General features: G+C 62.5%; 59 protein-coding genes (2 of these 59 running past the window's edge). 25 read left to right on the top strand and 34 right to left on the bottom strand.

The genetic code is table 11. The annotated features are described in order from the left end of the window. Together ACK59L_RS02465 and ACK59L_RS02460 are read left to right on the top strand one after the other, a co-directional pair. On the top strand, positions 1 to 165 hold the 3' portion of the coding sequence (locus ACK59L_RS02465) for a cold-shock protein (RefSeq protein ID WP_023533319.1). 48 nt of this gene lie to the left of the window's left edge; only the last 165 of its 213 coding nucleotides appear in the window; its start codon lies beyond the left edge, outside the window; its stop codon occupies positions 163 to 165. Positions 166 to 254: 89 nt separating this feature from the next. Continuing rightward, complete coding sequence (locus ACK59L_RS02460) at positions 255 to 743, top strand: RDD family protein (protein WP_058637520.1); 489 nt, start codon at positions 255 to 257, stop codon at positions 741 to 743. A 94-nt stretch (positions 744 to 837) separates the two neighbouring features. Here ACK59L_RS02460 and lptG read toward each other — a convergent pair whose 3' ends face one another. Both lptG and lptF read right to left on the bottom strand, forming a co-directional pair. Then, positions 838 to 1,899: an LPS export ABC transporter permease LptG gene (lptG, locus tag ACK59L_RS02455; protein ID WP_409271635.1), complete on the bottom strand. Its 1,062-nt coding sequence runs from the start codon at positions 1,897 to 1,899 to the stop codon at positions 838 to 840. Continuing rightward, positions 1,892 to 3,007, bottom strand: a complete 1,116-nt coding sequence (lptF, locus tag ACK59L_RS02450; protein WP_058604428.1) for an LPS export ABC transporter permease LptF — start codon at positions 3,005 to 3,007, stop codon at positions 1,892 to 1,894. Before lptF ends, lptG begins: the two co-directional genes overlap by 8 nt. A gap of 301 nt (positions 3,008 to 3,308) precedes the next feature. Between lptF and ACK59L_RS02445 the strand changes: the two genes are divergently transcribed. The 5 genes from ACK59L_RS02445 to rlmF all read left to right on the top strand — a co-directional run bounded on the left by ACK59L_RS02445 (position 3,309) and on the right by rlmF (position 9,780). After that, on the top strand, positions 3,309 to 4,802 hold the full coding sequence (locus tag ACK59L_RS02445; RefSeq protein ID WP_078479044.1) for a leucyl aminopeptidase: 1,494 nt from the start codon (positions 3,309 to 3,311) through the stop codon (positions 4,800 to 4,802). A 48-nt stretch (positions 4,803 to 4,850) separates the two neighbouring features. Then, positions 4,851 to 5,279 (top strand): DNA polymerase III subunit chi, encoded by a 429-nt coding sequence (locus ACK59L_RS02440; protein ID WP_058604426.1) that lies wholly within the window; start codon positions 4,851 to 4,853, stop codon positions 5,277 to 5,279. A gap of 5 nt (positions 5,280 to 5,284) precedes the next feature. Further along, positions 5,285 to 5,632, top strand: coding sequence for a DNA polymerase III subunit chi (locus tag ACK59L_RS02435; RefSeq protein WP_196136731.1), 348 nt, complete (start codon positions 5,285 to 5,287; stop codon positions 5,630 to 5,632). 221 nt (positions 5,633 to 5,853) lie between these two features. Then, the gene (locus ACK59L_RS02430) at positions 5,854 to 8,700 is read left to right on the top strand and encodes a valine--tRNA ligase (protein ID WP_409271631.1); all 2,847 of its coding nucleotides are present in this window, start codon (positions 5,854 to 5,856) and stop codon (positions 8,698 to 8,700) included. Between the two features lie 126 nt (positions 8,701 to 8,826). Continuing rightward, positions 8,827 to 9,780, top strand: a complete 954-nt coding sequence (gene rlmF, locus ACK59L_RS02425; RefSeq protein ID WP_409271629.1) for a 23S rRNA (adenine(1618)-N(6))-methyltransferase RlmF — start codon at positions 8,827 to 8,829, stop codon at positions 9,778 to 9,780. Positions 9,781 to 9,830: 50 nt separating this feature from the next. On the opposite strand, the gene ACK59L_RS02420 is transcribed toward rlmF, so the two are convergent. After that, positions 9,831 to 10,112, bottom strand: coding sequence for an HU family DNA-binding protein (locus tag ACK59L_RS02420; RefSeq protein WP_003255106.1), 282 nt, complete (start codon positions 10,110 to 10,112; stop codon positions 9,831 to 9,833). A gap of 371 nt (positions 10,113 to 10,483) precedes the next feature. On the opposite strand from ACK59L_RS02420, the gene yejK reads away from it, so the two are divergent. Next, positions 10,484 to 11,491: a nucleoid-associated protein YejK gene (gene yejK, locus ACK59L_RS02415; RefSeq protein WP_023533422.1), complete on the top strand. Its 1,008-nt coding sequence runs from the start codon at positions 10,484 to 10,486 to the stop codon at positions 11,489 to 11,491. Here yejK and ACK59L_RS02410 read toward each other — a convergent pair. Further along, entirely contained in the window at positions 11,472 to 11,807 is a 336-nt protein-coding gene (locus ACK59L_RS02410) for a GIY-YIG nuclease family protein (RefSeq protein ID WP_230375190.1), read from the bottom strand. The genes yejK and ACK59L_RS02410 overlap by 20 nt on opposite strands. A 36-nt stretch (positions 11,808 to 11,843) precedes the next feature. On the opposite strand from ACK59L_RS02410, the gene ACK59L_RS02405 reads away from it, so the two are divergent. Further along, positions 11,844 to 12,716 carry a hypothetical protein gene (locus ACK59L_RS02405; RefSeq protein ID WP_409271626.1) on the top strand — a complete coding sequence of 291 codons (873 nt, stop codon included), beginning with the start codon at positions 11,844 to 11,846 and terminating at the stop codon, positions 12,714 to 12,716. On the opposite strand, the gene ACK59L_RS02400 is transcribed toward ACK59L_RS02405, so the two are convergent. The 12 genes from ACK59L_RS02400 to ACK59L_RS02345 form a co-directional block, all read right to left on the bottom strand. Next, positions 12,695 to 13,180 carry a nuclear transport factor 2 family protein gene (locus ACK59L_RS02400; RefSeq protein WP_144964393.1) on the bottom strand — a complete coding sequence of 162 codons (486 nt, stop codon included), beginning with the start codon at positions 13,178 to 13,180 and terminating at the stop codon, positions 12,695 to 12,697. The genes ACK59L_RS02405 and ACK59L_RS02400 overlap by 22 nt on opposite strands. A gap of 75 nt (positions 13,181 to 13,255) precedes the next feature. Then, positions 13,256 to 14,536 (bottom strand): CynX/NimT family MFS transporter, encoded by a 1,281-nt coding sequence (locus ACK59L_RS02395; protein WP_409271624.1) that lies wholly within the window; start codon positions 14,534 to 14,536, stop codon positions 13,256 to 13,258. Between the two features lie 121 nt (positions 14,537 to 14,657). After that, positions 14,658 to 15,704: a histidinol-phosphate transaminase gene (gene hisC / locus ACK59L_RS02390; RefSeq protein ID WP_409271622.1), complete on the bottom strand. Its 1,047-nt coding sequence runs from the start codon at positions 15,702 to 15,704 to the stop codon at positions 14,658 to 14,660. 2 nt (positions 15,705 to 15,706) lie between these two features. After that, positions 15,707 to 17,032: a histidinol dehydrogenase gene (hisD, locus tag ACK59L_RS02385; RefSeq protein ID WP_058604419.1), complete on the bottom strand. Its 1,326-nt coding sequence runs from the start codon at positions 17,030 to 17,032 to the stop codon at positions 15,707 to 15,709. A gap of 126 nt (positions 17,033 to 17,158) precedes the next feature. Continuing rightward, positions 17,159 to 17,794 (bottom strand): ATP phosphoribosyltransferase, encoded by a 636-nt coding sequence (gene hisG / locus ACK59L_RS02380; RefSeq protein WP_058604418.1) that lies wholly within the window; start codon positions 17,792 to 17,794, stop codon positions 17,159 to 17,161. 121 nt (positions 17,795 to 17,915) lie between these two features. Next, positions 17,916 to 19,181 carry a UDP-N-acetylglucosamine 1-carboxyvinyltransferase gene (murA, locus tag ACK59L_RS02375; protein WP_196136162.1) on the bottom strand — a complete coding sequence of 422 codons (1,266 nt, stop codon included), beginning with the start codon at positions 19,179 to 19,181 and terminating at the stop codon, positions 17,916 to 17,918. Positions 19,182 to 19,204: 23 nt separating this feature from the next. Then, complete coding sequence (locus ACK59L_RS02370) at positions 19,205 to 19,444, bottom strand: BolA family protein (RefSeq protein ID WP_019471361.1); 240 nt, start codon at positions 19,442 to 19,444, stop codon at positions 19,205 to 19,207. A gap of 117 nt (positions 19,445 to 19,561) precedes the next feature. Continuing rightward, positions 19,562 to 19,867 (bottom strand): lipid asymmetry maintenance protein MlaB, encoded by a 306-nt coding sequence (locus tag ACK59L_RS02365; protein ID WP_058637507.1) that lies wholly within the window; start codon positions 19,865 to 19,867, stop codon positions 19,562 to 19,564. Beyond that, entirely contained in the window at positions 19,864 to 20,511 is a 648-nt protein-coding gene (locus ACK59L_RS02360) for a phospholipid-binding protein MlaC (RefSeq protein ID WP_023533395.1), read from the bottom strand. Before ACK59L_RS02360 ends, ACK59L_RS02365 begins: the two co-directional genes overlap by 4 nt. A 9-nt stretch (positions 20,512 to 20,520) precedes the next feature. Next, complete coding sequence (mlaD, locus tag ACK59L_RS02355; RefSeq protein WP_023533426.1) at positions 20,521 to 21,006, bottom strand: outer membrane lipid asymmetry maintenance protein MlaD; 486 nt, start codon at positions 21,004 to 21,006, stop codon at positions 20,521 to 20,523. After that, positions 21,006 to 21,803 (bottom strand): lipid asymmetry maintenance ABC transporter permease subunit MlaE, encoded by a 798-nt coding sequence (mlaE, locus tag ACK59L_RS02350; protein WP_058604415.1) that lies wholly within the window; start codon positions 21,801 to 21,803, stop codon positions 21,006 to 21,008. The genes mlaD and mlaE overlap by 1 nt, the downstream gene beginning before the upstream one ends. After that, entirely contained in the window at positions 21,803 to 22,612 is an 810-nt protein-coding gene (locus ACK59L_RS02345) for an ATP-binding cassette domain-containing protein (RefSeq protein WP_023533446.1), read from the bottom strand. Before ACK59L_RS02345 ends, mlaE begins: the two co-directional genes overlap by 1 nt. A 247-nt stretch (positions 22,613 to 22,859) precedes the next feature. Between ACK59L_RS02345 and ACK59L_RS02340 the strand changes: the two genes are divergently transcribed. The 10 genes from ACK59L_RS02340 (at position 22,860) to ACK59L_RS02295 (ending at position 29,873) form a co-directional block, all read left to right on the top strand. After that, positions 22,860 to 23,834, top strand: coding sequence for a KpsF/GutQ family sugar-phosphate isomerase (locus ACK59L_RS02340; protein ID WP_058637505.1), 975 nt, complete (start codon positions 22,860 to 22,862; stop codon positions 23,832 to 23,834). An 11-nt stretch (positions 23,835 to 23,845) separates the two neighbouring features. Next, on the top strand, positions 23,846 to 24,370 hold the full coding sequence (locus ACK59L_RS02335) for an HAD family hydrolase (protein WP_027913745.1): 525 nt from the start codon (positions 23,846 to 23,848) through the stop codon (positions 24,368 to 24,370). A gap of 8 nt (positions 24,371 to 24,378) precedes the next feature. Further along, positions 24,379 to 24,951 (top strand): LPS export ABC transporter periplasmic protein LptC, encoded by a 573-nt coding sequence (lptC, locus tag ACK59L_RS02330; protein ID WP_028687057.1) that lies wholly within the window; start codon positions 24,379 to 24,381, stop codon positions 24,949 to 24,951. After that, positions 24,938 to 25,462 (top strand): lipopolysaccharide transport periplasmic protein LptA, encoded by a 525-nt coding sequence (lptA, locus tag ACK59L_RS02325; RefSeq protein WP_023533341.1) that lies wholly within the window; start codon positions 24,938 to 24,940, stop codon positions 25,460 to 25,462. Before lptC ends, lptA begins: the two co-directional genes overlap by 14 nt. Beyond that, positions 25,463 to 26,188 carry an LPS export ABC transporter ATP-binding protein gene (lptB, locus tag ACK59L_RS02320; protein ID WP_058604413.1) on the top strand — a complete coding sequence of 242 codons (726 nt, stop codon included), beginning with the start codon at positions 25,463 to 25,465 and terminating at the stop codon, positions 26,186 to 26,188. It abuts the gene before it with no gap. 175 nt (positions 26,189 to 26,363) lie between these two features. Beyond that, a complete protein-coding gene (locus tag ACK59L_RS02315) occupies positions 26,364 to 27,857 on the top strand; it encodes an RNA polymerase factor sigma-54 (protein WP_409271616.1) in 1,494 nt (497 codons plus the stop codon). 81 nt (positions 27,858 to 27,938) lie between these two features. Beyond that, positions 27,939 to 28,247, top strand: coding sequence for a ribosome hibernation-promoting factor, HPF/YfiA family (gene hpf / locus ACK59L_RS02310; RefSeq protein ID WP_196136160.1), 309 nt, complete (start codon positions 27,939 to 27,941; stop codon positions 28,245 to 28,247). Between the two features lie 12 nt (positions 28,248 to 28,259). Next, entirely contained in the window at positions 28,260 to 28,724 is a 465-nt protein-coding gene (gene ptsN, locus ACK59L_RS02305) for a PTS IIA-like nitrogen regulatory protein PtsN (RefSeq protein WP_027913742.1), read from the top strand. 2 nt (positions 28,725 to 28,726) lie between these two features. Then, positions 28,727 to 29,581 (top strand): RNase adapter RapZ, encoded by an 855-nt coding sequence (gene rapZ, locus ACK59L_RS02300; RefSeq protein WP_023533444.1) that lies wholly within the window; start codon positions 28,727 to 28,729, stop codon positions 29,579 to 29,581. A gap of 19 nt (positions 29,582 to 29,600) precedes the next feature. Next, positions 29,601 to 29,873 carry an HPr family phosphocarrier protein gene (locus ACK59L_RS02295; RefSeq protein WP_145130048.1) on the top strand — a complete coding sequence of 91 codons (273 nt, stop codon included), beginning with the start codon at positions 29,601 to 29,603 and terminating at the stop codon, positions 29,871 to 29,873. Positions 29,874 to 29,958: 85 nt separating this feature from the next. Here ACK59L_RS02295 and ACK59L_RS02290 read toward each other — a convergent pair whose 3' ends face one another. The 6 genes from ACK59L_RS02290 to pmbA form a co-directional block, all read right to left on the bottom strand. Further along, positions 29,959 to 30,846, bottom strand: a complete 888-nt coding sequence (locus ACK59L_RS02290; protein WP_409271716.1) for a ZIP family metal transporter — start codon at positions 30,844 to 30,846, stop codon at positions 29,959 to 29,961. Positions 30,847 to 30,857: 11 nt separating this feature from the next. Next, positions 30,858 to 31,469 carry a superoxide dismutase gene (locus ACK59L_RS02285; protein ID WP_058604408.1) on the bottom strand — a complete coding sequence of 204 codons (612 nt, stop codon included), beginning with the start codon at positions 31,467 to 31,469 and terminating at the stop codon, positions 30,858 to 30,860. 1 nt (position 31,470) lies between these two features. Continuing rightward, complete coding sequence (locus ACK59L_RS02280; RefSeq protein ID WP_100852174.1) at positions 31,471 to 31,899, bottom strand: hypothetical protein; 429 nt, start codon at positions 31,897 to 31,899, stop codon at positions 31,471 to 31,473. 27 nt (positions 31,900 to 31,926) lie between these two features. Next, positions 31,927 to 33,303 (bottom strand): class II fumarate hydratase, encoded by a 1,377-nt coding sequence (locus ACK59L_RS02275; protein WP_409271612.1) that lies wholly within the window; start codon positions 33,301 to 33,303, stop codon positions 31,927 to 31,929. Next, a complete protein-coding gene (locus ACK59L_RS02270; protein WP_058637550.1) occupies positions 33,278 to 33,697 on the bottom strand; it encodes a hypothetical protein in 420 nt (139 codons plus the stop codon). The genes ACK59L_RS02275 and ACK59L_RS02270 overlap by 26 nt, the downstream gene beginning before the upstream one ends. 159 nt (positions 33,698 to 33,856) lie before the next feature. Beyond that, positions 33,857 to 35,203: a metalloprotease PmbA gene (pmbA, locus tag ACK59L_RS02265; protein ID WP_409271610.1), complete on the bottom strand. Its 1,347-nt coding sequence runs from the start codon at positions 35,201 to 35,203 to the stop codon at positions 33,857 to 33,859. Positions 35,204 to 35,312: 109 nt separating this feature from the next. On the opposite strand from pmbA, the gene yjgA reads away from it, so the two are divergent. Next, positions 35,313 to 35,834, top strand: a complete 522-nt coding sequence (gene yjgA / locus ACK59L_RS02260) for a ribosome biogenesis factor YjgA (RefSeq protein WP_023533376.1) — start codon at positions 35,313 to 35,315, stop codon at positions 35,832 to 35,834. A 35-nt stretch (positions 35,835 to 35,869) separates the two neighbouring features. Here yjgA and tldD read toward each other — a convergent pair whose 3' ends face one another. The 8 genes from tldD to mreB form a co-directional block, all read right to left on the bottom strand. Beyond that, positions 35,870 to 37,309 carry a metalloprotease TldD gene (gene tldD, locus ACK59L_RS02255; RefSeq protein ID WP_058604405.1) on the bottom strand — a complete coding sequence of 480 codons (1,440 nt, stop codon included), beginning with the start codon at positions 37,307 to 37,309 and terminating at the stop codon, positions 35,870 to 35,872. A 2-nt stretch (positions 37,310 to 37,311) separates the two neighbouring features. Then, positions 37,312 to 38,163, bottom strand: coding sequence for a carbon-nitrogen hydrolase family protein (locus ACK59L_RS02250; RefSeq protein WP_409271607.1), 852 nt, complete (start codon positions 38,161 to 38,163; stop codon positions 37,312 to 37,314). A gap of 14 nt (positions 38,164 to 38,177) precedes the next feature. Then, positions 38,178 to 41,981 (bottom strand): YhdP family protein, encoded by a 3,804-nt coding sequence (locus ACK59L_RS02245; RefSeq protein ID WP_409271605.1) that lies wholly within the window; start codon positions 41,979 to 41,981, stop codon positions 38,178 to 38,180. Between the two features lie 88 nt (positions 41,982 to 42,069). Then, the gene (gene rng / locus ACK59L_RS02240; RefSeq protein WP_058604402.1) at positions 42,070 to 43,527 is read right to left on the bottom strand and encodes a ribonuclease G; all 1,458 of its coding nucleotides are present in this window, start codon (positions 43,525 to 43,527) and stop codon (positions 42,070 to 42,072) included. Positions 43,528 to 43,582: 55 nt separating this feature from the next. Then, a complete protein-coding gene (locus ACK59L_RS02235) occupies positions 43,583 to 44,212 on the bottom strand; it encodes a Maf family protein (protein ID WP_409271603.1) in 630 nt (209 codons plus the stop codon). A gap of 33 nt (positions 44,213 to 44,245) precedes the next feature. Beyond that, positions 44,246 to 44,734 carry a rod shape-determining protein MreD gene (gene mreD, locus ACK59L_RS02230; RefSeq protein ID WP_027913729.1) on the bottom strand — a complete coding sequence of 163 codons (489 nt, stop codon included), beginning with the start codon at positions 44,732 to 44,734 and terminating at the stop codon, positions 44,246 to 44,248. Continuing rightward, positions 44,734 to 45,762 (bottom strand): rod shape-determining protein MreC, encoded by a 1,029-nt coding sequence (mreC, locus tag ACK59L_RS02225; RefSeq protein ID WP_409271713.1) that lies wholly within the window; start codon positions 45,760 to 45,762, stop codon positions 44,734 to 44,736. The genes mreD and mreC overlap by 1 nt, the downstream gene beginning before the upstream one ends. Before the next feature lie 206 nt (positions 45,763 to 45,968). Next, the gene (gene mreB, locus ACK59L_RS02220) at positions 45,969 to 47,006 is read right to left on the bottom strand and encodes a rod shape-determining protein MreB (protein ID WP_003255163.1); all 1,038 of its coding nucleotides are present in this window, start codon (positions 47,004 to 47,006) and stop codon (positions 45,969 to 45,971) included. 207 nt (positions 47,007 to 47,213) lie between these two features. Between mreB and gatC the strand changes: the two genes are divergently transcribed. The 5 genes from gatC (at position 47,214) to ACK59L_RS02195 (ending at position 52,024) form a co-directional block, all read left to right on the top strand. Next, positions 47,214 to 47,501 (top strand): Asp-tRNA(Asn)/Glu-tRNA(Gln) amidotransferase subunit GatC, encoded by a 288-nt coding sequence (gatC, locus tag ACK59L_RS02215; protein ID WP_409271600.1) that lies wholly within the window; start codon positions 47,214 to 47,216, stop codon positions 47,499 to 47,501. A 15-nt stretch (positions 47,502 to 47,516) separates the two neighbouring features. After that, the gene (gatA, locus tag ACK59L_RS02210) at positions 47,517 to 48,968 is read left to right on the top strand and encodes an Asp-tRNA(Asn)/Glu-tRNA(Gln) amidotransferase subunit GatA (protein WP_409271598.1); all 1,452 of its coding nucleotides are present in this window, start codon (positions 47,517 to 47,519) and stop codon (positions 48,966 to 48,968) included. Between the two features lie 11 nt (positions 48,969 to 48,979). Next, positions 48,980 to 50,425 carry an Asp-tRNA(Asn)/Glu-tRNA(Gln) amidotransferase subunit GatB gene (gene gatB / locus ACK59L_RS02205; RefSeq protein ID WP_058604399.1) on the top strand — a complete coding sequence of 482 codons (1,446 nt, stop codon included), beginning with the start codon at positions 48,980 to 48,982 and terminating at the stop codon, positions 50,423 to 50,425. Between the two features lie 121 nt (positions 50,426 to 50,546). Further along, on the top strand, positions 50,547 to 50,921 hold the full coding sequence (locus tag ACK59L_RS02200; protein WP_078479061.1) for a septal ring lytic transglycosylase RlpA family protein: 375 nt from the start codon (positions 50,547 to 50,549) through the stop codon (positions 50,919 to 50,921). 59 nt (positions 50,922 to 50,980) lie between these two features. Then, positions 50,981 to 52,024 carry a calcium/sodium antiporter gene (locus tag ACK59L_RS02195; RefSeq protein ID WP_058604398.1) on the top strand — a complete coding sequence of 348 codons (1,044 nt, stop codon included), beginning with the start codon at positions 50,981 to 50,983 and terminating at the stop codon, positions 52,022 to 52,024. Positions 52,025 to 52,039: 15 nt separating this feature from the next. Here the strand turns inward: ACK59L_RS02195 and ACK59L_RS02190 are convergent, their stop codons facing one another. The 4 genes from ACK59L_RS02190 to ACK59L_RS02175 form a co-directional block, all read right to left on the bottom strand. Beyond that, entirely contained in the window at positions 52,040 to 53,401 is a 1,362-nt protein-coding gene (locus tag ACK59L_RS02190; RefSeq protein ID WP_058604397.1) for an amino acid permease, read from the bottom strand. Between the two features lie 56 nt (positions 53,402 to 53,457). Further along, the gene (locus tag ACK59L_RS02185) at positions 53,458 to 54,399 is read right to left on the bottom strand and encodes an AEC family transporter (RefSeq protein ID WP_078479064.1); all 942 of its coding nucleotides are present in this window, start codon (positions 54,397 to 54,399) and stop codon (positions 53,458 to 53,460) included. Between the two features lie 228 nt (positions 54,400 to 54,627). Further along, complete coding sequence (locus ACK59L_RS02180) at positions 54,628 to 55,188, bottom strand: response regulator transcription factor (protein ID WP_409271595.1); 561 nt, start codon at positions 55,186 to 55,188, stop codon at positions 54,628 to 54,630. Then, on the bottom strand, positions 55,188 to 55,239 hold the 3' portion of the coding sequence (locus ACK59L_RS02175) for an ATP-binding protein (protein WP_058637485.1). It continues 1,205 nt past the right edge of the window; only the last 52 of its 1,257 coding nucleotides appear in the window; its start codon lies off the right edge, out of view; it ends in the stop codon at positions 55,188 to 55,190. The genes ACK59L_RS02180 and ACK59L_RS02175 overlap by 1 nt, the downstream gene beginning before the upstream one ends.

The raw sequence follows: 55,239 nt of genomic DNA, 5'->3' as shown, positions 1-55,239 counted from the left end.
GGTTACGGCTTCATCACCCCAGAAAGCGGTGCTGATCTGTTCGTGCACTTCCGCGCCATCGAAGGCAACGGCTTCAAGAGCCTGAAAGAAGGCCAAAAAGTCACTTTCGAAGCCGTACAAGGCCAGAAAGGTATGCAGGCTGACAAGGTACAGGTAGCTGAATAAGCCTTGTTACCCCCAAAAAAGCCCCTGCTCAGTGCAGGGGCTTTTTTTTGCCCGTAGAATGGCGGCTTTGCGTGATGGAGCTGTTCTGCATGTCCAAGCCTGTGCTGCATCCCCAAGGTGATTTCCCTCCGGTCGGCCTCGGCAGGCGTCTGGCTGCGGTGTTCTATGATTTTTTGCTGTGCACGGCCCTGCTGATCGTCACCGCAGGCCTCTACAAGATGGTCCAGATGGCGATCATCGGCCAGCAGCGTATGCGCGAACTCACCGAAGCAGGCGCGCTGGACGGCGACCCTTTGCTGTCCACGGTGCTGCTGTTCGTGCTATTCGGTTTCTTCGCCAAGTTCTGGACCCATGGCGGGCAAACACTGGGCATGCAGGTCTGGGGCGTGCGTGTGCAGAACGCCGATGGCTCGCCCATCACGCTCTGGCAGGCGCTGTTGCGGTTTGTCGTTTCCATCGCCTCGTGGCTATGCCTGGGGCTGGGTTTCTTCTGGGCCCTGGTCGACAAGCGCAAACGCAGCTGGCACGACATCTACTCCGAGAGCCAACTGGTTCGAGTCCCCAAGCCGAAGAAATGAGCGCTCTACTCAAGCGGCAGCGGCCCTGAAACACAAGGGGCCGCTATAGCGGCCCCTAGGGTCAAGCACGCAGCCATGCGGCTGCGCAGCAGGTTTATCCAGCGCGGCGCAACAACCACAAGCCTGCCACGGCACAGATGCCGGCTGGCAGCACCACCGCAAGCAACGGCGGGAAGCCGAACACCTGGCTAGATGGGCCCAGCAGGTCCTGGGCAATACGGAACACGAAGCCCACCAGCACGCCTGTGAAGACACGCTGGCCAAGCGTCACCGATCGCAGCGGCCCGAAAATGAACGAAATGGCCATGAGTACCAGGGCTGCCGTAATGGCCGGTTGCAGGACCTTGGTCCAGAAGGCCAGCCAGTAGCGGGCGTTGTTCAGCCCTTGGTCGGACAGGTAGTGGATGTAGTCCCACAGGCCGGTGATCGACAGCGATTCAGGCGCCAGCACCACCGTGTTGAGCAACTGTGGCGTGACCGACACATCCCACTGTTCTTCAGAGTTTTGCACGACTTCGGTACGGTCGCCATGGAACAGTGTGGTGCGCACATCGGTCAGCAGCCAGTGATCGTTTTCGTAACGCGCCCGGCGCGCGAAGCTGGAGCTGATGATCTTGCGCTGGTCGTCGAACCGGTAGCGGGTCACACCCAGCAGAAGGCCGTTGGGCTGCACGGAGTTGATGTGCACGAACTCCTCGCCCTGCCGGTGCCACATGCCACGCTTGGAGCTTTGCGCTTCACCGCCACCCTGGGCCAGGGAGCGATGGGCCTGGGCTTTGTTTTCGGTGACCGGTGCCACGTATTCGCCGATCAGCAGGCCAACCAGCATCAGCACCAGCATCGGTTTCATCACCGCCCAGACGATACGACCGATCGACACCCCAGCGGCGCGCATGATGGTCAGCTCACTGCTGCTGGCCAGCGTACCCAGGCCGATCAGGCAGCCGATCAGCGCCGCCATCGGCAGCATGTCGTACAGCCGCCGCGGTGCGGTAAGCAGCACATACTTGCCTGCTTCGAGCACCGTGTAGGTATCGCTCAGGTCGCCCATTTCGTCGATGAAGGCAAACAGCGACGCCAGCCCCAGGATGATGCCCAGGACAGCCAGGATAGCCACCAGCACGCTCTGGCCGATATAACGATCGAGCTTAGCCACGGGCCACCTCCGCACGACGGGCTGCGCGCTTGAGGCGAAGGGGTTCCCAGTACATCAAACCCAGGCCGATGAGCAGGAACAGCCCATGCACCCACCACATGCCAAGGGCGATGGGCAACTTGCCCTTCTCGAGTGCACCGCGCACGGAAATCAGCATTGTCAGGTACGCCATGTACAGGAGGATGGCTGGCAGCAGCTTGAGGAACCGCCCCTGCCGGGGGTTGGCCCGCGACAGCGGCACGGCAAGCAGGGTCACGATGAACACCAGGATCGGCAGGGACAGGCGCCATTGCAGTTCGGCGCGCTCTCGCAAATCCTGGGCACCGAACAGATCGGTGGTGGGGATCGCCTCGCGCTCGGTGACCTCCTCGCTGACTTCAGGCTTGGGCAACAACACGCCATAGGTGTCGTACTTGATGGCGCGGTAGTCGGCCTGGCCTGGGTTGCCGTCATAGCGGTAGCCGTTTTCGAGCACCAGGTAACGGTTGCCGTCAGCCTGGATTTCCTGGTGCCCGCGCTCGGCCACCAGCACCGACGGGGCGCGGTCCTTGGTCTTGTCCTGGTTGAAGCGTTTTTCCGAGATGAACACGCCGCCCAGGTTTACCCGGTCATCGGAAAGCTGCTCGGTGTAGGTCACCCGCGAACCATCGCGCAGGGTCTGGAAGCGGCCCGGCACCAAAGTGTCGAATTCGGTCAGGGCATCCTGCTGGCTGATGATCTTCTGCACCTGGGCCACGCCCAGGGGTGCCAGGCTCAGGCTTAGCCAAGCCACCAGCAGCGCCACCAGTGCCGCAGGCGCCATGGTCATGGCCAGCAGGCGCTGCTGGCTCATGCCGGTGGCCGACAGCACGGTCATTTCGCTTTCCAGGTACAGCCGGCCATAGGCCAGCAGAATACCCAGGAACAACCCCAGCGGCAGGATCAGTTGCAGGAAGCCCGGCAGGCGGAACCCCATGATCAGGAACAGGACGCCAGGGTCGAGCACCCCCTGTGCAGCCTGGGCCAGGTATTTGATGAAGCGCCCGCTCATGATGATCACCAGCAGCACTGCGCTGACGGCGCTCAAGGTCACCAGGACCTCGCGGGATAGATAACGAAAGACGATCAAACCAGACACTCCTGGGTTGTCAGCACGGACTGCCAATCGATGGCACCAGACGATGACTTAGTACATCCAAGGCCAATGCTGGTTCGCCCAAGGCGAACCTCCATATAAAGTGCGCGCATTATCCTGTGATTGACCGCGCCTGTCACTTGGCCGCGCATCGCACAGCACGCCGGGGTTGTCAGCACGCCGGCCGCAGGCTCAAACTGGCAGCTTTTCCACTGGCCTGCCACCGCGCAGCCAGTCGCGTTCCAAGCGCCGGCCAGCACGGCGCCACACGTATCGATCATTCGGGGACCCTGAGATGGAACTGGTTGTAAAAAGCGTAGCCGCTGCATCGGTCAAGACCGCAACGCTGGTCATCCCAGTCGGTGAAAAACGTGCCTTGGGCACCGTGGCCCAGGCCGTGGACCTGGCAAGCGAGGGCGCCATCAGCGCTGCGCTCAAGCGTGGCGACCTGGTCGGCAAGCCTGGCCAGACGCTGCTGCTGCACGCCGTTGCGGGCCTGAAGGCCGAGCGTGTGCTGCTGGTAGGTAGCGGCAAGGACGAGGCGCTGGGTGATCGCACCTGGCGCAAGCTGGTGGCCAGCGTTGCCGGTGTGCTCAAGGGCCTCAACGGCGCCGACGCCGTTCTGGCACTCGATGACATTGCGCTGAGCAACCGCGATACAGGCTACGGCAAATATCGCCTGCTGGGCGAAACCCTGCTCGATGGCGAGTACGTATTCGATCGTTTCAAAAGCCAGAAGGCCGAGCCTCGGGCGCTGAAGAAAGTCACCCTGCTCACCACCAAACTCAACCAGGCCGACGTGGAGCGCGCCGTGCGCCACGCCAGTGCCATCGCCACCGGCATGGCCTATACCCGTGACCTGGGCAACCTGCCTCCCAACCTGTGCCATCCAAGCTACCTGGCCGAGCAGGCCAAGGAGCTGGGCAAGGCGCACAAGGGCCTGAAAGTCGATGTGCTGGACGAGAAGAAGATCAAGGACCTGGGCATGGGCGCGTTCTACGCCGTCGGCCAGGGCAGCGATCAACCTCCGCGTCTGATCGTGCTCAACTACCAAGGCGGCAAGAAAGGTGACAAGCCCTACGTGCTGGTGGGCAAGGGCATCACCTTCGATACCGGCGGCATCAGCCTCAAGCCCGGTGCCGGCATGGACGAGATGAAATACGACATGTGCGGCGCAGCCAGCGTGTTCGGTACCCTGCGTGCGGTGCTGGAACTGCAACTGCCCATCAACCTGGTGTGCCTGCTCGCCTGTGCCGAGAACATGCCCAGCGGCGGCGCCACTCGCCCTGGTGATATTGTCACCACCATGAGCGGCCAGACCGTGGAGATTCTCAACACCGACGCCGAAGGTCGCCTGGTGCTGTGCGATACCCTCACCTACGCCGAGCGTTTCAAGCCCCAGGCGGTGATCGATATCGCCACGCTCACCGGCGCCTGCATCGTCGCCCTGGGCAGCCACACCAGCGGCCTGATGGGCAACAACGACGAGCTGGTCAGCCAACTGCTCGAGGCGGGCAAGCGCGCCGATGACCGCGCCTGGCAATTGCCGCTGTTCGATGAGTACCAGGAACAACTGGACAGCCCGTTCGCCGACATGGGCAACATTGGCGGGCCGAAAGCCGGTACCATCACCGCCGGTTGCTTCCTGTCGCGGTTCGCCAAGGCCTATGACTGGGCGCACCTGGATATTGCCGGTACCGCCTGGATCAGCGGCGGCAAGGACAAGGGTGCCTCCGGTCGCCCGGTGCCCCTGTTGACCCAGTACCTGCTGGACCGTGCCGGCGCCTGACGGCGAGCGCCGGCAGCGCCTCGGGCATTGCCGGCCAACGGAACCCACATGAGCAAAGTCGACTTCTACATACTGCCCACCGATTCGCTGGAGGCGCGCCTGGATTTCGCCTGCAAGCTGTGCGACAAAGCCTGGCGGCTGGGCCATCGCGTCTACCTGCATTGCCAGGATGACGATCAGCGTGCCGCCTTGGACAAGCGTTTGTGGGCATTCAGGGGCGAAGCCTTCGTGCCCCATGACCTGGCCGAAGACCACGCCGATGCGCGCGTGGCGCTTGGTGTCGGGGATCATGCACAGGGGCACCAGGACTTGTTGATCAACCTGGGCGCCAATGTTCCCGGTTTTGTCAGCCAGTTCGAGCGGGTTGCCGAGATCGTGGTTGAAGAGGCCGCCATCCGCCAATCGGCGCGTGAGCGATTCCGTTTCTACCGTGAACAAGGCTATGCTCTGCAAGACCACCGCTTACAGCGATTTTGATAACGATGGACAAGCACGCTCCCCTGCCCGGCTCCACCCACCTGCTCGACGACCTCGAGTCGATTCGCCAACTGCTTGGCGATGCCGACCTGCAACCGCCTTTGCTCACCGACACGGTGGACCAGGCGCCTTCGCCCGTTGACAGCGCTGCCGACCCGGCTGCCAGCGACAACCCCCTTGATGACCCGCAAGCACGTCGCCAGGACACCCTGCTGCACCTTGAAAGCGAACTGCGCGCTGCAGCGCAGATGATCATGCAGGATGTGATCAACGACTTTACCCCGCACATCGAAAACGAGATCAAGCGTCGCCTCGATGCGCGCATCGAGCGGTTGATCAAGCGTTCGGAGTGAAGGGGCTGCTGAGCACCTGGCCTTTACAACCCCTGCAAGCTACGCCCCTCTGGCAGGATCGGCCGGTCCGGCGCCCCGGCGAGGCCGCTCCTACGCGCCAATCGCTAACGCCAACTGCGATGAAGACCGCTTGCCCACCCAGCAGCCGCTTGTCGCCTGCGCCCTTCGGCTTGGTTATACTTCCCGGCTTTCCCGAATAAATGCACAGGGTCCCGCCGCGCATGGATAAGACCTACCAGCCGCACGCCATCGAAACTTCCTGGTACAACACCTGGGAAGCCGAGAACTATTTCGCCCCACAAGGTGCAGGCGAGTCCTACACCATCATGATCCCGCCGCCGAACGTAACCGGCAGCCTGCACATGGGTCATGGCTTCAACAACGCGATCATGGACGCCCTGATCCGCTTCCGTCGCATGCAGGGTCGCGACACCCTCTGGCAGCCGGGTACCGACCACGCGGGCATCGCCACGCAGATGCTGGTCGAGCGCCAGCTCGAAGCCAAGGGCCTGAACCGTCATGACCTGGGCCGCGAACAGTTCCTGGAAAAAATCTGGGAGTGGAAGGACCAGTCGGGCGGCAACATCAGCCGGCAGATTCGTCGCCTTGGCTCCTCAGTAGACTGGAGCCGCGAGCGCTTCACCATGGACGATGGCCTGTCCGAAGCGGTCAAGGAAGCGTTCGTGCGCCTGCACGAAGACGGCCTGATCTACCGGGGCAAGCGCCTGGTCAACTGGGACACCAAGCTGCACACCGCCATTTCCGACCTGGAAGTGGAAAGCCACGACGAGAAAGGCCACCTGTGGAACCTGCGCTACCCGCTGGCCGACGGTGCCACCACCTCCGAGGGGCTGGATTACCTGGTGGTCGCCACCACGCGTCCGGAAACCCTGCTGGGTGACGCTGCCGTCGCGGTTAACCCCACCGACGAACGCTACCAGGCCCTGATCGGCAAGTTCGTCGAGTTGCCGCTGGTTGGCCGTCGCATCCCCATCGTCGCCGATGACTACTGCGACCCTGAGTTCGGCACCGGTTGCGTCAAGATCACCCCGGCCCACGACTTCAATGACTATGAAGTCGGCAAGCGTCACAACCTGCCGCTGCTGAACATTTTCGACAAGAATGCCGTGGTGCTGCCAGCGGCCCAGGCGTTCAACCTCGATGGTTCGCTTAATGACCAGGTAGACACCGCCCTGCCGTCCCAGTACGCCGGCCTGGATCGCTTCGTTGCACGCAAGCAGATCGTCGCCGACCTGGAAGCCCAGGGCCTGCTGGTCAGCATCGACGACCATGCCTTGAAAGTGCCCAAGGGTGACCGCTCGGGCACCATCATCGAACCGTGGCTGACCGACCAGTGGTACGTTTCCACCAAGCCATTGGCCGAGCCTGCCATTGCTGCGGTCGAAGATGGTCGTATCCAGTTCGTGCCCAAGCAGTACGAGAACATGTACTTCTCCTGGATGCGCGACATCCAGGACTGGTGCATCAGCCGTCAGCTGTGGTGGGGCCATCGCATCCCGGCCTGGTACGACGAGGCGGGCCGGGTCTACGTCGGGCGCAACGAAGAGGAAGTGCGCAGCAAGCACGGCCTCGGCGCGGACGTGAACCTGCGCCAGGATGACGATGTACTCGATACCTGGTTCAGCTCGGGCCTGTGGACCTTCTCGACCCTGGGCTGGCCGGAGCAAACCGAGTTCCTCAAGAAATTCCACTCCACCGATGTACTGGTGACCGGGTTCGACATCATCTTCTTCTGGGTTGCGCGCATGATCATGTTGACCATGCACCTGATCAAGAACGAGGACGGCACGCCCCAGGTTCCGTTCAAGACCGTGTACGTGCACGGCCTGGTGCGTGACGGCCAGGGCCAGAAGATGTCCAAGTCCAAGGGCAACGTGCTGGACCCGCTGGACATCGTCGACGGCATCACCCTCGATGCCCTGCTGGAAAAACGCACCAGCGGCATGATGTTGCCCAAGCTGGCCGAGAAGATCGCCAAGCAGACCAAGGCCGAGTTCCCCGAGGGCATTGCCAGCTACGGCACCGACGCCCTGCGCTTCACGTTCTGCTCCTTGGCCTCGACCGGTCGCGACATCAAGTTCGACATGGGCCGCGTCGAAGGCTACCGCAACTTCTGCAACAAGATCTGGAACGCCGCCCGCTACGTGCTGGACAAGGGTGAGGACTGCGGCCAGAACGGCGAAGCCTACGAGCTGTCGCTGGCCGACCGCTGGATCATCTCGCAGCTGCAGCGCACCGAAGCCGAAGTGACCCGTCAGCTTGAGCAGTTCCGCTTCGACCTGGCCAGCCAGGCGCTGTACGAATTCATCTGGAACCAGTACTGCGACTGGTACCTGGAGCTTTCCAAGCCGGTGTTGTGGGACGAGCAGGCCCCTGTGGAGCGCGCCCGTGGCACGCGCCGTACCTTGGTTCGCGTGCTGGAAGTAGCATTGCGCCTGGCCCACCCGTTCATGCCGTTCATCACCGAAGAGATCTGGCAGCGCATCGCGCCCCTGGCCGGCGTCGAAGGCAAGACCATCATGCTGCAGCCCTGGCCCCAGGCCAATGATGCACGCATCGACGTGGCTGCCGAAGGCGACATCGAGTGGCTCAAGGAGCTGATGGTCGGCTTGCGCAACATTCGCGCCGAAATGAACATAGGCCCCGGCAAGCCCCTGCCGCTGTTCCTGAAGAACGCCAGCGCCGACGACCAGCGTCGCCTGCAGGAAAACGAAGCCTTGCTCAAGAAATTGGCCAAGGTCGAATCGTTCACCGTGCTGGGCGACAACGACGAGGCGCCATTGTCCGCCACGGCGTTGGTGGGCGACCTGCAGGTGCTGGTACCGATGGCCGGGCTGATCGACAAAAATGCCGAACTGGCCCGCTTGAACAAGGAAATCCAGCGCCTGCAAGGCGAAGTGGCGCGCGTGGGCGGCAAGCTGTCCAACGCCGCGTTCGTCGACAAGGCACCGCCTGCCGTCATCGAGAAGGAACGTGCCAAGCTGGCCGAGTCCGAGCAGGCGTTGGCGAACTTCACCGAGCAGCATGCGCGGATTGCAGCGCTGTAACCTGACCGTGCAGCGCTGACCGGCGAGGGCCTAGCCCTCGTTCGCGGCCAGCCCGGGGAACCGGGCCGGCCGCGATCGGGCCGTCCAACGGTCCGGGGGCCAGTACCTGCAACACCGGACCCGAGCATGACCCAGAGCAAACCCACCCTGCATCCGCGTAACCGCCATCAAGGCCGCTACGATTTTCCCAGCCTGATCAAGGCCCACCCTGATCTGGCGCGCTTCACCCTCACCAATCCCCATGGCAAACCCAGCATCGATTTCGCCAACCCCGAAGCCGTGCGAGTGTTCAACCGTGCCCTGCTCAAAGCCCAGTACGGGATACAGCACTGGGACATCCCGGCCAACTACCTGTGCCCGCCGATCCCCGGTCGCGCCGACTACATTCATGTGGCCGCCGACCTGCTGGCTGCCGACAACGCAGGCCAGCCCCCCAAAGGCGCCCAGGTGCGCGTGCTCGACATCGGCGTGGGTGCCAACTGCATCTACCCGCTGCTGGGCCATAGCGATTACCGCTGGCGCTTCCTGGGCTCGGACATCGATCCCATAGCATTGGCGTCGGCCAGGACGATCATTCAGGCCAATGGCCTGGACAAGGTCATCAACCTGCGCCAGCAGAGCAACCCTGCGCATATCCTAAGCGGCCTGCTCAAGGACGATGAGCGCTTCGATCTGACCCTGTGCAATCCGCCCTTCCATGCCTCACGCGAGGAAGCCACCCGTGGCAGCCAGCGCAAATGGAAGAACCTGGGCAAGCAGGACCCCAAGCGCAAGCTGCCCGTGCTGAACTTCGGTGGCCAGAACAACGAACTGTGGTGCGAAGGCGGTGAGATCCGCTTCGTCACCCAACTGATCAACGAGAGCGCGCCCTACGCCAGCCAGACACTGTGGTTCACCAGCCTGGTATCGAAGGCCAGTAACCTGCCGGCGCTGGAGGCCGTTTTGAAAAAGACCGGGGCCGCGGCGGTGCGCGTTGTCGAAATGGGCCAAGGGCAGAAACAAAGCCGCATGCTCGCCTGGAGCTTCTATGACGATGCTGCACGCAAGGCCTGGCGCGCCCAGCCCATTTCACAGGCATGAAAAAACCGCGCTCGGGCAACCCGAGCGCGGTTAGGTCACCGCATCGACAATTACTTGTTGATGGCGTCGGTCAGCACTTTGGCCGGTACGAACTTGACGACTTTCTTGGCAGCGATTTCGATGGCGGCGCCAGTCGAAGGGTTGCGGCCGGTACGGGCAGGACGCTCGGAGACTTTCAGCTTGCCGATGCCTGGCAGGGTGATTTCAGCGCCGTTTTCCAGTTGGTCGGCAACGATCTGGCCCAGTTGCTCCAGAGCGTTCTTGGCGGTGGCTTTAGGCGCTGCGATCGATTCGGCGATGTCGGCAATCAGTTGGTCTTTGGTCAATGCCATGGTGGTGTTCCTTCCCTATCAAATTCGATGGTTATGCAGCGAACGACGACGTTATCGGGCCAGCCCCGACGAGATTGGAGGGCCGCGCCAATTGGGTATGTAGATACGCAAATCAGCGTTTGGTTCGACACGCCGAGCGCGTACTGCAGCAATGCGCCACAGCAGGGGCGCAAGACCGCGCAAAACTACCACAGCAGCGGATAAATATCCGCTGCCGCCCCTGATTTAATGCAGGTTTTCAGGCCCTACTGATGAAAACACCGCGAATTTGAGCAAAAAACCGCCAACCTTCATTTCTGCTACGATCCGGCCACTGAATCACCGAGCGTCTGAGGTAAACTTCAGCGCTTTTGCAGCTGGCCGAGAACCCCATGCCAATCCGACATTGCATCGTTCACCTGATCGACAAAAAGCCCGATGGCAGCCCTGCCGTGCTGCACGCACGCGACGCCGAGCTGGCAGCCTCCGACGCCATCGAGAATCTGCTCGCTGACCTCAATGACAGCTACAACGCCAAGCAGGGCAAGGCCTGGGGGTTCTTTCACAGCGAGTCCGGTGCCTACCCGCTCAGTGGCTGGTTGAAGCAGTACCTGGATCAGGAGCAGGATTTCACCGCCTTCAGTCGGCTGGCCGTGGAGCACCTGCAAAAGCTGATGGAAGAATCCAACCTGTCCACCGGCGGGCACGTGCTCTTTGCGCACTATCAGCAAGGCATGACCGAGTACCTGGCCATCGCACTGCTGCACCACAGCGAAGGCGTTGCCGTGAACGCCGAACTCGATGTCATGCCCTCGCGGCACCTGGACCTGGGTCAGTTGCACCTGGCGGCGCGCATCAACCTTTCGGAATGGAAGAACAACCAGAACTCCAAGCAGTACATCTCGTTCATCAAGGGCAAGAATGGCAAGAAAGTCTCGGATTACTTCCGTGACTTCATCGGGTGTCAGGAAGGTGTGGACGGGCCGGGCGAGACGCGCACGTTGCTCAAGGCGTTCAGTGACTTCGTGGAAAGCGAGGACCTGCCCGAGGCCTCTGCCCGTGAAAAAACCCAGACACTGGTGGACTACGCCACCACGCAGACCAAGCTGGGCGAGCCTGTGACGCTCGAAGAACTGTCCAGCCTCATCGATGAAGATCGGCCCAAAGCGTTTTACGACCATATCCGCAACAAGGACTACGGGCTGTCACCGGAGATTCCTGCCGATAAGCGCACCCTCAACCAATTCCGTCGCTTCACCGGCCGTGCCGAAGGGCTGTCGATCAGTTTCGAGGCCCATTTGCTGGGTGACAAGGTGGAGTACGACGAAGCGGCTGGCACCTTGATCATCAAGGGGCTGCCCACAACGCTCGTGGATCAGCTCAAGCGTCGCAAGGACTGACTGCACCGCATGCAGGTTCGGCGTTGTAGGAGGACACCAGTGCCTCTTTCGCCGACTTGCGCAGGCGCTTGACCAGCCTTTCCTGGCGCAAGGCTTCGCCTTTGTCCGGCCACCGCTCCACGTAGACCAGGGCCTGGGCAGGGCTGGTCTTGAAAAAGCGTGCACCCTGGCCTTTGCAGTGCGCCTCGAAGCGCCGCCGCGGGTCATCGCTGATGCCACAGTAAAGCGCGCCATTGGCCGCCCTGACCAGGTACACATACCAAGGTTTTATTACCTGATCCGGCACGTTTTCACTCACCACAACGGCTGTATCCATCATTAACTTCATGAGCCCACTCGACGAGGGCTCATCATGCTCCATTTACAGATTCGTTCACTGCTGGCCACTGCGGTACTCGCTGCAACCGCCAGCGCACAGGCTTCGATTGGCGCCCAGACCGCCGCCCGCATGCAGGAAAACTATAACGCCATCCCCACCCAGTGCGAGGGCAATGCCGTGCCGGCCCATGCCTGCTCTGGCGTCTTGCTGAGGTCCACGCGTCCATCCCAGCACTATCACACCTGGCATCATAGCCAGAACAGCAAGGACAAAGGTGGTGTTTCGTTTTCCTACCTGCGCAGTGACTTGCCGACCACTGGCCTGGCCGCCGATGGTCGCAGTGGCTTCACCTTGTATCCGCTGTTGCAGCGACCCGCCGGCTCCCTGCGCTATGAAATGCTCTGCGCATGGCCCACCGATGGCGACACATGGGAACGAGACAACCGGGGATGCGGTGACAATCGACAGACACCCGAACGTGAAGCGGCCTGCCATGAGCAAGGCGTGCATACGGCCGAAGACTGGATCGCACGCTTCAGGCTGACCGGCGACTATAAGCGCCAATGCGCCTTCGACATACGCCGGGCGCGCGTACCGGAACGTGCACAAGCCTTCCACCAGACCCTGCGCGCGCAACGACTGTTTGCTGACGAGCTGCCCTTTGTCTGGAACGAGATAGTGATCGGCGCTTGGGATGAAGCCCGCGCGAGCGAGCTGCCCATCCAGTCATTCTTCTACATCGACGGGGAGTACGGTGCCCTGGAGCAAGCTCAAGCTGATCAAAAAGACTGGCACCGCACCCATGGCGGCTTCATACCCGTGATCAAGATACAGCTACCCTGGCAGGCCGGCGAGCGTGCCACGTTCACCTATCACGAGCCTGATCAGGCGGTCGCCGCCCCTTGAGCGTGCTGGTACGCCCGCAAGCCCTTGAATGCCTGGTGGCGTACTTTCGCTTGCAGCCAGGGTGTCCAGCCCAGCAGCAGCCCTGGCGCACCCAAGGCCTGGCGGGACCAGGCCCACAGGTCGAAGTTGTCTTCATGCCGGTGTATCAGCCCATCGCGGATTTCAAAACGTGCCTGGATGGTGTTGACCACGCCTCGTCCGGTCTGGGCGAAAACGTAAGTGGCAATCCATTGCGCCGAACCACCGCGCTCATCGGCACGCACGTTGTCGTAGCGCAGGGAGAAATCCTTGGCGCGCCGGGTCAGCATCCGCCACATGTCGCCGGCGTCCTTGCCACGCAGCGTGCCGAAGACCGGATCACTGAACACCACGTCATCGCTGTAACAGGCGACCATGGCCTGGGCATCAAGCCGCTGGAAAGCCTGGTAGAAACGGGTGATCAACTCGCGGTTGGCATCGCTCATCAAAGGGGCTTCCTGAGGGTGAAAACCGCACGATAATCTGCCTCGCCGGGTTACGCCAGTACCACCGCGAAGCTATCAGACCTTCTCGCTGGTAACCTGCACATGCAACGCGCGCCCGGCCCCCAGGCCGAACACGATGGCCCCTGCACCGAGCACGGCAAACACCCAACCCAAAGCATTCCAGCCTCCGGTCAGGTCATGCACCAGGCCCACGGCGAACGGGCCCATCGACGCCAGCGTGTAGCCAACGCCCTGAGCCATGCTGGAGAGGTTCGCCGCCACATGCGCATCCCTTGAGCGCAGCACGATCAAGGTCAGTGCCAGGGCAAACGTGCCGCCTTGGCCCAGGCCCAGCAGCACTGCCCAGCCCCACAGCCCCGACAAGGGGGCGTAAAGGCAGCCGAACAGTCCGCAGAGGGTCACCAGCATGACCACCACGATCGCCAGGCGCTGATCACGCCCACGGGTTGCCAGCCAAGGTGCTGCAAGCGAGCTGACCAGTTGCATGATCACCGACCCCGACAGCACCAGGCCCGCCTGGGTTGGGCTAAGGCCGCGGCCAATCAGAATCGAGGGCAGCCAGCCGAAGACAATGTAGGCGAGCGAGGACTGCAGCCCCATGTACAGGGTGACCTGCCATGCCAGCGGATCACGCCAAAGGCCATGCACGCGATAGGCGACCTTGTGCACGCCATGACCGTTGCGCGCCTGCGGCAGCCATACCAGCATGGCCAGCACGGCCGGTAGCATCCAGAACCCCAGTGCCGGGGCCCAGTTGTCACCCAACGCGTGCGCCAACGGCACGGTCGCCCCCGCCGCCATCGCCGCCCCCAGGCACAGCGCCATGGTATAGACGCCGGTCAGCGTGCCGGCATGCTGTGGAAAGTCGCGCTTGACGATACCCGGCAGCAGTACACCGATGATGCCGATACTGGCACCGGCCACCAGGCTGCCCAGAAACAGACCTGTCGTGCCCAGGACACTGCGCAGTACGATGCCCAGCGCCAAGGTCGCCAGAATGCCCAGCACCACCCGTTCGCTGCCCAGACGGCGCGCCAGCATGGGCGCGAGCGGCGCGAACAGGCCCAGGCACAGCACCGGCAATGTCGTCAGCAGGCCTGCCTGCGCTGCGCTGAGCCCCAGCCCGTCGGAAACCTGCCCCAATACCGGCGCCATGCTCGACAACGCAGGGCGCAGGTTCAAGGCCACCAGTACCAGGCCGAGTAACAGCAGCCAGGGCTTGTGCCTGACCGGCGGCTGGGGCTGTACCTGCTCGTCGTCCGCCTCGGCGTCGATGAGCAACGGGTCGCGGTCAGGATCCACTGCGGAGGTTTTGGGCGTTCTAGGTTCAGGCATTGGTAACTCGTGTCAGAAGGCGAGCAAGATCAGGTGCGTCGCCTGGTCCGCACTCGTGGTTCGATAACCTTGAAAAAGACATTCGCCATGACCCTTGCGGGACATGGCGAACGCAACGGCGTCAGACCAGGGCGTCGAGCAACGCCTGATTCATTTCAGGAGTGCCAATGGTGATGCGCAGGAACTGATCGATCCGCGCCTGCTTGAAGTGACGCACGATCACCCCTTGCTCGCGTAGCCGGGCCGCGAGGGCGGCGGCATCGTGTTGGGGATGGCGGGCGAAGACGAAGTTGGCTGCCGATGGCAGCACCTCGAAGCCACGCGCTTGCAACTCGCCCACCAGCGCTTCGCGACTGTCGATCACTTTCTGGCAGGTCTGCTGGAAATAAGCGCGATCGGCGAATGCCGCTGCCGCACCGACGATGGCGGCGCGGTCCAGCGGGTAGGAGTTGAAACTGTTCTTGATCCGCTCCAGCGCCTCGATCAGGTCCGGATGACCTACCGCCAGGCCCACCCGCAGGCCGGCCAGGGAGCGCGATTTCGACAGGGTCTGGGTGACCAGCAAATTGTCGTAACGGCTTACCAGGCTGATCGCCGTCTGACCGCCGAAATCGATATAGGCCTCATCGACGACCACCACCGAATCCGGGTTCTGCTGCAACAGTTGCTCGATGGCCTGCAACGGCATCAGGCAGCCAGTCGGCGCATTGGGGTTGGGGAAAATGATGCCGGCATTGGGCTTGCGGTAATCCTCGACGCGAATCTGGAACTGCTCGTCCAGGGGCACCTGCTCGTAGGCAATACCGTACAGCCCGCAATACACCGGATAGAAGCTGTAGCTGATGTCTGGGAACAGCAGAGGTGCATCGTGCTGGAACAGGCCATGGAAGATGTGCGCCAGCACCTCGTCCGAGCCGTTGCCGACAAACACCTGGGCAGCGGTGATGCCGTAGTAGTCCGCTACCGCCTGCTTCAGGTGATCGCCATTGGGATCAGGGTAAAGGCGCAGGCTGTCGTTGATTTCACCGCGCATGGCTTCGAGCGCCTTGGGCGACGGGCCATAGGGGTTCTCGTTGGTGTTCAGCTTGACCAGTCGGGCAAGCTTGGGCTGCTCACCAGGGACATAGGGCACCAGCGCCTTGACGAACGGGCTCCAGAATCGACTCATGTTCAGTTCCCCTTCTCGGTAGTCAGAATGCGGTATTCGGCGCTGCGCGCGTGGGCGGTCAGCGACTCGCCGCGGGCCAGCACGGAGGCCGTGCGCCCCAGTTCGGAAGCGCCCTGCTCCGAACAGAAGATGATCGATGAACGTTTCTGGAAGTCATAGACCCCCAGCGGCGACGAGAAGCGTGCAGTGCCGGAGGTGGGCAATACATGGTTCGGGCCCGCGCAGTAGTCACCCAGCGCCTCGCTGGTGTGACGCCCCATGAAGATGGCGCCGGCATGACGGATGTGCGGCAGCCACGCCTGTGGATCTGCCACTGACAACTCGAGGTGCTCAGGCGCGATACGGTTGGCCACTTCGATAGCCTGCTGCATGTCGCGCACCTGGATCAATGCACCCCGCCCATTGACCGACTTCTCGATGATGTCGGCCCGCTCCATGGTCGGCAGCAGCTTGTCGATGCTCGCCGCGACGCGGTCGAGGAAAGCGGCGTCCGGGCTTACCAGGATGGCCTGGGCGTCCTCGTCGTGCTCGGCCTGGGAGAACAGGTCCATGGCGATCCAGTCAGGATCGGTCTGGCCGTCACACACCACCAGGATCTCGGAGGGGCCGGCGATCATGTCGATCCCGACCTGCCCGAACACATGACGCTTGGCCGTGGCGACATAGATGTTGCCCGGGCCGACGATCTTGTCGACCTTGGGTACGCTGGCAGTGCCATAGGCCAGGGCAGCCACCGCCTGGGCGCCACCGACGGTGAACACCCGATCGACACCGGCGATACAGGCCGCGGCCAGCACCAGCTCGTTGACCTCGCCACGCGGTGTGGGCACCACCATGACCACCTCGCCCACACCCGCCACCTTGGCTGGAATGGCGTTCATCAGCACGGATGAGGGGTAGGACGCCTTGCCGCCAGGCACGTACAACCCGGCGCGATCCAGCGGGGTAACCTTCTGGCCCAGCACCGTGCCATCGGCTTCGGTGTACTGCCAGGAGTCCTGTTTTTGCCGCTCGTGGTAAAGGCGCACGCGCTGGGCGGCTTTTTCAAGGGCCGCACGCTGGGTGTCGGTGATGCGGGTCAGTGCGAGCTCAAGCCGCTGACGATCGAGGATCAAGTCCTGGATGGAGTCGGCTTGCAGACCATCGAAGCGCTGGGTGAACTCTACCAGGGCGTCGTCGCCGCGCTCGCGCACAGCCTTGATGATGTCGAGCACGCGCTGGTTGACCGCCTCATCGGACACACTCTCCCAGCTCAGCAGATGATCCAGATGTCGGGCGAAGTCCGGGTCAGCAGCGTTGAGACGGGCAATTGCAGTGGACACGGTCATGGCGAGGGCCTCGGTTGATAGCGAATGCTCAGGCGCCCTAGGCTACCAGTCCATCCGCGCGGGCACCTGAGAAAAGTGGCTATGACGCGGATAGACGGGCGCGACAGCGAAGGTCGCGCGCAGAAGTCAGCCGCGGTGTCGCGATTCGACCGCTTTGCGCAGGGTGTCGATCAGGCTTTGGATGCGGGCGTGCTGCATTTTCATGGAGGCCTTGTTGACCACCAGGCGGGAACTGATGTCGGCGATCATCTCCTGGGGTTCCAGGCCGTTGGCACGCAAGGTATTACCGGTATCGACCACGTCGATGATCTTGTCGGCCAGGTTGATCAGCGGCGCCAGCTCCATGGAACCGTACAGCTTGATGATGTCGACTTGGCGGCCTTGCTCGGCATAATAACGTTTGGCCACGTTGACGAACTTGGTGGCCACCCGCAGACGCCCCTTGGGCTCTGGCGCACCGACCACCCCGGCCGTCATCAGCTTGCAGCGGGCAATCTGCAGGTCCAGCGGTTCGTAGAGACCTTGGCCGCCGTACTCCATCAGCACGTCCTTGCCAGCCACGCCCAGGTCGGCGGCGCCATGCTCGACATAGGTCGGCACGTCGGTGGCACGCACGATCAGCAAGCGCACGTCGTCCTGCGTGGTGGGAATGATCAGCTTGCGGCTCTTGTCCGGGTTCTCGGTGGGTGCGATACCGGCTTCGGCCAGCAACGGCAGGGTATCGTCGAGAATTCGGCCTTTGGAAAGCGCGATGGTCAGCATTGGAACGTCAGTCCTTAAGCGGCTACTGCTGGCCAGGTCAACGACCTGGCGGCATTCAATTCATGAGGCGCAGGCAGGGCAAGCGAGGCTGCAAGCCTTCCTACACTGCGCCAACGGGCTCCTAGCCCGGAACGCGACGGATCTTCGCGCCCAGCATCTGCAGTTTTTCCTCGATGCACTCGTAACCACGGTCGATGTGGTAGATGCGATCGATCAGGGTGTCGCCCTCGGCAACCAGGGCCGACAGTACCAGACTGGCCGATGCGCGCAAGTCGGTGGCCATGACCGGGGCGCCCTTGAGCGCATTGACGCCAGTGACGATGGCCGTGTTGCCCTCGACCTGGATCTGCGCGCCCATACGGTGCATTTCATAGACGTGCATGAAGCGGTTTTCAAAGATTGTCTCGATGACAGCGCCAGTGCCTTCGGCGATGGCGTTGAGCGAGATGAACTGCGCCTGCATGTCGGTCGGGAACGCAGGATAGGGCGCGGTGCGCAGGTTGACAGCCTTGGGCCGCTTGCCGTGCATGTCCAGCTCGATCCAGTCCGCGCCGGTGTTGATATCGGCACCGGCTTCCTTGAGTTTTTCCAGTACGGCTTCAAGGATGGTTGGATCGGTGTCCTTGACCTTGACGCGGCCACCGGTCACGGCAGCGGCGACCAGGTAGGTACCGGTCTCGATACGGTCGGGCATGACCCGGTAGTTGGCCGAACCCAAACGCTCCACGCCATCGATGGTGATGGTGTCGGTGCCCGCGCCCTGCACGTTACCGCCCATGGCATTGATGAAGTTGGCCAAGTCGACCACTTCAGGCTCGCGCGCGGCGTTCTGCAACACGCTGCGGCCTTTGGCCAGGGCTGCGGCCATCATGATGTTCTCGGTACCGGTCACGCTGACGGTATCGAAGAAGAAGTGCGCACCACGCAGCCCGCCTTCAGGCGCCTTGGCCTTGATGTAACCGGCTTCGACTTCGATCTTTGCGCCCATGGCCTCCAGGCCGCGGATGTGCAGGTCGACCGGGCGTGAGCCAATGGCGCAACCGCCGGGCAAGGCCACTTCGGCTTCACCGAAGCGGGCTACCATGGGGCCGAGCACCAGGATCGAGGCACGCATGGTCTTGACCAGTTCATACGGCGCGACCAGGGTCTTGATGCTGCGCGGGTCGATTTCCACAGCCAGCTTTTCGTCGATCACAGGCTCGATGCCCATGCGCCCGAACAGCTCGATCATGGTAGTGATGTCGTGCAGGTGCGGCAGGTTGCCTACGGTGACCGGGCCATCGGCCAGCAAGGTGGCGGCCAGGATCGGCAGGGCGGCGTTTTTCGCACCCGAAATGCGGATCTCGCCGTCAAGACGAGCGCCACCAGTGATAATCAGTTTGTCCATTTGGAATCTCGCCGCCTTGTGGCTCAGGTGCGCTCAGCCCAAGCTGCGCTGCTGAAAAATTTCATGGTTACCGCATGAATGCTGCCATTGGCGATCCATGGATTGAGGTGGGCGTAGATCGCCTGCTGACGCTTGACCGGGCTAAGGCCAGCCAGCTCGTCGCTGATCACGTTCAACTGGAAGTTGCAGCCTTCGCCTTCAACTTCGACCCGGGAACCCGGCAATTTTTCTTCAAGGAAGCTTTTAACTTCTAGGGCCTGCATGCTCAACCTCAATCGGCGCCCGATGCGCACGGGTCGGCCATCATACAAAAAAGCCCCTCGCCTGCGAAGCCCAACGAAGGGGTTCACTGACCGAGGGGCGATTCTACCGCTAGCGCTTCAGCTCGCCAGCACCTCGTCGAGGTCATAAACCTGGGCGATGTCGCGCATGTCATCAGGCATGCCACGCACCTGGCAACGCTTGCCAGCGGCCTGGGCGTCGCGCAGGAAAGCCAGCAACAGCGACAGACCCACGCTCGTGGAGCGCTCGACAGCCGTGCAGTCGATGATCAACTGCGCGTCACCGCTGGCCTTGATCAGCGCCTGGCCCTGCTTGCGCAGCGCAGGGCCACTGCGGTAGTCCAGCACGCCGGCCAGGCGCAGTACGCCAGGCTCGGTCATGCTTGCGGTGGCGGCCTGGCTCATTTGACAGCCTTTTCCGGCGAGCTGTCGGCGCTCTGCTTGGCCTTGGCCACTTCACCGGCCCAGCCGTCGATGGTCTTGTCCAGGTCGTTGCCGTTGCGCTGCATGGCATCGGCGAACTGGTCACGGAACAGCTTGCCGATGTTGATGCCGTTGACAATCACATTGCGGACCTTCCACTCGCCAGCGATGTTCTGCAACGTGTACTGCACCGGGTATACCGCGCCGTTGTTGCCGGTCACCTTCATGCCAACACTGGCACGCTTGCCATCATCGGCCTTGGCCGGGTCGACCACGATTCCTTCGTTGTTGTATTCGAGCAGGGCATTGCCGTAGAACTGCAGCAAGCTGCGCTTGAAGTTTTCCTGGAAGCGCTGCATCTGCTCAGGCGTGGCCTTGCGCGAATACTTGACGGTCATGATGCTCCTGGAGATACCGTCGGCATCGACCACCGGACCGAGAATCCGATTGAGCGACTCGTAAAACGCATTGGGGTTGGCCTTGTACTGCTGCTTGTTGGCCTTCAGATCACTCAACAACTCGTTGGTGGTGCTCTGGATTACATCGTGGGGCGATTGTGCCGCCACGGCCAGCAAGGGGAAAGCCGCCAGCAGAACCAGCAGGCCACGTCGCAGAATCGATATCATGGAAACTCCTCAGTTGTCCGGTTGCGCGTCTCTGGGTTCCTTGCCAACGGAGTTGAGCAGGAACTTGCCAATCAGGTCTTCGAGTACCAGCGACGACTGGGTGTCGTGAATGGTCGCACCCTCCTTGAGTACGTCTTCCTCACCGCCCACGCTGATACCGATGTATTTCTCGCCAAGCAGCCCGGCCGTCAGGATCGACGCCGTGGAGTCGGTCGGCAGGTTATCCACCGACTTGTCCAGTTGCAGCGTCACCCGACCGGTGTACGAATCACGGTCCAGGTCGATGGCGGTGACCTTGCCGATGGTAACCCCGGCCATGGTCACCTTGGCTCTGACAGTCAAACCGGCGATATTGTCGAAGTAGGCATAAACTTTGTAAGTATCGGTGGCCGGGCTGGCCGATAGGCCACTGACACGCAGGGCCAGCATCAGCAACGCCAGAATGCCGGCCAGGAGGAACAGGCCGACACCGATTTCCAGGGTGCGGTTTTGCATCAGAAATCTCCAAACATCAAAGCGGTCAGAATAAAGTCCAGACCCAGTACAGCCAGCGAGGCATAGACCACGGTCTTGGTAGTGGCACGGCTGATCCCTTCGGACGTGGGCTCGCAGTCGTACCCTTGGAACACGGCAATCCAGGTGGTAACGAAGGCGAACACCAGGCTCTTGATCAGCCCGTTGAGCACATCGTCGGTGAAGGAGACACTGTTCTGCATGTTGGCCCAGAAAGACCCTTCGTAGACGCCCAGCCAGTCGACCGCCACCCACGAACCACCCCAGATACCGACCACGCTGAAGATCAGCGCCAGCAACGGCAGCGAGATGAACCCTGCCCAAAGGCGCGGCGCAACAATGTATTTGAGCGGGTCGACGCCGATCATCTCGAGGCTGGAAAGCTGCTCGGTGGACTTCATGTTGCCGATCTCGGCCGTCAGGGCAGAACCGGCCCGGCCTGCGAACAGCAAGGCGGTCACCACCGGGCCAAGTTCGCGCAGCAGGGTCAGGGCGACCATCTGCCCTACCGCCTGCTCGGAGCCGTACTTGGTAAGGATGCTGTAGCCCTGCAGGGCCAGCACCATGCCGATGAACATGCCCGAGACCACCACGATGGCCAAGGACAGCACACCCACCGAATACAGTTGGCGAGTGAGCAACTGAAAGCCGCCGCCGATGCCGCCGCGCCCGACCAGCGCATGGAACAGAAACAGGCAGGACCGCCCCAGCACCGCCAGCACGTCAATGGCCGAGCGCCCCAGCAGGCGCACACGTTCAAGAATGGATTTCTGACGCATCAGCGCGCCCCCAGCAGGTCGGCGCGGTAATCGGGCGCAGGGAAATGGAACGGCACGGGGCCATCGGGATCGCCTTTCATGAACTGGCGAATGCGCGGGTTATCCGAACCCATCAATTCGTCCGGGGTACCTTGCCCCAGCACCTGGCCATCGCCCACCACATAGATGTAGTCGGCGATGCTGGCAGTTTCTGCCAGGTCATGGGACACCACGATGCTGGTAATGCCCAGGGCATCGTTGAGCAGGCGGATCAGGCGCACCAGCACACCCATGGCGATCGGGTCCTGGCCCACGAAGGGCTCGTCGTACATGAGGATCTGCGGGTCCAGTGCGATGGCCCGGGCCAGGGCCACGCGCCGCTTCATGCCGCCGGACAGTTCGTCCGGCATCAGGTCGATGGCGCCGCGCAAGCCCACTGCCTGCAGTTTCATCAGCACGATGTCGCGAATCATCTCGTCCGGCAGTTGAGTGTGCACGCGCAGGGGGAACGCCACGTTCTCGAAGACATCGAGGTCGGTGAACAGGGCGCCGCTCTGGAACAGCACGCCCATCTGCTTGCGTGCATCGAACAGGTCACTGCGTGAAAGCGCCGGCAGGTTCTGCCCGGCCACCCACACTTCCCCGCTTGCAGGGCGCAGTTGCGCACCCATCAGACGAAGCAACGTGGTCTTGCCGCAACCCGATGGCCCCATGATGCCGGTGACCTTGCCGCGCGGGATACGGATGTCGACATTGTTGAAAATGCTGCGTGAACCGCGTTTGAAGGTAACCCCCTTCAACTCGACCGCGCAGGCGCTATCCACACTCATCTAGACTCCTTGCTAGTGCAGCCCTGTCCTAGTGGACGTCAGCCTTCATCGGGAAGGCACACACCCCGGGCCAGGCCGAATAGCCGCGAACTATAACACCGCTCTGAACGCCGCCCCAAGGCCGTACCGCCCGCTGTTCAGCTAGCCGACAGTGTTTGGGGATATTGCCTACGACAATCGAAAGCGTGAGGGTTTCAATCATTACCGCTATAATCGCCGCCTTTTTATCAGACACTGCTTTTTCGACATGAGCCAATCCAGCGAGCTGATCCAATCCGCCCAGCGCACCCTGCGCCTGGAACTCGAGGCCGTGACGGCCCTGATCGAGCGTATCGGCGACGACTTCGTCAAGGCCTGCGAGCTGATCCTGGCCAGCAAGGGCCGGGTCGTGGTGGTCGGCATGGGCAAGTCCGGGCATATCGGCAACAAGATCGCCGCCACCCTGGCCAGCACCGGCACGCCAGCCTTCTTCGTGCACCCGGCCGAAGCCAGTCACGGCGACATGGGCATGATCACCCGCGACGACGTGATTCTCGCGCTGTCGAACTCCGGCAGCACTGCCGAAATCATCACCTTGCTACCACTGATCAAGCGCCTGGGCATCAAGCTGGTGAGCCTGACCGGTAACCCGGCCTCGTCCCTGGCCCAGGCCGCCGACGTCAACCTTGACGCCAGCGTCGCCCAGGAAGCCTGCCCGCTGAACCTGGCACCCACATCCTCTACTACCGCCTCGCTGGTACTGGGGGATGCCCTTGCCATCGCCCTGCTCGAAGCACGCGGGTTCACGGCCGAAGACTTTGCTTTCTCGCACCCCGGCGGTGCACTTGGACGCAGGCTGCTGCTAAAGGTCGAGAACGTGATGCATGCCGGCGACGACCTGCCCAGGGTCACGCGCGGCACGCTGCTCAAGGACGCCCTGCTCGAGATGTCCCGCAAAGGCCTGGGCATGACCGTGATCATCGAAAACGATGGCACCCTGGCCGGCGTCTTCACCGACGGCGACCTGCGCCGCAGCCTGGACCGCAACATCGACGTGCGCACCGCCTTGATCGAGGAGGTGATGACGGTACACGGCAAGACCGCCCGGGCTGAAATGCTGGCTGCCGAGGCATTGAAAATCATGGAAGACAACAAGATTGGCGCACTGGTGGTGGTGGACGCCCACGACCGCCCCACCGGCGCCCTGAACATGCACGATCTGCTGCGCGCTGGCGTACTGTGAGGAGCTCCACGATGAATCAGGATCTGATGCAACGCGCCAAGGCCATCAAGCTGGCGGTCTTCGACGTCGATGGCGTGCTCACCGACGGGCGCCTCTATTTTCTTGAGGACGGCAGCGAGTTCAAGACCTTCAATACCCTCGACGGGCATGGCATCAAGATGCTGATGGCGTCAGGCGTCACCACCGCGATCATCAGCGGACGCAAGACACCGGTCGTCGAGCGCAGGGCGAAGAACCTGGGTATCGCGCATCTGTATCAGGGGCGCGAGGACAAACTCGTGGTGCTTGACGGCCTGCTCGCCGAGCTGGGCCTGAGCTATGATCAGGTGGCCTACCTTGGCGACGACCTGCCGGACTTGCCGGTCATTCGTCGCGTGGCACTGGGCATGGCCGTGGCCAATGCGGCGCCGTTCGTGCGCGAACACGCTCATGGCGTGACCCAGGCCCGCGGGGGCGAAGGTGCCGCGCGCGAATTCTGCGAACTCATCATGCAGGCCCAGGGCACCCTGGATGCTGCCAACGCCAACTACCTGTAAGGTTGCCCATGTTCAGCAAGAAAGCCAGAAACATCGTGCTGCTCGGGGCCATTGCGGCCCTGCTGGTGGCCGTCGGCTACTGGAACGTCAGCCCGGAGAGTTTCCTGGAGAAGCCAGTCGCCCAGGTCGACGAAAGCGCCATCGACTACTACGCCATTAACGCCCACAGCGTCCAGTTTCTGCCCGATGGCAGGCTCCAGTACGAAATGACCGCCGACAAAGTCGAACATCTCAAGGCCAGCGAGGTCACGATGTTGACCACGCCGGACTTGCACCTGTACCGCGGCACGGCGTTCCCGTGGCACGTACAAAGCACCCGCGCCGAGGTCAACCCCGATGGCAGCGAGGTCGAGTTGATCGACAATGTGCGGGTTGCCCGCACTGACGAACAGAAGCGTGAGACCATCATCACCAGCTCGCGCATGACCGTGTTCCCGCAGAAGCAATATGCGCAGACCGAGCAAGCCGTTAGAATCGACGGCGCCGGTGGGACGACCACGGGCAAAGGAATGAAAGCGTACCTGAAAGAAGGCAGGATGGACCTGCTCTCTAACGTAAGAGGACAGTATGAGGCTCGTTAAAACCCTCCCCCTTTTGCTCAGCCTGAGCGCAGCACTGGGAAGCGCGAGCGCCCTCGCCCTGCCGAACGACCGTGACCAGCCGATTCGCATCCAGGCCGACAATGCGCACCTGGACGACAAGAAAGGCGTGGCCACCTACACCGGTGACGTGATCATCACCCAGGGCTCGATGATGATCAAAGGCAACACCGTGACCATCACTCGCACGAACGGTGGTGATATCGACGTGGTTACCTCGGTGGGCAACCTGGCCTACTTCGAGCAGCAACAAAGCGCGTCCAAGGCGGACAAGATGAAAGGCTGGGGCGTTACCATCCAGTACCAGGCCCAGAAAGACCTGGTGGTACTCACCGACCGAGCCAAGGTGGAGAACGAAGGCAACACCACCGAAGGCGAGAAAATCGTCTACAACACCCAGACACAAGTGGCCACTGCCGGTCGGGGTGGCAACGTAACCACGCCGCGTCAGCGCATCGACATGGTGATCCAGCCCAAGAAGAAGGCCGAGTAAATGGCAACCCTCAAAGCCCAGCACCTGGCCAAGAGCTACAAGGGCCGCCAGGTCGTGCGAGACGTCAGCCTGTCGATCGACAGCGGTCAGATCGTCGGCCTGCTCGGCCCCAACGGCGCCGGCAAGACCACGTGCTTCTACATGATCGTCGGCCTGGTTCAGGCCGATCAGGGGCGCGTGCTGATCGACAGCCTCGATGTCAGCCACCAGCCCATGCACGGTCGCGCCCAGGCCGGTATCGGCTATCTTCCGCAGGAAGCGTCGATCTTCCGCAAGCTGACTGTGGCCGACAACATCAAGGCGATCCTGGAAACCCGCAAGGACCTCGACCGCGAGGGCCAGCGCCAGGCGCTCGAAAGTCTGCTACAGGAATTCCACATCACCCACATTCGCGACAACCTGGGCATGAGCCTGTCCGGTGGTGAGCGGCGCCGTGTCGAGATTGCCCGGGCATTGGCAACCGCGCCAAAATTCATTCTGCTCGATGAGCCCTTCGCAGGCGTGGACCCGATTTCGGTCGGCGATATCAAGCAGATCATTCATCACCTCAAGGCCAAGGGCATCGGTGTGCTGATCACGGACCACAACGTGCGTGAAACGCTCGATATCTGTGAAACGGCCTACATCGTCAACGACGGTCGCCTGATCGCCGAAGGCGATGCCCAGACCATCCTGGCCAATGACCTGGTGAAAGAAGTTTACCTGGGACACGAGTTCAGGCTTTGATCAAGACGCGCGCCTTGGGCACGGACAAAGACGCCCACAAGTTGGGCCAAGTTGTTACAGTGCTCTAGGCAAACGCTACAATTTAAGGCATAAATCTTGCTTGAAATGGCGCCCCGGCGCCCTCGTGTAGTGGAAGGCGCATGTGCGCCGGCGAACAAGGTACAAAGCATCTGCCATGAAACCATCGCTCGTCCTAAAAATGGGCCAGCAACTGACGATGACACCGCAGTTGCAACAGGCCATCCGCCTGCTCCAGCTTTCCACCCTGGACCTTCAGCAGGAAATCCAGGAAGCCCTGGAGTCCAATCCGATGCTCGAGCGCCAGGAAGACGGCGACGACTTCGACAACACCGACCCCATGGCGGATAACGCCGAGAACAAACCCACCAGCGACGTTCAGGACAACAGCTTCCAGGAAACCACTGCCAGCGCCGACAACCTCGAGGACGGCGAGTGGAACGAACGCATTCCCAACGAGCTTCCCGTCGACACCGCCTGGGAAGACATCTACCAGACAAGCGCCAGCAGCCTGCCGAGCAATGACGACGACGAGTGGGATTTCACTACCCGCACGTCGGCTGGGGAGAGCTTGCAAAGCCACCTGCTGTGGCAGTTGAACCTGGCCCCGATGTCCGACACCGACCGGCTCATTGCAGTCACCTTGATCGACAGCATCAACAACCAGGGCTACCTGGAAGACAGCCTGGACGAGATTTGTGCAGGGTTTGACCCCGAGCTCGACATCGAGCTGGACGAAGTCGAGGCAGTGCTGCACCGTATCCAGCAATTCGAACCTGCCGGTGTGGGCGCCCGTACGCTGGGCGAATGCCTGTTGCTGCAACTGCGCCAGCTGCCGGCCAGCACCCCGTGGATGACCGAAGCCATGCGCCTGGTCAGCGACTTCATCGACCTACTGGGAAGCCGCGACTACAGCCAGCTCATGCGCCGTATGAAACTCAAGGAAGACGAGCTGCGCCAGGTCATCGAACTGGTGCAGAGCCTCAACCCCCGCCCAGGGTCGCAAATCGAGTCCAGCGAGCCCGAGTACGTGGTGCCGGATGTGATCGTGCGCAAGGACAGCGAGCGGTGGCTGGTGGAACTGAACCAGGAGGCGGTGCCACGCCTGCGCGTGAACGCGCAATACGCCGGGTTCGTGCGCCGCGCCGACACCAGTGCCGACAACACCTTCATGCGCAACCAGCTGCAGGAAGCACGCTGGTTCATCAAGAGCCTGCAAAGTCGCAACGAAACCTTGATGAAGGTGGCTACGCAGATCGTCGAGCACCAGCGCGGCTTCCTGGACCACGGCGACGAGGCGATGAAGCCGCTGGTGCTGCACGACATCGCAGAAGCCGTGGGCATGCACGAATCGACCATTTCCCGGGTCACCACCCAGAAGTACATGCATACGCCGCGTGGCATCTACGAGCTGAAATACTTTTTCTCGAGCCACGTCAGCACCTCCGAGGGCGGTGAATGCTCGTCCACGGCGATCCGCGCGATCATCAAGAAACTGGTTGCCGCGGAAAATCAGAAAAAGCCATTGAGTGACAGCAAGATCGCTGGTTTACTGGAGGCACAAGGCATCCAGGTCGCCCGTCGCACCGTCGCCAAGTACCGCGAGTCCCTGGGTATCGCACCCTCGAGCGAGCGCAAGCGATTGATGTAGCCCCTGAGATGTGCCACCGCGTTTGTGTGGCAGGTGCAACACCTGCCTCTTTGATGCACGGGCAACAAAAGGAGAAGCTGTATGCAAGTCAATATCAGTGGACAGCATGTAGAAGTCACCCAGCCAATGCGCGATTACGTGCTCGAAAAGCTCGCCCGCGTGGAGAGTCACTTCGACAAGATCACTAACGTGCAGGTCATCATGAAAGTCGAGAAGCTGCAGCAGAAGGTCGAAGCGACCTTGCAGATTCCTGGCGGTGAAGTGGTAGCCAACGCCGAAAACCAAGACATGTATGCAGCGATCGACGCCTTGGCCGACAAGCTCGACCGCCAACTGAAAAAACACAAGGAAAAACAGCAAAGCCTGCTGCAAGGTGCAGCAGCCCGCTGATCCCCCTCATCCATGATCCGACTTGAAACCATCCTGACCCCCGGCCGTTCCCTCGTGAACGTGCCGGGCGGCAGCAAGAAGCGCGCCCTTGAAAAGGTCGCCACCCTGATTGCCGATCAAGTGCCTGAACTTGAAATGCAAGACGTCTTCGAAAAACTGGTGGCCCGCGAAAAGTTGGGCTCTACCGGTTTCGGTAATGGCATCGCCATTCCCCATTGCCGCCTTGAAGGGTGCTCCTCACCGGTCAGCGCCCTTCTGCACCTCGACGCGCCAATTGATTATGACGCGATCGATGGCGCGCCCGTGGACCTGCTTTTCGTTCTGCTGGTTCCGGTTGCGGCCACCGACGCCCATCTTGAACTGCTGCGCCAGATAGCCAGCATGCTCGATCGCAAGGACGTTCGTGATCGCTTGCGTGCAGCCCAGAGCAGCGAGGCCTTGTTCCAGGTCGTCCTGGACGTGCAGAACGAGCATTGAACATGCGCTTGATCATCGTCAGTGGCCGGTCCGGCTCCGGTAAGAGCACCGCCCTCGATGTCCTTGAAGACAACGGGTTCTACTGCATCGACAACCTGCCCGCCGGGCTGCTGCCGCAGTTGGCGGAAAGCGCGTTGCTCAACACCGAGTTGCCGCAGCCCAAGGTTGCCGTATCGATTGACGCGCGTAACCTGCCAAGCCATTTGTCGCGTTTTCCCGAACTGCTTGAACAAGCGCGTGCCCGTCACATCCAGTGCGACGTGCTGTACCTCGATGCCGACGAAGACACGTTGCTCAAGCGCTTCTCCGAAACCCGCCGGCGCCACCCGTTGACCAATGCTGATCGCTCACTGGCCGAGGCGATTCGCGTCGAACGGGATTTGCTGGGGCCGATCGCCGATCTGGCCGACCTCAAGATCGATACCACGCGCCTGAATCTCTATCAGTTGCGCGACTCGATCAAGCTACGCCTGTTGGACAAGCCAGAGCCGGGTACGGCGTTTCTGGTGGAATCATTCGGCTTCAAGCGGGGTATGCCGGTCGATGCCGACCTGGTGTTCGACGTGCGTTGCCTGCCCAACCCCTACTGGAAGCCAGAGCTGCGTGAGCACTCCGGCCTTGAACAGCCCGTGATTGATTACCTCGCCGCCCAGCCGGACGTCGAAGAGATGTTCACCGACATTTCCAGCTACCTGCTCAAGTGGCTGCCACGGTTCGCCGCCAGCAACCGTGCCTATGTCACCATCGCCATCGGATGCACTGGCGGCCATCATCGCTCGGTGTACCTCACCGAACGGCTGGGCCAGTTGCTCCAGCAATCTTTGAAAAACGTCCAGGTTCGCCACCGCGACCTCTAGCCCAAGGATCCGCCAGCTCATGCCCGCCCGCGAAATCACCATCATCAACAAACTGGGTCTGCATGCCCGGGCGGCAGCCAAATTCGTCGGGGTTGCCGGTCGCTTTCCCTGCCAGGTCAAGGTGGGTCGTGCACCGGACAAGCTGGTCGATGGCAAGAGCATCATGGGGGTCATGATGCTGGCGGCGGGCAAAGGCACTCAGGTCTACCTGCATACCGACGGCGAGCAGGACAGTGAAGCCATGGAGGCACTGGTCGAGTTGATCAACAACTATTTCGACGAGGGGGAGTGAACCCTCAGCACGGCCAGCACGCGTTTCCATCGACCGTCGCCAAGTGCGCCACCCTCCTCCTTGCGCCCGCAGTTTCACGGGCGCTTCAGGACAGCGCAGTATCCATCACCATCATCAAGCAGAAACCGATGCACAGCCCCAGGCTGGCCAGGCGGTGATTACCGTGGCTGCGTGATTCGGGGATGATTTCCTGGGTCACGACCAGCAGCATCGCCCCTGCAGCGCAGGCGAGGCCCAGCGGCAAGAGCAGTTGTGCCACATTCACAAGCCAGGCGCAGATAACGGCCGCCACTGGCTCCACCAGACCGGAGGCGGCGCCGATGAGAAAGGCCTTGAAGCGTGACATGCCTGCGCCGGCAAGTACCAGCGCAATGACCAGCCCCTCCGGTACATCCTGCAAGGCGATGCCCATTGCCAGGCTATCGGCGTCTGCCATGCCCCCGCCCGCTGATACGCCTATGGCCATGCCCTCTGGAATGTTGTGGGCGATGATGGCGAATACGAACAGCCACACGCGCGAGGCGATGACCGGTTCGCCAGAGGTCAGCCCTGAGGGTGAGCCTGCCGAGAGTTTCAAGTCCACCAGATAAAGGCACAGCGCGCCTGTCAGCAGGCCCGCGCTGATGAGGGCGCCGGCTCCCCATGCACCAAAGCCGATTGCCTGAGCGGCCTCAAGCCCAGGCACCAGCAGCGAGAAGGCCGTGGCCGCCAACATGACGCCAGCACCAAAGCCTAACAGGGTGTCCGCCAGTGCCACGGGCATGGTGCGAATTGCCAGTACGGGGACCGCACCCAGGGCCGTCCCCAATGCGCATAGCGCGCCGCCCTCCAACGCCCGCAACATACGTGGGTCCAGGTCGAGCCAAGCAAGTGCGCGCGCCACCAACAGCGCGGTGCCGGCCAGTAGCAACAGGGTGCCAAGCGCCAGCCTGAACAAGCGCACGCTGTTGACGGACATCACTTCGGCGCGCATACCTGCCTGGCTCATTTCATGGCATCGAGGTAGCGGCGGTTCACTTGCGCCCAGTCGATGACGTTGTAGAAAGCGCCAATGTACTCAGGCCGACGGTTCTGATACTTCAGGTAGTACGCGTGCTCCCAGACGTCCAGGCCGAGAATCGGCGTATGGCCGTGCATCAACGGGCTGTCCTGGTTGCCGCTGCTCTCGACCACAAGGGTCTGCTGCGGTGTAACGCTGAGCCAGGCCCAGCCACTGCCGAAGCGGGTCAGAGCGGCCTTGGTGAAGGCTTCCTTGAATGCCTCGAAGCCACCCAACTGTGTCTCGATGGCACGGGCTACCTCGCCCTGGGGTTCACCTCCACCACGGGGGGACATCACCGTCCAGAACAGACTGTGGTTGGCATGTCCGCCGCCATGGTTGATCACGGCGCCTCGCATCTTTTCAGGTAACTGCTCGACCGCCGCCACCAGTCTTTCCACAGGCCAGTCGGCCCATTCGCTGTTCTCGACCGCGGCGTTAAGGCCATTGACGTACGTCTGGTGATGCTTGGTGTGATGGATTTCCATGGTCTGCGTGTCGATGTGCGGTTCCAGCGCATCGTAGGCATAGGGCAGTGCAGGCAATGCATGGGGCATGTCAATGGACTCCGTGGGCAGGTTGAAGTGAACAGGCGCTGTGCCGATTGAGCAGGTGCTCGGTGCGCGGGTACTGGCCATGTTCGGCGATGAAACTCAACAACTCGGTATAGGTGCGGGCGCTGTGGCGCAGTGCTGCATCACGCAGCGCCCGTGGCAGGCACACGTCCTGACTGGCCTGTAATAGCCGTTGGTGCACGGCGCACAGGTAATCGGCGCTTTCATGGGGCTGCTGCAGGCGCAGGTGCAAGTCGGCCAGGTTGTGATGCGCAATCACCAATGAGGCCACGGCTTCATCGGCATCCTGCCAGCGCGTGAACAGCACCTGGGCCAATGCCAGGGCCTGGAGGTAGTGTTCGCGAGCGTCCACCAGTTCACCTTGCGAGAACAGGTGATTGGCGATTTGCGTGATGCGTTTCCAGTGCTGCATGACGAGCCTCCAGGGCCATTTCACCCATCAGATACCACCGGCGGTCAGCTTTTCCGGGTTCAGCAAGGCCTGCAACCGATCACGGGAAAGGTCGGTGTGTTCGAGCGCCACATCAATGATGGGGCGCCCTTGCGCGTAAGCGGCCTTGGCGATTTCGGCTGCCTTGAGGTAACCAATGATCGGGTTCAGCGCCGTGACCAGGATCGGGTTGCGCGCCAACGCCTCGTTGAGTTTGTGTTCATTGACCTTGAATGTGGCAATGGCCTTGTCTGCCAGTAACCGGCTGGCATTGGCCATCAGTTCGATGCTTTCGAGCAGGTTACGGGCAATGACCGGCAACATGACGTTGAGCTCGAAGTTGCCGGACTGACCCGCTACCGCGATCGTTGCGTCATTGCCGATAACCTGGGCGGCGACCATGGCGGTGGCTTCAGGAATCACCGGGTTGACCTTTCCAGGCATGATCGAAGAGCCGGGTTGCAAGCCCTGCAGCTCGATTTCACCCAGGCCTGCCAATGGCCCTGAGTTCATCCAGCGCAGGTCGTTGGCGATCTTCATCAGCGCCACTGCCGTGGTCTTGAGCTGGCCGGACAGTGCAACGGCAGTGTCCTGGGAGCCGATTACCGCAAACAGATTCTGGGCAGGGCGAAACGCTACGCCAGTCAGCGCGCTGAGGTGACGGGCGAAGCCGGCGGCGAAATCAGGGTGGGCATTGATGCCGGTGCCTACGGCCGTGCCCCCTTGGGCCAGGGCCTGCAGGCTGGGCAAGGTGGCCTCGATATGTGCCTTGGCCCCGGTGACCTGCGCCGCCCAACCATCGAGCACTTGGCTCATGCGCACAGGCATGGCGTCCATCAAGTGCGTGCGGCCTGTCTTGATATACGGACGAACCTGGACCGACTTGGCTTCGATCACCTGCACGAGGTGGCTTAGCGCTGGCAGCAGTTGCTCGTGAAGCGCCAGGGCGGCGCTGACATGAATGGTGGTCGGAATGATGTCATTGCTGCTCTGCCCGCAATTGACGTGATCATTGGGATTGATCGCCTCGCTTGAGCCCCGGCTGGCCAGCGTTGCGATCACTTCGTTGGCGTTCATGTTGGAACTGGTCCCGGAACCGGTCTGGAACACATCGACCGGAAAATGCACGCTGAAGTCTTCTGCCAGCAGTTGCTGTACCGCCGTGACGATCGCCTGGCCTTGCTGCGCGGACAACTGCTCCAGTTCGACGTTGGCGTTGGCCGCCGCTGCCTTGGCCAGCAGCAGCGCGCGTATGAACTGGGCAGGCATGCGCTGGCCACTGATGGGGAAGTTGTCGACCGCACGCTGGGTCTGCGCGCCGTACAGCGCGTCTGCCGGCACGTGCAACTCGCCCATGCTGTCACGCTCGATGCGGGTATTGGTCATCATCGGATCCTTGCATCAATTCATCGGGGGAAATCGAGGGCAGCAAACGGCAATTGGCCAGTTGCAGGGCATAGGGCTGCCAGCGTTGGTTCTGCTCCTGCCGGTCGAGGTTGCGCAGGATCAACAGTGGCCGCCAGGCTTGATCCAGGCACTGGCAGCGCCAATGCCAAGGCAGCATGCGGTCGCAGGCGGTATCGAGCAGCAGGCGAAAGGACGTCAATGCCACGGTCCAGGGGGACGTTTGGGTGCAGCACACCAGGTAACGCCCTTCCGCCAGGTAATGTTCGATCAGGCGCGGCTCATCGGGCTCGAGGGCACAGCGGATCCGGCGACTGAGCCAGCGCCAGTTTTCGAGATAGGGCAGTTCGCGGAGGGCGGTAGTCATGAACATCATCATCGTGTAGCCGTGAAATGATATTCATTATTAATTGATAAATAGAATCAGTTCAACCGGTAGATGGTATTGAGTATCCGCTGATTGATTTTTTGCCGTTAATAGATAGGACCGCCGCGATGGGCCGCACAGCGGCCCCACGGTCTCAAATGAAAAGGATCAACTGCCAGCAACCATCATCCGCTCGATCAGCACCGAGCCTGTGTGAATGTTGCTACGGGTCTCCACGTCGCTGCCAATGGCCACGATCTGCTGGAACATGTCCTTCATGTTGCCCGCGATGGTGACTTCCTGGACAGCGTGCTGAATCTCCCCATTCTCGATCCAGAAACCAGCCGCGCCCCGGGAATAGTCCCCTGTCACCATGTTCAGGCCATGCCCCATCAATTCGGTAACCAGCAGGCCGCGCCCCATGCGCCGGATCAATGCCGCCTGGTCGTCGCTGCCATGGGTGACGAACAGGTTGTGCACGCCGCCTGAGTTGGCGGTGCTGGGCAGGCCCAGTTTGCGGCCTGAATAGGTACCGAGCAGGTAGGACACTAATTGGCCCTTGTCCACGAACGGTTTGGCATAGGTCGCCAGGCCATCACCATCGAAGGCTGCGCTGCCCAATGCGCGCGGGATGTGAGGGCGCTCGTCCAAGGTCAGCCAGGCTGGAAACAACTGTTGGCCGAGGGCGCCCTCCAGGAAGGAGGACTTGCGGTACAGGTTCCCACCGGAAACCGCCGACAGGAAGCTGCCGAACAGCCCGCCTGCCAATTCGGCCGAGAACAGTACCGGCACCTCACAGGTCGGCACCGGCCGTGCGCCCAGGCGACTGGCAGCGCGTTGGGCGGCACGGATGCCGATACTGCGCGGGTCAGCCAGCAGATGGCCTTGGCGATTGACGTCGTACCAGTAGTCACGCTGCATCTGCCCATCGCCCTCGGCGATCATCACGCAGCTCAGGCTGTGACGCGTGGAGGCGTAGCCACCGACAAAGCCGTTGCTGTTGCCATACACCCTGCACCCCTGGTGGGTGTTGAGCGAGGTGCCATCGGCATTGAGAATCCGAGGATCAGCGTCGAATGCAGCCGCTTCGCACGCCAAGGCCATTTCAATGGCCTTCTCCGGCTCCAGGTTCCAGTCGTGATAAAGGTCGAGGTCCGGGATATCGCGGGCCATCAGGGCGGCGTCGGCAAGCCCGGCGCATTCGTCCTCGGAGGTGTGCTTGGCAATGGCCAGCGCGGCTGCAACGGTTTCGCGAATGGCATCCGGACCACTGGCCGAGGTGCTGGCCGAGCCTTTGCGCTGCCCCACGTACAGGGTGATGCCAAAGCCCTGGTCACGGTTGAATTCTACCGTCTCGACCTCGCGCTGGCGGACCGTGGTGGACAGGCCCTGCTCCAGCGATACCGCCACCTCGCAGGCGCTGGCGCCCTGGCGGCGGGCCTCGGCAATGATCGCTTCGACCTGCTCTTGCAAGGCTGGCAGATCGTTCGGGCCGATACTCTGGACTGCACTCATGGTTTTCTCCACTCAGAATTCTGCGTTCGGCAAGGGCCATTCAACGGCCGGGCCGGACAAGCGGCCCCCGACTGGTTATCATGGCGGCGATCTTTAGCGGACTGCCACCATGGTTGATTCAAACGACGACGCCTTCGACGGCGAAAAAAGCAAAACCCAGATCAAGCGCGAACTGCATGCGCTGGTCGAACTCGGCGAGCGGCTCACCACCCTCAAGGCCGATACCCTGGCGCGCCTGCCCTTGACCGATGAACTGCGCAAGGCATTGGCCGAAGCCAGCAAGCACACCGCACATGGGGCTCGCAAACGCCACATGTCGTTCGTCGGCAAGCTGATGCGTGTCCAGGACCTGGACGCCATTCATGCCCTGCTGGAACAGATGGACAGCTCCACTCGCCAGTACAACGAGCGTTTCCACGGTCTTGAACGCTGGCGTGATCGGTTGATCGACGGCAACGACGAGGACCTCGAACGGTTCGTCAACGAATACCCGGAGACCGACCGCCAGCAGTTGCGCTCGCTGGTGCGCCATGCTCAGCACGAGAAGGCCAGGAACAAACCCCCTGCCGCTTCGCGCAAAGTGTTCAAGTACATTCGCGATCTGGACGAGCTGCAGCGCGGGCTGCGCTGATCGCGGCGGGGCCGCCATGCGGCCCCAGCCGACCCTCACGCCCCGGTACCGCCCACCGTGATCGCATCGAGTTTCAAGGTCGGTTGGCCTACTCCGACCGGCACGGACTGCCCGTCCTTGCCACATGTGCCTACCCCACTGTCGAGCGACAGGTCGTTGCCGACCATCGACACACGGCTCATCGCCTCCGGGCCATTGCCAATCAAGGTCGCGCCTTTGACCGGTGCGGTGATCTTGCCATCCTCGATCAGGTAGGCCTCGCTGGTCGAGAACACGAACTTGCCGCTGGTGATGTCCACCTGCCCGCCACCTAAATTCGCGCAGTAGATGCCCTTCTTCACCGAAGCGATGATTTCCTGCGGGTCGCTTTCACCGGCTCGCATGTAGGTGTTGGTCATGCGCGGCATCGGCAAGTGGGCATAGGATTCGCGCCGGCCGTTGCCCGTCACGGCCATGCCCATCAGGCGCGCGTTGAGCTTGTCCTGCATGTACCCCTTGAGCACGCCGTTTTCGATCAGGGTGGTGCACTCGGTTGGCGTCCCCTCGTCGTCCACGCTCAAGGACCCACGGCGCCCTTCCAGGGTGCCATCATCGACGATGGTGCAGAGGCTGGACGCGACTTTCTGCCCGATCCGGCCGCTGAATGCCGAACTGCCCTTGCGGTTGAAATCGCCTTCCAGGCCATGGCCGACCGCCTCGTGCAGCAGCACGCCGGACCAGCCAGGCCCCAGCACCACGGGCAAGGTGCCGGCAGGCGCGGCAACGGCTTCCAGGTTCACCAAGGCCTGGCGCAGTGCTTCGCGGGCATAGCCCATTACTCGCTCCTCAGTGAAGAAGCGATAGTCGGTGCGCCCGCCGCCGCCCTGCCCGCCGCGTTCGCGACGGCCGTTCTGCTCGACGATGACACTGACGTTGAAGCGCACCAGGGGCCGCACGTCGGCCGCCAGGCTGCCGTCGGCGGCCGCGACCAGAATTCGCTCCCAGACGCCGGCCATGCTGACGCTGACCTGCTGGATACGCGGGTCCAGCGCGCGGGTGGCGGCATCGACACGCTTGAGCAGCTCGACCTTCTCGGCACGGCTGAGCACGTCCAATGGGTTATCCGCCGGGTAGAGCGTGGTCACGTCCTGGGCACGAAACGCCTGGACCGTGCCGTTCTGCCCGGCACGGGAAATCGACCGCGCGGCGCGCGCGGCAGAGGTCAAGGCTTCGAGGTTGATGGCATTGCTGTAGGCGAAACCGGTTTTTTCGCCGGCCTGGGCACGAACACCGACCCCCTGGTCGAGGTTGAAGCTGCCCTCTTTGACAATCCCATCCTCCAGCGCCCAGGTTTCCGAAATCTGGCCCTGGAAATACAGGTCGGCGGCGTCGATGCCAGGGCCGGCCAATTCACCCAGCACACTTTGCAGGCTGTCCAGGGTCAAGCCGCCTGGGGTCAGGAGCTGCTCGCTGACGGTGGATAACATCTGGCTCATAGTCACTCCGAGGTGTGCGCAGGCCGCAATGCGCCCTGCGAGAAGAAGCGCCGGTGATCGATCACCGGCATGCGCGCCCGAATGGACGCCTGTTCGTCACTGTCGCGCTCGGCAAGCAGTACCGCTTCGCCTTGCGCCTGTTGCGCCACGATGCGCCCCCATGGGTCGACGATCGCCGCGTGGCCGTGGGTCTGGCGCTGGCCGGGGTGTAGCCCGCCTTGGGCTGCGGCCAGCATGTAGCATTGCGTTTCGATGGCGCGTGCGCGGATCAGCACGTCCCAATGCGCCGCCCCAGTCACCGCCGTGAAGGCCGACGGTGCACTGATCAGCTCCGCCCCGGCTGCCCGCAGATGGCTGTACAACTCGGGAAAGCGCAGGTCGTAGCACACGCTCAGGCCCAACCGCCCGACCGGCGTATCGGCAACCACCACTTGCGCACCTGGGGCATAGTCATCGGACTCACGATAACGGCCACGATTGTCGGCGACATCCACATCGAACAGGTGCAACTTGTCGTACCGCGCCACCTGCTGCCCATGCTCGTCGATCAGCAACGAGCAGGCATGTGGCTTGGCCCGGGGCTGACCATCCGGTGGCAGGGCAATGGTGCCTGCGACAATCCATAACCTGAGGTCGCAGGCCACGCGTTTCAACCAGGGCAGGATCGGGCCTTCGCCAAGGGCCTCGGCGCGGCCGATGGCCGCAGTGTCTGCACGCCCCATGGCAGCGAAGTTCTCTGGCAGCACGGCCAGCCTGGCGCCACCTGAAGCCGCCTGCTCCAGAAGCCTGCTCGCCTGGCGCAGGTTACCCTGCACATCATCCTGGCTGACCATCTGGATTACCGCAGCCTTCATCGACCCTCCTGACGCTATTTCTGGAATGGTTTCACAAAGGTAATCTTAGGCTCTTTCCACGGCCCAACTACCCGGTAATGCACGCTGGCAAAGCGCGACACCCGGTCGCCGATCAGGCGGTCGACCAGGAACAGTGCGCCGCCCACGGCCGGGGCGCCGACGATCAACGCTGCCAGAGGAAGGTTGTTGGTGACCGGCAGGCTGACCTGCAGGTTGGCAGCGACCCGCTCACGCACCATGTCCAGCGTACCATCGAGTTCGAAATCGCTCGACGGGCCGGTGACCTTGATCGGCGTGCGGGTTACGTAGACCCCTTCGCTGGCCACCAGCAGCCCCTTGAGCCGGTCGTAGGCCAGGCCCTTTTCGAACAGGTCGGAGAAGTCCAGGCGCAAGCGCCGGCCGATGGCGTTGAAGTTCAACAAGCCAAATACCCGCAACGCTTGCGCCCCACCGTCTACCTCGACGAACTGCCCGCTGTGCAGCACCGCATCAAGGCTGCCGGAGAAGCGTTTCAGGCTGATCGCCGCCGGGGACCCCGGCCACCGCCCGTCCACGTCCATGCGAAAGTCCCGGCTGGTTACCGTCGGGGCAAAGCCCCAGGCCGTGAGCACGTCGCCCAGTTGCTTACCCTGCACGCGGCCTTTGTACCAGCTCGTGCCGCCAGCGCCATCCCAACCACCGCTGCCGTCGATACGCAGCCCCTTGAGGTTCAGATCGATGTCGCTGGCGTTCACCCCGGTACGGGTCGGGCGCAGCTTGATCGCAGCGCTGCCGTACAGATCGTCACCGCGGTAGAACCTGTCGATGCGTACGTCCAGCGGCGGCACCTTGCGCGGGTCGAAGGACGCCAGCGGATCGGCGCCGTCTTCGTCCTGCGCCTGGTCGGCACTGCCTGCAGGCAGGCGCAAGGTTTGCAGCCGCACGACGATAGGGGCGCCTTGGGCGTCTGGCACGCGCGCGTCACCCACCACCTGCCGACTGTCCAGGCGCACGTCCCAGGCCGCCGACCCACGTGCCAGGCGCACCCTCGACTGGTTCAGTTCCGTACCGTAAGCCTTCAGGGTTCCTATGCTCAGGTCCACGCTCTGCAAAGTCTGCCGCGCACTGCCGCCGGGATCGTCGCCTCCGAGCTTTTGCGCCTGAGCCTGCCAAGGCTCAAGGTCCAGGGTATCGAGGTGCCCACGAACGCGCAGGCCGCGCCCGCCAGGAGGCTGCGCTTGCCCAGCGCCAAGCAGCAACTCGCCAGCACCCTGGTCCAGGTGCTCGGCGGGTGCTACATAGGCCAGCCGGGCGAGATCGGTGTAGGCGGCGTCGATGCGCCGTTGCGCGCCTTGCAGGTTCATGCTGAAACGGCTGGCCCGGCTGTCGGCGGGCGCTTTGCCAAAGGGTGCCGGCAGGTCGATCGACAGGCCTTTGAGGTCCGAATCGACGCTCAACAGGTTTTCACGTGCGCCAATGCTCAACTGCAGCTGGTACGGCAGCTCGCCCGAGGCTGGCAGTGACTGGTCGAAATGCAGCCATTGGGTCAGCGCCTGCAGCGAAACCCGACCGCTGGCACTGATTCGTGTCTGCATCTGCCCCGGTTCGCCTTCAGCCGCGATCTGCGCAGTGACCGGCTTGCCGAATGCCTGCAGGGAAATGCCCTTGCCACTGAGGCCCTTGTCATAGTCGAAGCTGAAGTCGCCCTTCAAGCGCGTGAGCTCAAGCTCAGGCGAAGCGATCTTGAGCCGCGCATCGCGCGTGGCGAAATCCACCTTCACCTTGGGCTGCTGCCCATGGGCCAGCGGTATGTCCAGCTTGACCTTGCCTTTCAGCGGGCCCTCGCCTTCCCATCCGGCGAAGATCTCATGGGTGCCGATGGGCGCTTGCTTGAGTATCTTGAGCCCGTCCACCAGGCTACCGTCGAAATTGCCGTCCAAGTGCAAGTGGCTATCACCGTTGCCTTCCACATGTGGAATGTCGACGTTCACGTCGCTGACCTTGGTATCGAGCAGCACGCCGCGTTGTGCCTTGATGCGCACACCGCTGTCCTCGATGAACACGTCCCCGTCCACATGCTGTACCTGTGGCCAGCCGGGCTGGAAGTCCAAGGTGGCATCATGCACCTTGAAGAACAGGCTGATGCTGCGGGCTTCGGGCCTGGCGCCGTGATTGAGCGAGCCTTGGTACTGGAAATAACCCTGGTCGACGCTGCCTTTGACGATTGCGCTGCGCAGCCATTGGTCCAGGGCCGGGCTCAATACCTCAGGCAGGTACTTGGCGGTGTAGCGGCCATCGCCATCGGTCAGACCGACACGCAGGTCCATGTAGTCTTCACGGCCTTGCTCGAACAACAGGCGGATGAGGAAGTCGCCTGCTATCTTGCCCTCCTCGCCCACGACCTTCAGATAAGGGGCAACCAGGGTGAAACCTGCCTTGTCCAGCGTCCAGGTCAGGCGCGCATTGGCTTTCTGGTAGTGCCAGGGTTTGGCGAAGATCGGATCCAGGTGCAGCATGAACGCGTCGGTATCCAGACGCAGCTCGCCATGCCCAAGGTCGCCGCTGATGCTGCCGTTCACGTTACCGGCAGCCGGGGCACCGTGATACGCATCGAAACCCACGCGCTCCAGGTTGCCTTCGAACGCCAACCGGCGATCACCGTCGGCATGGGGCCGGGCCGTCAGTTGCACGTTGCGCAAGGCACCTGTGACATTGAGGCCATCGACCACCGCCAGCGCCTGCTGGCCCATGGGCGCCAAGGCGTGGATCAACGGCGTGAGGGGGGTCAGCTCCAGACGATCGGCCTGCACCTGCCAGCTTTCATCAGCCGGCGCAGCACCGTTGCGCTGCCTCAACCGCAGCCGCGACGCCCAATGCGTGTCGCCAAGGTCCATCGCCAGCGAGTCGACAACGACGTCGAAGCCCTCATCCTGACGCTCGAACCAGGCATTGAGGGCCAGATTGTCTACCTTGGCCGGTTTGCGCGTGTCATAGGCCCCTTCAAGGTGCGGCGCATTCAGGCGTACGGCGCCCTGGTGCAACTGGCGGTCGCGCCAGTCGAACCAGGCCTCGCCGCCAGCCTGAAGCACCTGGGCATGCCACTGCCCCAACAACCGAGGCGGCAACCAGCGCGCCCAGTCACTGTGCGGCAGGTTGAGGTAGCCGTCTACCTGCGCGTCACGCCAGGCCTCGGCCGAAGCGCGGCTGCGCGCGCTCAGCGTCAGGGGTTGGCCATCTGGCAAGGTTGCCCGTAGGTCCAGCGATTGCCGCGAAGGCCCTGCCATCAAGCCTGCGCTGACATAGGTCAGCGTCAGCGGATCACGCTGCCAGGCGTGCAGGGTGACCTGACTGTCGAACACATCGACCCGCCCAAGCCGGCGCAGGTCCTTGAGCAACTGTTCGGGTTGCAGCGGTGCGTCGTCCTGCCTGGGCAGGCCCTCGAGCTTCCACTTGCCGGTTTCATCCTCGCGGGCGATCAGTTGCAGGCCGGCCAGCTGGATGCGCGCCAGGCGCACTTCACGTGCGACCAGGCTGCCCCAGACATCCGGCACCACGATGACGTCATCGAGCCGCAAGGCCGTGGCGCCTTCACCGATTTGCAGGTCGTGTACGGTCAGCACCGGTGACAGCCTGCTCCAGCGGCCCTGGAGCGCGCCGATGTGCACGGGCACACCCAGTGCCTCGGCGACCTTGGCCTGCACCGTGCTGCGGTACTCGGCCACCAGCGGCACCAAGGCCCGGCCGAGGCTTGCGTACAGCGCCACTGCGATAAGCACCAAGGCGCAAGCCCCCAGCCCCCAACGGGTCAGGACACTCAGAACGCGGCTTAGACGTCCCATGGCCGTGGCCCTCCAGGTCGTATATGCATAATGGCCCGTGGTACCGTTTTCGCCACGCCGACCGAAGCGCGTCGGGTTTCAGCAGGCCTCAGAGCAGCACCACGTCATACTGCTCTTGCGAATACATCGACTCGACCTGGAAGCGAATGGTTCGCCCGATGAAGGCCTCGAGTTCAGCCACGTTGCCAGACTCTTCGTCCAACAGGCGATCGACCACCTTCTGATTGGCCAGCACGCGATAGCCTTCAGCCTGATAGGCGCGGGCTTCACGCAGGATTTCGCGAAAAATCTCGTAACAGATGGTTTCGGGGGTTTTGAGCTTGCCTCGCCCCTGGCAGGCCTGGCACGGTTCGCACAGCACCTGCTCAAGGCTCTCCCGGGTGCGCTTGCGGGTCATCTGTACCAGGCCCAACTCGGTGATGCCGATGATGTTGGTTTTGGCGTGGTCGCGCTCCAGCTGTTTTTCCAGCGTTCGCAGCACCTGGCGCTGGTGATCCTCGTCCTCCATGTCGATGAAGTCGATGATGATGATGCCGCCAATGTTGCGCAGCCGCAGTTGCCGGGCAATGGCGGTGGCGGCCTCCAGGTTGGTCTTGAAGATGGTTTCTTCCAGGTTGCGGTGGCCCACGAAAGCGCCGGTGTTGACGTCGATGGTGGTCATCGCCTCGGCCGGATCGACCACCAGGTAGCCACCCGACTTCAGTGGCACCTTGCGGTCCAGGGCGCGCTGGATTTCGTCTTCGACACCGTACAGGTCGAAGATGGGCCTTTCGCCTGGGTAGTGTTCTAGACGGTCGGCGATTTCAGGCATCAGCTCTTGCACGAACTGCGTGGTGCGCTGGAAGGTTTCCCGCGAGTCGATGCGGATTTTTTCGATCTTCGGGTTGACCAGGTCGCGCAGGGTACGCAGCGCCAGGCCCAGGTCCTCGTAGATGACCAGGGGTGCGCCACAGGTCTTGATCTGCGCCCCGATCTGCTCCCATAACCGTCGCAGGTAGCGGATGTCCTGCAGGATTTCCTCAGCCCGCGCGCCCTCGGCGGCGGTGCGCAGGATGAAGCCGCCGGCCCCTTGTATGTTCTCGCTGTCCACGCAGTCGCTGACCACGCGTTTAAGGCGTTCACGCTCGGCCTCGTCCTCGATCTTGAGCGAAATGCCCACGTGGCTGCTGCGGGGCATGTAGACCAGGTAGCGCGACGGGATCGACAACTGGGTGGTCAGCCGCGCGCCCTTGCTGCCGATGGGATCCTTGGTGACCTGCACCACCAGCGCCTGGCCTTCATGGACCAGGGCGGTGATGTTTTCCACCGCCGAGCCTTCGCGCTGCGAAATTTCCGAGGCATGGATGAATGCGGCCCGTTCCAGCCCGATGTCCACGAACGCCGCCTGCATGCCGGGCAGCACCCTGACCACCTTGCCCTTGTAGATATTGCCGACGATGCCGCGACGCTGGGTGCGCTCGACGTGCACTTCCTGCAGTACCCCGTTTTCCACCACCGCCACGCGTGACTCCATCGGGGTGATGTTGATCAGGATCTCTTCGCTCATGGCAGGTTCTCGTCCAGGGTCTTGTTCTAATGATGGATGGCGCAAACGGTGCTGGCTACTGCGGGCGTGCCACCTCAGGTGTCGAGGCCGCCGGTTGCCAGCAAGCGATGCCGAAGCGCTCGAGCAACTGTGCCGTTTCACTCAATGGCAGACCGACCACGGCCGAATAGCTGCCCACCAGCCCGGTGACGAATACCGCGCCCAGCCCTTGAATGGCATAGCCGCCCGCTTTGTCCGCCGGCTCGCCGCTGGCCCAGTAGCGCTGGGCCTCCTGCTGGTCGATGGGGCGAAAGCGGACAGTGCTGCTGACACACAGGCTCTCCACACGCTTGCCATCATCGAGCGCCACTGCCGTCAACACCTGGTGTTCGCGGCCAGACAACCGGGCCAGCATGCCAAGCGCGTCGTCACGGTGCTCGGGCTTGCCGAGAATACGGCCGTCAAGCACCACGGCCGTGTCAGCGCCCAGCACCACAGCGCCTGCGTTCGCCATCTTGGCAGGTTCGAGACTGGCGCGACCGGCTGCAGCCTTGGCTTTGGCCAGGCGCTGCACATACGCCTCTGCGCTTTCGCCAGGCAGCGGGGTTTCATCGATGGGCGCGCTGGCCACCCTGAAGGGCACACCGATCTGCGTCAGCAGCTCACGCCGCCGTGGAGAGCCGGAAGCCAGGTATAGCGGGGTCATTCGGACATCTCCCTGTCAGCGGCCACCAAGCCGTCAATTGATGTGCAAGCGTCGGCGAAGATCGCGCAAGGCAAAGCTGATCCATGGCCAGAGCAGCGCGCTGATCACGGCCGACCAGACCAGCGCCAGGGTTGGCAGGCGGTTGCCGGTCAGGGCGCTGAGCCACAGCTGAAGCAACTGCGCAATGCCGAAGACAACCAGAATGATCAGGCTTTGCTGCCACATGGGGAACATGCGCAGGCGCTGTTGCAGGGACAGCACCAGGAATGTGATCAGGGTGAGGATCAACGCGTTCTGCCCCAACAGGGTGCCGTACAGCACGTCCTCGGCCAGGCCAAGCATGAACGCTGTGGCCATGCCGACCTTGTGCGGCACGTTCAAGGTCCAGAACGACACCAGCAACGCCAGCCACATGGGGCGAAAGACCTCCATGAACTGCGGCATGGGCGAGACGCTGAGCAGCAGGCCGACGGCAAACGTCAGCCAGATGACCCAACCATTGTTGCGGCGCGATGCGGCCATCACTGCCTCCGGGGTTGAGTGGGCACAGCGGGTGCTGCGGCCGGGCTTGCAGGCTGTGCAGCAGGCGCCGTTACAGGCGTACCGGGCTGGGTGGCAGGCGCAGGGGTCGCAGGGGCGGTGTTTGCGGGCGTGCCGTTCATAGGCGTGCCTTGACCGGTCGTACCAGTACCCTGAGCAGGAACCGTCCCCCCCTTGCGGTCCGCTTCTTCCTGGGCAATCGCGGCATCGGTGGCGCGCTGCTCGGGCGTGCGCCGGTCGCTGAACACCAGCAGCATGTAACGGCTACGGTTGAGCGCCGCGGTGGGGATGGCGCGCACGATGGCGAATGGCTGGCCGGAATCGTGGATCACCTCGTTGACGGTGGCCACGGGATAACCAGCAGGGAAACGTTGGCCCATGCCGGAGCTGACCAGCAGGTCGCCTTCCTTGATGTCCGCCGTATCGGCCACATGGCGCAGCTCGAGGCGCTCAGGGTTACCGGTACCGCTGGCAATGGCGCGCAAACCATTGCGGTTGACCTGCACGGGAATGCTATGGGTGGTGTCGGTGAGCAGCAAGACCCGCGAGGTATAGGGCATCAGTTCGACCACCTGCCCCATCAAGCCGCGGGCGTCGAGCACCGGTTGACCGAGAAACACGCCATCGCGCTCACCCTTGTTGATCAGGATGCGGTGGGTGAAGGGGTTGGGGTCGACACCGATCAACTCGGCAACTTCGACCTTTTCGTCGACCAGCGCCGAGGAATTGAGCAGCTCCCGCAGGCGCACGTTCTGCTCGGTCAACGCCGCCAGCTTCTGCAGGCGGCCTTGCAGCAGCAGGGCCTCGGTCTTGAGTTTCTCGTTTTCGGCAATCAGCTCGTTGCGGCTGCCGAACTGGCCCGCCACCCCTTGCCAGGCGCGTTGCGGCAAGTCGGTGATCCAGTACGATTCCATGAGCACCAGGCCCATCTGGCTGCGAACAGGCTTGAGCAGGTCGAAGCGCGCGTCGACGACCATCAACGCGACCGACACCACCACCAGGACGAGCAGGCGAACGCCCAGCGAGGGGCCCTTGGAGAAAAGCGGTTTAATGGGCCGTTCCTCGTGGACGACTCAGGAAGTCATTGGACATGGGACAAGGCACCAGCCTGGTTGCGAATTGATGGATGAGGCACCCGAACGGGCACCGGCCAGCACATACAGGTAGCACTGTGCGTGCTACCTGTAAACCGGGGCTCACGAGCAGCGAGTAAGCATCACTCGCTCGAGAGCAGGTCCATTGCGTGCTTATCCATCATTTCCAGGGCTCGACCGCCCCCGCGTGCGACACAGGTCAGCGGGTCTTCGGCGACGATGACCGGCAGCCCGGTTTCCTGGGCCAGCAGCTTGTCCAGGTCACGCAGCAGTGCGCCGCCGCCGGTCAACACCAGGCCACGTTCGGCGATGTCGGAAGCCAGTTCAGGTGGCGATTGCTCCAGGGCACTCTTGACCGCCTGGACGATGGTCGCCAGCGACTCCTGCAGCGCTTCGAGCACTTCGTTGGAGTTCAGGGTGAACGCACGCGGTACGCCTTCGGCCAGGTTACGGCCGCGGACATCGACTTCACGCACTTCACCGCCCGGGTAGGCAGTACCGATTTCCTGCTTAATGCGCTCGGCGGTGGATTCGCCGATCAGGCTGCCGTAGTTACGGCGCACGTAGGTCACGATGGCTTCGTCGAAGCGGTCGCCACCCACACGCACCGATTCGGCATACACCACGCCGTTGAGCGAGATCAGCGCGATTTCGGTGGTACCGCCGCCGATGTCGACGACCATGGAGCCACGGGCCTCTTCGACCGGCAGGCCGGCACCGATGGCAGCGGCCATGGGTTCTTCGATCAGGAACACTTCGCGGGCACCTGCCCCCAGGGCCGACTCGCGAATGGCGCGGCGCTCAACCTGGGTGGACTTGCACGGCACGCAGATCAGCACGCGGGGGCTGGGCTGCAGGAAGCTGTTCTCATGAACCTTGTTGATAAAGTATTGCAACATTTTTTCGCAGACGCTGAAGTCGGCGATCACGCCGTCCTTCATCGGACGAATGGCTGCGATGTTGCCAGGCGTACGGCCCAGCATGCGTTTGGCTTCGGTACCGACGGCGACGACGCTTTTCTGATTGCCATGGGTACGGATGGCAACAACCGAGGGCTCATTCAGGACGATACCGCGCTCACGCACGTAAATTAGGGTGTTGGCAGTACCCAGGTCGATGGACAGATCGCTGGAAAACATGCCACGCAGTTTCTTGAACATGGGAAAGTGACCCTGGGGAAAGCGTGGGTAAAAAAGTGCGGCAAACTCTAACAATGGCAGGGATTTTGGGCAAGGAGCCAATATGTTAAATTGGCTGTTTTTCCGAGCATGCCAGCCGATGATCGCGGCCATTGGACCGCCAAAAAGCTGACATGTTCCTCATTGCGGACAGTGAATCCGTTCTTTCTATCCTTCTGGAGATCCCCCATGGCGCTTGAACGCTGCGACGTGGAAAAGATCGCCCATCTGGCCCGACTGGGCCTAAATGATGGCGAACTGCCACGCATTACCGACGCCTTGAACAGCATCCTCGGGTTGGTCGACCAGATGCAAGCGGTGGACACCGCCGGCATCGAACCCCTGGCTCACCCCCTGGAGGCCAGCCAGCGCCTGCGCCCCGACCAGATCACCGAGCACAACCAGCGCGACGCTTATCAGGCCGTCGCCCCGCAGACCGAGAACGGTCTGTACCTGGTTCCGAAAGTCATCGAGTAAGGGATAGAGCCTGCCATGCATCAATTGACCCTGGCCGAGATCGCCCGCGGACTCGCCGACAAGTCGTTTTCCTCCGAAGAGCTGACCAGCGCCCTGCTGGACCGTATCAAGCAGCTCGACCCACAGCTCAACAGCTTCATCACCGTGACCGACGAGCTGGCCCTGGGCCAGGCACGTGCCGCCGATGCCCGCCGTGCCGCTGGCGAAGGCGGGGCGTTGCTGGGCGCGCCCATTGCCCACAAGGACCTGTTCTGCACACAGGGGGTGCGCACCAGCTGCGCCTCGAAGATGCTCGACAGCTTCAAGGCGCCCTATGACGCCACCGTGGTGGCCAAGCTTGCCGAAGCCGGCATGGTGACGCTGGGCAAGACCAACATGGACGAGTTCGCCATGGGCTCGGCCAACGAATCGAGCCACTACGGCGCGGTGAAGAACCCCTGGAACCTCGAGCACGTACCCGGTGGCTCGTCCGGCGGCTCGGCCGCTGCCGTAGCCGCGCGCCTGTTGCCGGTGACCACCGGCACCGACACCGGCGGCTCGATCCGTCAGCCGGCCGCGCTGACTAACCTCACCGGCCTCAAGCCCACTTACGGGCGCGTCTCGCGCTGGGGCATGATCGCCTATGCCTCAAGCCTGGATCAGGGCGGCCCCCTGGCCCGCACGGCCGAGGACTGCGCGCTATTGCTGCAAGGCATGGCCGGCTTCGACGCCAAGGACTCGACCAGCATCGAGGAGCCGGTTCCCGACTACAGCGCCACCCTGGGTGATTCGCTGCAAGGGCTGCGCATCGGTCTGCCGAAGGAGTACTTCGGTGCTGGCCTGGACCCGCGCATTGCCGACCTCGTACAGGCCAGCGTCAAGGAACTGGAAAAGCTCGGCGCGGTGGTCAAGGAAATCAGCCTGCCGAACATGCAGCACGCCATCCCGGCGTACTATGTGATCGCCCCGGCAGAAGCGTCCTCGAACCTGTCGCGTTTCGACGGTGTTCGCTTCGGTCATCGCTGCGAAGCGCCCAAGGACCTGACCGACCTGTACAAGCGTTCCCGTGGCGAAGGCTTCGGCGCCGAAGTGCAGCGCCGCATCATGGTCGGCACCTACGCCCTGTCGGCGGGCTACTATGACGCTTACTACGTGAAGGCCCAGCAAATTCGCCGCCTGATCAAGAACGACTTCATGGCTGCCTTCAAGGACGTCGACCTGATTCTCGGCCCGACCACGCCCAACCCGGCCTGGAAACTGGGCGCCAAGAGCAGCGATCCGGTTGCCGCCTACCTCGAGGACGTCTACACCATCACGGCCAACCTCGCGGGCCTGCCAGGCCTCTCGATGCCAGCCGGCTTCGTCGATGGCCTGCCGGTGGGCGTGCAGTTGCTGGCGCCCTACTTCCAGGAAGGCCGCCTGCTCAACGTAGCCCATCGCTACCAGCAGGTGACCGATTGGCACACCCGCGCCCCTAACGGCTTCTGAGGAACAGACACATGCAATGGGAAGTTGTGATCGGGCTGGAAATCCACACTCAGCTCGCCACCCAGTCGAAAATCTTTTCCGGTAGTGCCACCACGTTTGGCTCGCAACCCAATACGCAGGCGAGCCTGGTCGACCTGGGCATGCCAGGTGTACTGCCGGTCCTGAACCAGGAAGCGGTACGCATGGCGTGCATGTTCGGCCTGGCCATCGATGCCGAAATCGGCAAGCGCAACGTGTTCGCGCGCAAGAACTACTTCTACCCTGACCTGCCCAAGGGCTACCAGATCAGCCAGATGGACCTGCCCATTGTGGGCAAGGGCCACCTGGACATCGCCCTGGAAGACGGCACCATCAAGCGCATTGGCGTGACCCGCGCCCACCTGGAAGAAGATGCGGGCAAGAGCCTGCACGAAGATTTCAGCGGCTCTACCGGCATCGACCTGAACCGTGCCGGCACGCCGCTGCTGGAAATCGTGTCCGAGCCCGACATGCGCAGCGCCAAGGAAGCGGTGGCCTACGTCAAGGCCATTCATGCGCTGGTGCGCTACCTGGGCATCTGCGACGGCAACATGGCCGAAGGGTCGCTGCGCTGCGACTGCAACGTGTCGATCCGGCCCAAGGGCCAGACCGAGTTTGGCACTCGCTGCGAGATCAAGAACGTCAACTCGTTCCGCTTCATCGAGCGCGCGATCAACAGCGAAATCCAACGCCAGATCGACTTGATCGAGGACGGCGGCAAGGTGGTTCAGGAAACGCGCCTGTACGATCCGAACAAGGACGAAACCCGCTCCATGCGCAGCAAGGAGGAAGCCAACGACTACCGTTACTTCCCCGACCCGGACCTGCTGCCGGTGGTCATCGAGGACAGCTTCCTCGAAACCGTGCGCGCCGGCTTGCCGGAACTGCCCACCCAGAAAGTCGAGCGCTTCCAGAGCCAGTACGGGCTGTCGGCGTACGATGCCAACGTACTGGCCTCGAGCCGTGAACAGGCGGACTACTTCGAGGAGGTGGTCAAGCTCGGGGGCGACGCCAAAATGGCCGCCAACTGGGTCATGGTCGAGCTGGGCAGCCTGCTCAACAAGCTGGGCATCGAGATCGACCAGGCCCCGGTCACCGCCGCACAGTTGGGCGGCATGCTGGTGCGCATCCGCGACAACACCATCAGCGGCAAGATCGCCAAGACCGTGTTCGAGGCCATGGCCGCAGGTGAAGGCGATGCCGACACCATCATCGAAAGCCGCGGCCTCAAGCAGGTCACCGACAGTGGCGCTATCGAATCGATGCTCGACGAGGTGCTGGCGGCCAACGCCGAACAGGTCGAACAGTACCGCGCCGCCGACGAGGCCAAGCGCGGCAAGATGTTCGGCTTCTTCGTCGGCCAAGCCATGAAGGCATCCAAGGGCAAGGCCAACCCTGGGCAGGTGAATCAGCTGCTCAAGGCCAAGCTCGAAGGCTGACCGTACCCTCCAGCGGGGGCTCGCCCTCGCTGACAGACCAGCCGAGGCTGACCAGCGCACCCTGGTCAACCTTGGTTTGTCCCGCGCCCGGTCACAAGCTGCGGCGCACTGGAGTACCTGCATGTTGAAACGTTCTCTGGCCAGTTTGGCCCTCTTTTCCTGTCTGGCAGGCTGCGCCAGCCATGACATCGACCCGCGAGGATATGACCGCACGGGTACTGCCTCCTACTACGGTGCCCGCCATCACGGCAAACGCACCGCCAGCGGCGAGGCGTTCAATCAGCATGGCCTGACGGCGGCTCATCGCAACCTGCCGTTCGGCAGCCGGGTGCTGGTGACCAACCTGGCCAATCGACGCAGCGTCGTGGTCCGTATCAATGACCGCGGCCCGCACGCCCGCAGTCGACTGATCGACCTGTCTCGGGCTGCCGCTGAAAAAATCGGCATGGTGCGTAGCGGAACGGCGCGCGTGCGAGTACAAGGTCTTAGTGACTGACGCCCAGGAGCCCTACCATTTTCGATCTGGCCACCCTCCCCACGTTCAGCCTGCTGCAGCTGGGCATCGCCTTGCTGCTGTTGGTCGCAGGCGCCGAACTGCTGGTACGGGCTGCACTGCGCCTGGCGCAACGCCTTCATGTCCGGCCGCTGATCATCGGGCTGAGCCTGGTGGCATTCGGCAGCACCGCACCCCAGTTGACCCTCAGCCTGCAGGCCGCCTACCAAGGCGCACCGGACGTTGCCGTGGGCAGCGTCATCGGCAGCAACATCTTCAATGTGCTGGCCATTCTTGGCCTGGCAGCCCTGGTCATTCCGCTTCGCGTCTCTCGCCAGCTGGTACGCCTGGATATCCCGTTGATGATCCTGGCCAGTGCCTTGGTCTACGGGTTGGCTGCCAATGGCTATCTGGGACGCGTTGAAGGCGTGTTGCTGCTGCTGGGGCTGGTGGGTTATCTGGCCATGCTCTGGCACCAGTCCCGTCACTACGCACGCACCTACCCTGCCCCGCCATCGGTGCCACAAAGCCCGGCGCGCTTCTGGTGCGCTGCGCTGCTGTTGGTGATGGCAGGCCTGGGGCTGCTGAGCCTGGCCGGTCATCTGCTGCTCGACGCGGCCGTGGAGGTGGCCACCGACCTGGGCCTGTCCGAGCGCGTCATCGGCCTTACGGTGGTGGCCATCTGCACGTCGTTGCCGGAACTGGCGGCAGCCCTGATCGCTGCCTTGCGCGGTGAACGCGAGATCGCCGTGGGCACGGTGATCGGCAGCAACCTGTTCAACCTGCTGGGCGTGTTGGGCCTGACCGCCGTGGTGACCCCCGAGCCCTTGTCGATTTCGCCCAATGCACTGGATTTCGACCTGCCCGTCATGCTGGGCGTGGCCGCGTTGAGCTTGCCGGTGTTTTATTCGGGTTATCGCATCACCCGGGCCGAAGGACTGGTGTTCCTGTGCCTGTACCTGGCCTACGGCCTGCACATCGCCGCGTTCACCATGGGCATGCCCCTGGCCGAGCGCCTGGAGCGCCTGATGCTGCTCTATGTATTGCCCGTGCTGGCGGTGGTGTTGGTGTACACCACGGTGCGCGCCTGGCGCCGCCAGCATTGAGTACCGAGCGTCAGGTCAGCGGCTGGCCTGACGAGCCTTCTTCAACTTGAAGGCTACCCACAGCAGCAGGATCCAGCCCGGGATCAACATCACGGAGATGCGAATAGGTGGCGTCAGGTACATCACCACCAAAATCAGCACGATGAAGGCCAGGCACAGGTAGTTGGTGAACGGATGACCCAAGCTCTGGTAGAAGGGCTGTACCCCTGCCGCGCGCTTGGCCTTGCGGAACTTGAGGTGGGTGATGCTGATGCTGGCCCAGTTGATCACCAATGCCGACACCGCCAGTGCCATCAGCAGGCCAAAGGCTTGGCCGGGCATCAGGTAATTGATCACCACGCACAGGCCCGTGGCCAGGGCAGAAATGCCTAAAGCTGCCAGGGGTACACCGCTGCGGCTGACCTTGAGCAACTGACGTGGGGCATCGCCTTGGCTGGCCAGGCCGAACAGCATGCGGCTGTTGGCGTACACGCAACTGTTGTAAACCGACAACGCCGCTGTCAGGACCACGATGTTGAGGATGGTCGCGACCAGGTCGCTGTCCAGTTCATGGAAGATCATCACGAACGGGCTACCGCCTTGTACCACTTTCTGCCAGGGGTACAGCGAAAGCAGCACCGCAAGCGCGCCGATGTAGAAGATCAGGATCCGGTAGACCACCTGGTTGGTGGCCTTGGGAATGCTCTGGCGCGGATTGTCGGCCTCGGCGGCCGTGATGCCTACCAGTTCCAGGCCACCGAACGAAAACATGATCACGGCCAGGGCCATGACCAGGCCGGTCACACCATTGGGGAAGAACCCGCCGTATTGCCACAGGTTGGCCACACTGGCGTCCGGGCCGCCGCTGCCGGTGCTGAGCAACCAGGCGCCAAAGCCTATCATGCTGACGATGGCGACGATTTTTACCAAGGCGAACCAGAACTCCATCTCACCATAAACCTTCACCTGGGTGAGGTTGATCAGGTTGATCACCACGAAGAAGATCGCGGCCGTGGCCCAGGTTGGAAACTCAGGCCACCAGTACTGGACGTAGATACCCACCGCCGTCAGCTCGGCCATGCCGACCAACACGTAGACTACCCAGTAGTTCCAGCCAGACACGAAACCTGCGAACTCGCTCCAGTACTGGTGGGCAAAATGGCTGAAGCTACCGGCGACCGGCTCTTCGACGACCATTTCCCCAAGCTGGCGCATGATCAGGAAAGCCATCAGGCCAGCAATGGCATAGCCCAGCAAGACCGAGGGGCCGGCCAGCTGAATGGTCTGGGCGATGCCCAGGAACAACCCCGTGCCGATGGCGCCGCCGAGCGCGATCAGCTGGATGTGACGATTCTTCAGCCCGCGCTGTAACCGCTCGGGCGTGCTCTGGTCTTGCATGAAGTGTCCTTTCGCTCAGTGAGGCAATGCTGTTGCTGTTGTTTGCAGTCAAGGATCTAGATCCATCCGCCCCACTGCAAGATGAAAATACCAATGTTGGTGGTGATCGCGGCCATTAGCGTGGTGATCACGATGATCGAAGCGGCCAGTTCATGGTTGCCGTTGGCCGCACGCGCCATCACGTAGCTGGCCGCTGCGGTAGGGCTGCCGATGTAGAGGAACAGGATGCCCAGTTCGGCCCCGCGAAAACCACAAAGCCAGGCGCCAAGGGTACCGATCAGCGGCAGCCAGGCCATTTTTACCAGGCTGGCGTCCACGGCCAGCCGGCCGCTGTCGCGCAGAGCCGTCAGCGACAGGGTGCCGCCAATGCAGATCAGGGCCAGGGGCAGCGTCATCTGCGCCAGGTAATCACCGGAGGTAAGCAGCCAATTTGGCAACGGGACTTGGCCGTAGGCCATGGGAATGGCGACCAGCACGCTGAGGATCAGCGGGTTTTTCAGGATGCTTTTGAGGATGCTCCACGGGTCGGACTTCAGATCGGGGCTGTAGACCGCCAGCACGATGGCAGACAACGAGTTGTACAGCAGGATCACCAACCCGGCCAACACTGCACCCAATGAGATGCCATAGTCGCCGTACAAGCTTGCGGCCAGTGCCAGGCCAATCACGCCGTTGTTGCCGCGAAAGGCCCCCTGGGTGTAGATGCCTCGGTCGGCCCACGGGCTGCGCCAGACGGCCATGCCCCAGGCGATGGCAAATCCGGCCAGGGTGGCCACCGTGAAATAGAGCATGATCCCAGGCCGGACCGCAGCCGCCAGGTCGGCATGATAGATGCCCAGAAACAGCAAGGCCGGCATGCAGACGTTGAACACCAGTTGCGAGGCGACCTTGTTGAAGTTGTCGTCGATCAGGTGGATACGGCGAAGCAACACGCCCAGAAACAACATGGCGAAAACGGGCGCCGTGATGTTCAGCGTCTGGATGAGAAGGGCAAGCATGGGCGCACAATCCTGAAAGGGGGGTTGCCGTTAGGGGGCTAATGATACGCCAACGGCCAGGATTTGCGGGCATTGTGCCGTGATGGCCTGGCAAGCAGCCCTGCTGAAGTACTGAACCGGACGCGATGGGCCGCGCAGCGGCCGCAGGATTTCAAACTCGCAGCCCCAGTACATCTGGGCTCATCGCGGCCGGTCCGGCGTCCGCCAAGATCGCGCCTGCAGCAGCATTCAGCGCCGCACTGGCCGCTTCTGCAATTTGCGCTGCAATGTCCGGCGGTGCATGCCCAGCGCGCGCGCGGTCGCCGAGATGTTGCCCTCGTGCTCGTTCAACACACGCTGGATGTGTTCCCACTGCAGACGGTCCACGGACATGGGGTTTTCCGGCACCAGCGTGTCCAGGTCGGTGTGCTCGGACAACAAGGCCGCCAGCACGTCGTCAGCGTCAGCCGGTTTGCACAGGTAGTTGCAGGCGCCGCGCTTGACCGCTTCCACTGCCGTGGCGATGCTCGAGTACCCGGTCAGGATGACGACCCGCATTTCCGGGTCCAACTCCAGCAGCTTGGGCAGCAGCACCAGGCCCGAATCCCCGTCCATTTTCAGGTCGAGCATGGCGTAGTCCGGCAGGTCTTGCTGGGCCAGGATCAAACCTTCTTCGGCCGAGCTGGCGGTGCTCACCCGAAAGCCCCTGCGGCTCATGGCCCGGGCCATCACCCGGGTAAAGGTAGCATCGTCGTCCACCAGCAGCAGGTGCGGCAGCTCTTCGGTTTCGACCTGGTTTTCTTCACTCATCATGCTTCTCCTCGCATGCCGTAGGGCAGGCGCAATTCGGTCAGGGTGCCA

It is taken from the genome of Pseudomonas sp. KCJK9111 (assembly GCF_046231935.1).
Taxonomy (GTDB): domain Bacteria; phylum Pseudomonadota; class Gammaproteobacteria; order Pseudomonadales; family Pseudomonadaceae; genus Aquipseudomonas; species Aquipseudomonas parafulva_B.
The sequence above is the reverse complement of the archived record's forward strand: the minus strand, read 5'-3'. Positions and strand labels throughout refer to the sequence as shown.

Coding starts and splice junctions, on each gene's coding strand:
- ACK59L_RS02360 (WP_023533395.1), bottom strand. CDS start 20,511: ATGATATCGATTCTGCGACGTGGCCTGCTGGTTCTGCTGGCGGCTTTC.
- gatA (WP_409271598.1), top strand. CDS start 47,517: ATGCATCAATTGACCCTGGCCGAGATCGCCCGCGGACTCGCCGACAAG.
- ACK59L_RS02370 (WP_019471361.1), bottom strand. CDS start 19,444: ATGCAGGCCCTAGAAGTTAAAAGCTTCCTTGAAGAAAAATTGCCGGGT.
- ACK59L_RS02345 (WP_023533446.1), bottom strand. CDS start 22,612: ATGAGTGTGGATAGCGCCTGCGCGGTCGAGTTGAAGGGGGTTACCTTC.
- gatC (WP_409271600.1), top strand. CDS start 47,214: ATGGCGCTTGAACGCTGCGACGTGGAAAAGATCGCCCATCTGGCCCGA.
- rapZ (WP_023533444.1), top strand. CDS start 28,727: ATGCGCTTGATCATCGTCAGTGGCCGGTCCGGCTCCGGTAAGAGCACC.
- ACK59L_RS02200 (WP_078479061.1), top strand. CDS start 50,547: ATGTTGAAACGTTCTCTGGCCAGTTTGGCCCTCTTTTCCTGTCTGGCA.
- yejK (WP_023533422.1), top strand. CDS start 10,484: ATGCCAATCCGACATTGCATCGTTCACCTGATCGACAAAAAGCCCGAT.
- ACK59L_RS02435 (WP_196136731.1), top strand. CDS start 5,285: ATGGACAAGCACGCTCCCCTGCCCGGCTCCACCCACCTGCTCGACGAC.
- ACK59L_RS02335 (WP_027913745.1), top strand. CDS start 23,846: ATGAATCAGGATCTGATGCAACGCGCCAAGGCCATCAAGCTGGCGGTC.
- tldD (WP_058604405.1), bottom strand. CDS start 37,309: ATGAGCCAGATGTTATCCACCGTCAGCGAGCAGCTCCTGACCCCAGGC.
- ACK59L_RS02245 (WP_409271605.1), bottom strand. CDS start 41,981: ATGGGACGTCTAAGCCGCGTTCTGAGTGTCCTGACCCGTTGGGGGCTG.
- hisC (WP_409271622.1), bottom strand. CDS start 15,704: ATGAGTCGATTCTGGAGCCCGTTCGTCAAGGCGCTGGTGCCCTATGTC.
- mreD (WP_027913729.1), bottom strand. CDS start 44,734: ATGGCCGCATCGCGCCGCAACAATGGTTGGGTCATCTGGCTGACGTTT.
- ACK59L_RS02290 (WP_409271716.1), bottom strand. CDS start 30,846: ATGCGCGCCGAAGTGATGTCCGTCAACAGCGTGCGCTTGTTCAGGCTG.
- ACK59L_RS02235 (WP_409271603.1), bottom strand. CDS start 44,212: ATGACCCCGCTATACCTGGCTTCCGGCTCTCCACGGCGGCGTGAGCTG.
- ACK59L_RS02340 (WP_058637505.1), top strand. CDS start 22,860: ATGAGCCAATCCAGCGAGCTGATCCAATCCGCCCAGCGCACCCTGCGC.
- ACK59L_RS02180 (WP_409271595.1), bottom strand. CDS start 55,188: ATGAGTGAAGAAAACCAGGTCGAAACCGAAGAGCTGCCGCACCTGCTG.
- ACK59L_RS02185 (WP_078479064.1), bottom strand. CDS start 54,399: ATGCTTGCCCTTCTCATCCAGACGCTGAACATCACGGCGCCCGTTTTC.
- hisG (WP_058604418.1), bottom strand. CDS start 17,794: ATGCTGACCATCGCGCTTTCCAAAGGCCGAATTCTCGACGATACCCTG.
- hpf (WP_196136160.1), top strand. CDS start 27,939: ATGCAAGTCAATATCAGTGGACAGCATGTAGAAGTCACCCAGCCAATG.
- mlaD (WP_023533426.1), bottom strand. CDS start 21,006: ATGCAAAACCGCACCCTGGAAATCGGTGTCGGCCTGTTCCTCCTGGCC.
- ACK59L_RS02315 (WP_409271616.1), top strand. CDS start 26,364: ATGAAACCATCGCTCGTCCTAAAAATGGGCCAGCAACTGACGATGACA.
- ACK59L_RS02440 (WP_058604426.1), top strand. CDS start 4,851: ATGAGCAAAGTCGACTTCTACATACTGCCCACCGATTCGCTGGAGGCG.
- ACK59L_RS02280 (WP_100852174.1), bottom strand. CDS start 31,899: ATGCAGCACTGGAAACGCATCACGCAAATCGCCAATCACCTGTTCTCG.
- ACK59L_RS02295 (WP_145130048.1), top strand. CDS start 29,601: ATGCCCGCCCGCGAAATCACCATCATCAACAAACTGGGTCTGCATGCC.
- mreB (WP_003255163.1), bottom strand. CDS start 47,006: ATGTTCAAGAAACTGCGTGGCATGTTTTCCAGCGATCTGTCCATCGAC.
- ACK59L_RS02285 (WP_058604408.1), bottom strand. CDS start 31,469: ATGCCCCATGCATTGCCTGCACTGCCCTATGCCTACGATGCGCTGGAA.
- rng (WP_058604402.1), bottom strand. CDS start 43,527: ATGAGCGAAGAGATCCTGATCAACATCACCCCGATGGAGTCACGCGTG.
- lptA (WP_023533341.1), top strand. CDS start 24,938: ATGAGGCTCGTTAAAACCCTCCCCCTTTTGCTCAGCCTGAGCGCAGCA.
- ACK59L_RS02430 (WP_409271631.1), top strand. CDS start 5,854: ATGGATAAGACCTACCAGCCGCACGCCATCGAAACTTCCTGGTACAAC.
- ACK59L_RS02270 (WP_058637550.1), bottom strand. CDS start 33,697: ATGATGTTCATGACTACCGCCCTCCGCGAACTGCCCTATCTCGAAAAC.
- yjgA (WP_023533376.1), top strand. CDS start 35,313: ATGGTTGATTCAAACGACGACGCCTTCGACGGCGAAAAAAGCAAAACC.
- ACK59L_RS02400 (WP_144964393.1), bottom strand. CDS start 13,180: ATGAGCGATGCCAACCGCGAGTTGATCACCCGTTTCTACCAGGCTTTC.
- ACK59L_RS02275 (WP_409271612.1), bottom strand. CDS start 33,303: ATGACCAATACCCGCATCGAGCGTGACAGCATGGGCGAGTTGCACGTG.
- pmbA (WP_409271610.1), bottom strand. CDS start 35,203: ATGAGTGCAGTCCAGAGTATCGGCCCGAACGATCTGCCAGCCTTGCAA.
- ACK59L_RS02365 (WP_058637507.1), bottom strand. CDS start 19,867: ATGAGCCAGGCCGCCACCGCAAGCATGACCGAGCCTGGCGTACTGCGC.
- ACK59L_RS02250 (WP_409271607.1), bottom strand. CDS start 38,163: ATGAAGGCTGCGGTAATCCAGATGGTCAGCCAGGATGATGTGCAGGGT.
- lptC (WP_028687057.1), top strand. CDS start 24,379: ATGTTCAGCAAGAAAGCCAGAAACATCGTGCTGCTCGGGGCCATTGCG.
- ACK59L_RS02410 (WP_230375190.1), bottom strand. CDS start 11,807: ATGGATACAGCCGTTGTGGTGAGTGAAAACGTGCCGGATCAGGTAATA.
- hisD (WP_058604419.1), bottom strand. CDS start 17,032: ATGACCGTGTCCACTGCAATTGCCCGTCTCAACGCTGCTGACCCGGAC.
- lptB (WP_058604413.1), top strand. CDS start 25,463: ATGGCAACCCTCAAAGCCCAGCACCTGGCCAAGAGCTACAAGGGCCGC.
- murA (WP_196136162.1), bottom strand. CDS start 19,181: ATGGACAAACTGATTATCACTGGTGGCGCTCGTCTTGACGGCGAGATC.
- rlmF (WP_409271629.1), top strand. CDS start 8,827: ATGACCCAGAGCAAACCCACCCTGCATCCGCGTAACCGCCATCAAGGC.
- gatB (WP_058604399.1), top strand. CDS start 48,980: ATGCAATGGGAAGTTGTGATCGGGCTGGAAATCCACACTCAGCTCGCC.
- ACK59L_RS02420 (WP_003255106.1), bottom strand. CDS start 10,112: ATGGCATTGACCAAAGACCAACTGATTGCCGACATCGCCGAATCGATC.
- ptsN (WP_027913742.1), top strand. CDS start 28,260: ATGATCCGACTTGAAACCATCCTGACCCCCGGCCGTTCCCTCGTGAAC.
- ACK59L_RS02445 (WP_078479044.1), top strand. CDS start 3,309: ATGGAACTGGTTGTAAAAAGCGTAGCCGCTGCATCGGTCAAGACCGCA.
- ACK59L_RS02460 (WP_058637520.1), top strand. CDS start 255: ATGTCCAAGCCTGTGCTGCATCCCCAAGGTGATTTCCCTCCGGTCGGC.
- ACK59L_RS02395 (WP_409271624.1), bottom strand. CDS start 14,536: ATGCCTGAACCTAGAACGCCCAAAACCTCCGCAGTGGATCCTGACCGC.
- ACK59L_RS02405 (WP_409271626.1), top strand. CDS start 11,844: ATGCTCCATTTACAGATTCGTTCACTGCTGGCCACTGCGGTACTCGCT.
- mlaE (WP_058604415.1), bottom strand. CDS start 21,803: ATGCGTCAGAAATCCATTCTTGAACGTGTGCGCCTGCTGGGGCGCTCG.
- ACK59L_RS02190 (WP_058604397.1), bottom strand. CDS start 53,401: ATGCAAGACCAGAGCACGCCCGAGCGGTTACAGCGCGGGCTGAAGAAT.